Source organism: Mesorhizobium sp. M7A.F.Ca.MR.148.00.0.0 (assembly GCF_003997735.1).
GTDB lineage: Bacteria > Pseudomonadota > Alphaproteobacteria > Rhizobiales > Rhizobiaceae > Mesorhizobium.
Genome location: NZ_RZTB01000002.1, coordinates 25,880 through 82,584, shown reverse-complemented (window position 1 = coordinate 82,584; position 56,705 = coordinate 25,880). Strand labels below are relative to the sequence as shown.

At 63.5% G+C, this 56,705-nt stretch carries 54 protein-coding genes (1 of these 54 cut by a window edge); 34 read left to right on the top strand and 20 right to left on the bottom strand.

The genetic code is table 11. The features are described 5' to 3' along the window. The 8 genes from EOB49_RS01315 to EOB49_RS01275 all read left to right on the top strand — a co-directional run. On the top strand, window positions 1-275 hold the 3' portion of the coding sequence (locus tag EOB49_RS01315) for a DUF982 domain-containing protein (RefSeq protein ID WP_127269540.1). Its footprint begins 28 nt before the window's first position; only the last 275 of its 303 coding nucleotides appear in the window; its start codon lies beyond the left edge, outside the window; the stop codon is at window positions 273-275. A 447-nt stretch (window positions 276-722) separates the two neighbouring features. Beyond that, complete coding sequence (locus tag EOB49_RS01305; protein WP_032808122.1) at window positions 723-812, top strand: K(+)-transporting ATPase subunit F; 90 nt, start codon at window positions 723-725, stop codon at window positions 810-812. 20 nt (window positions 813-832) lie between these two features. Further along, window positions 833-2,536 carry a potassium-transporting ATPase subunit KdpA gene (kdpA, locus tag EOB49_RS01300; protein WP_127379919.1) on the top strand — a complete coding sequence of 568 codons (1,704 nt, stop codon included), beginning with the start codon at window positions 833-835 and terminating at the stop codon, window positions 2,534-2,536. Window positions 2,537-2,561: 25 nt separating this feature from the next. Then, entirely contained in the window at window positions 2,562-2,759 is a 198-nt protein-coding gene (locus EOB49_RS01295; RefSeq protein WP_245466407.1) for a hypothetical protein, read from the top strand. After that, window positions 2,756-4,849 (top strand): potassium-transporting ATPase subunit KdpB, encoded by a 2,094-nt coding sequence (gene kdpB / locus EOB49_RS01290; protein ID WP_127379918.1) that lies wholly within the window; start codon window positions 2,756-2,758, stop codon window positions 4,847-4,849. Before EOB49_RS01295 ends, kdpB begins: the two co-directional genes overlap by 4 nt. Window positions 4,850-4,861: 12 nt before the next feature. Continuing rightward, window positions 4,862-5,428 (top strand): potassium-transporting ATPase subunit KdpC, encoded by a 567-nt coding sequence (kdpC, locus tag EOB49_RS01285; protein WP_127321033.1) that lies wholly within the window; start codon window positions 4,862-4,864, stop codon window positions 5,426-5,428. A 54-nt stretch (window positions 5,429-5,482) separates the two neighbouring features. Next, complete coding sequence (locus EOB49_RS01280; RefSeq protein ID WP_127379917.1) at window positions 5,483-8,218, top strand: sensor histidine kinase KdpD; 2,736 nt, start codon at window positions 5,483-5,485, stop codon at window positions 8,216-8,218. After that, window positions 8,215-8,907 carry a response regulator transcription factor gene (locus tag EOB49_RS01275; protein WP_127379916.1) on the top strand — a complete coding sequence of 231 codons (693 nt, stop codon included), beginning with the start codon at window positions 8,215-8,217 and terminating at the stop codon, window positions 8,905-8,907. The genes EOB49_RS01280 and EOB49_RS01275 overlap by 4 nt, the downstream gene beginning before the upstream one ends. A gap of 12 nt (window positions 8,908-8,919) precedes the next feature. Here EOB49_RS01275 and EOB49_RS01270 read toward each other — a convergent pair whose 3' ends face one another. The 7 genes from EOB49_RS01270 to EOB49_RS01240 form a co-directional block, all read right to left on the bottom strand. Next, window positions 8,920-10,356 (bottom strand): MFS transporter, encoded by a 1,437-nt coding sequence (locus EOB49_RS01270; RefSeq protein ID WP_127379915.1) that lies wholly within the window; start codon window positions 10,354-10,356, stop codon window positions 8,920-8,922. 211 nt (window positions 10,357-10,567) lie between these two features. Then, on the bottom strand, window positions 10,568-11,047 hold the full coding sequence (locus EOB49_RS01265) for a DUF992 domain-containing protein (RefSeq protein ID WP_023810132.1): 480 nt from the start codon (window positions 11,045-11,047) through the stop codon (window positions 10,568-10,570). Between the two features lie 92 nt (window positions 11,048-11,139). Then, window positions 11,140-11,616, bottom strand: coding sequence for a DUF992 domain-containing protein (locus EOB49_RS01260; RefSeq protein ID WP_127290636.1), 477 nt, complete (start codon window positions 11,614-11,616; stop codon window positions 11,140-11,142). Window positions 11,617-11,818: 202 nt separating this feature from the next. Beyond that, a complete protein-coding gene (locus EOB49_RS01255; RefSeq protein ID WP_127379914.1) occupies window positions 11,819-12,661 on the bottom strand; it encodes a tetratricopeptide repeat protein in 843 nt (280 codons plus the stop codon). Between the two features lie 138 nt (window positions 12,662-12,799). After that, window positions 12,800-13,078 carry a 30S ribosomal protein S21 gene (gene rpsU, locus EOB49_RS01250; RefSeq protein ID WP_023810129.1) on the bottom strand — a complete coding sequence of 93 codons (279 nt, stop codon included), beginning with the start codon at window positions 13,076-13,078 and terminating at the stop codon, window positions 12,800-12,802. A gap of 201 nt (window positions 13,079-13,279) precedes the next feature. Continuing rightward, on the bottom strand, window positions 13,280-13,666 hold the full coding sequence (locus EOB49_RS01245; protein ID WP_127321971.1) for an SET domain-containing protein-lysine N-methyltransferase: 387 nt from the start codon (window positions 13,664-13,666) through the stop codon (window positions 13,280-13,282). A gap of 108 nt (window positions 13,667-13,774) precedes the next feature. Further along, window positions 13,775-14,533: an SDR family oxidoreductase gene (locus EOB49_RS01240; protein WP_127379913.1), complete on the bottom strand. Its 759-nt coding sequence runs from the start codon at window positions 14,531-14,533 to the stop codon at window positions 13,775-13,777. A gap of 260 nt (window positions 14,534-14,793) precedes the next feature. Between EOB49_RS01240 and EOB49_RS01235 the strand changes: the two genes are divergently transcribed. From EOB49_RS01235 to EOB49_RS01200, 8 genes are all read left to right on the top strand, one after another. Continuing rightward, on the top strand, window positions 14,794-16,047 hold the full coding sequence (locus EOB49_RS01235; protein ID WP_127321970.1) for a sarcosine oxidase subunit beta: 1,254 nt from the start codon (window positions 14,794-14,796) through the stop codon (window positions 16,045-16,047). Next, window positions 16,047-16,487, top strand: coding sequence for a hypothetical protein (locus EOB49_RS01230; protein ID WP_127379912.1), 441 nt, complete (start codon window positions 16,047-16,049; stop codon window positions 16,485-16,487). Before EOB49_RS01235 ends, EOB49_RS01230 begins: the two co-directional genes overlap by 1 nt. Before the next feature lie 11 nt (window positions 16,488-16,498). Beyond that, window positions 16,499-16,795 carry a sarcosine oxidase subunit delta gene (locus tag EOB49_RS01225; protein WP_023770558.1) on the top strand — a complete coding sequence of 99 codons (297 nt, stop codon included), beginning with the start codon at window positions 16,499-16,501 and terminating at the stop codon, window positions 16,793-16,795. Further along, window positions 16,792-19,785: a sarcosine oxidase subunit alpha gene (locus EOB49_RS01220; RefSeq protein WP_127379911.1), complete on the top strand. Its 2,994-nt coding sequence runs from the start codon at window positions 16,792-16,794 to the stop codon at window positions 19,783-19,785. Before EOB49_RS01225 ends, EOB49_RS01220 begins: the two co-directional genes overlap by 4 nt. Then, the gene (locus EOB49_RS01215; protein ID WP_127379910.1) at window positions 19,778-20,362 is read left to right on the top strand and encodes a sarcosine oxidase subunit gamma; all 585 of its coding nucleotides are present in this window, start codon (window positions 19,778-19,780) and stop codon (window positions 20,360-20,362) included. Before EOB49_RS01220 ends, EOB49_RS01215 begins: the two co-directional genes overlap by 8 nt. 59 nt (window positions 20,363-20,421) lie before the next feature. After that, entirely contained in the window at window positions 20,422-20,652 is a 231-nt protein-coding gene (locus EOB49_RS01210) for a hypothetical protein (RefSeq protein ID WP_127329425.1), read from the top strand. 78 nt (window positions 20,653-20,730) lie between these two features. Beyond that, entirely contained in the window at window positions 20,731-21,516 is a 786-nt protein-coding gene (locus tag EOB49_RS01205) for a ThuA domain-containing protein (protein WP_127379909.1), read from the top strand. A 48-nt stretch (window positions 21,517-21,564) separates the two neighbouring features. Then, window positions 21,565-22,614: a Gfo/Idh/MocA family oxidoreductase gene (locus tag EOB49_RS01200; RefSeq protein ID WP_127379908.1), complete on the top strand. Its 1,050-nt coding sequence runs from the start codon at window positions 21,565-21,567 to the stop codon at window positions 22,612-22,614. 42 nt (window positions 22,615-22,656) lie between these two features. On the opposite strand, the gene EOB49_RS01195 is transcribed toward EOB49_RS01200, so the two are convergent. The 5 genes from EOB49_RS01195 to EOB49_RS01170 all read right to left on the bottom strand — a co-directional run bounded on the left by EOB49_RS01195 (window position 22,657) and on the right by EOB49_RS01170 (window position 26,268). Further along, entirely contained in the window at window positions 22,657-22,905 is a 249-nt protein-coding gene (locus EOB49_RS01195; protein WP_127379907.1) for a DUF680 domain-containing protein, read from the bottom strand. 191 nt (window positions 22,906-23,096) lie between these two features. Further along, the gene (locus EOB49_RS01190; RefSeq protein WP_127268963.1) at window positions 23,097-23,735 is read right to left on the bottom strand and encodes a TetR/AcrR family transcriptional regulator; all 639 of its coding nucleotides are present in this window, start codon (window positions 23,733-23,735) and stop codon (window positions 23,097-23,099) included. Between the two features lie 164 nt (window positions 23,736-23,899). Then, window positions 23,900-24,931, bottom strand: coding sequence for a phosphotransferase (locus EOB49_RS01180; protein ID WP_127379906.1), 1,032 nt, complete (start codon window positions 24,929-24,931; stop codon window positions 23,900-23,902). After that, window positions 24,928-25,413 carry a MaoC family dehydratase gene (locus tag EOB49_RS01175; protein ID WP_023810115.1) on the bottom strand — a complete coding sequence of 162 codons (486 nt, stop codon included), beginning with the start codon at window positions 25,411-25,413 and terminating at the stop codon, window positions 24,928-24,930. Before EOB49_RS01175 ends, EOB49_RS01180 begins: the two co-directional genes overlap by 4 nt. Before the next feature lie 39 nt (window positions 25,414-25,452). Beyond that, window positions 25,453-26,268 carry an SDR family oxidoreductase gene (locus EOB49_RS01170; RefSeq protein ID WP_127379905.1) on the bottom strand — a complete coding sequence of 272 codons (816 nt, stop codon included), beginning with the start codon at window positions 26,266-26,268 and terminating at the stop codon, window positions 25,453-25,455. 115 nt (window positions 26,269-26,383) lie between these two features. Here EOB49_RS01170 and EOB49_RS01165 point away from each other — a divergent pair, with 115 nt between their 5' ends. From EOB49_RS01165 to EOB49_RS01140, 6 genes are all read left to right on the top strand, one after another. Continuing rightward, window positions 26,384-27,625, top strand: coding sequence for an acyl-CoA dehydrogenase family protein (locus tag EOB49_RS01165; protein WP_127379904.1), 1,242 nt, complete (start codon window positions 26,384-26,386; stop codon window positions 27,623-27,625). A 52-nt stretch (window positions 27,626-27,677) separates the two neighbouring features. Further along, window positions 27,678-28,715, top strand: coding sequence for a zinc-binding dehydrogenase (locus EOB49_RS01160; protein ID WP_127379903.1), 1,038 nt, complete (start codon window positions 27,678-27,680; stop codon window positions 28,713-28,715). 206 nt (window positions 28,716-28,921) lie between these two features. Then, window positions 28,922-30,085, top strand: coding sequence for a glycosyltransferase 87 family protein (locus EOB49_RS01155; RefSeq protein ID WP_127379902.1), 1,164 nt, complete (start codon window positions 28,922-28,924; stop codon window positions 30,083-30,085). Beyond that, entirely contained in the window at window positions 30,078-31,067 is a 990-nt protein-coding gene (locus EOB49_RS01150) for a glycosyltransferase family 2 protein (protein ID WP_127379901.1), read from the top strand. Before EOB49_RS01155 ends, EOB49_RS01150 begins: the two co-directional genes overlap by 8 nt. Next, window positions 31,064-31,873, top strand: coding sequence for a ChbG/HpnK family deacetylase (locus EOB49_RS01145; RefSeq protein WP_127379900.1), 810 nt, complete (start codon window positions 31,064-31,066; stop codon window positions 31,871-31,873). The genes EOB49_RS01150 and EOB49_RS01145 overlap by 4 nt, the downstream gene beginning before the upstream one ends. Next, a complete protein-coding gene (locus tag EOB49_RS01140) occupies window positions 31,870-32,280 on the top strand; it encodes a GtrA family protein (RefSeq protein ID WP_127269060.1) in 411 nt (136 codons plus the stop codon). Before EOB49_RS01145 ends, EOB49_RS01140 begins: the two co-directional genes overlap by 4 nt. Before the next feature lie 62 nt (window positions 32,281-32,342). Here the strand turns inward: EOB49_RS01140 and EOB49_RS01135 are convergent, their stop codons facing one another. From EOB49_RS01135 to EOB49_RS01125, 3 genes are all read right to left on the bottom strand, one after another. After that, a complete protein-coding gene (locus tag EOB49_RS01135) occupies window positions 32,343-35,474 on the bottom strand; it encodes an efflux RND transporter permease subunit (RefSeq protein WP_127379899.1) in 3,132 nt (1,043 codons plus the stop codon). Continuing rightward, entirely contained in the window at window positions 35,471-36,631 is a 1,161-nt protein-coding gene (locus tag EOB49_RS01130; protein ID WP_127379898.1) for an efflux RND transporter periplasmic adaptor subunit, read from the bottom strand. The genes EOB49_RS01135 and EOB49_RS01130 overlap by 4 nt, the downstream gene beginning before the upstream one ends. Before the next feature lie 159 nt (window positions 36,632-36,790). Then, a complete protein-coding gene (locus EOB49_RS01125) occupies window positions 36,791-37,618 on the bottom strand; it encodes a MurR/RpiR family transcriptional regulator (protein WP_127379897.1) in 828 nt (275 codons plus the stop codon). Window positions 37,619-37,761: 143 nt separating this feature from the next. Here EOB49_RS01125 and EOB49_RS01120 point away from each other — a divergent pair, with 143 nt between their 5' ends. From EOB49_RS01120 to EOB49_RS01065, 12 genes are all read left to right on the top strand, one after another. Beyond that, window positions 37,762-38,580, top strand: a complete 819-nt coding sequence (locus tag EOB49_RS01120; protein ID WP_127379896.1) for an N-formylglutamate amidohydrolase — start codon at window positions 37,762-37,764, stop codon at window positions 38,578-38,580. Window positions 38,581-38,601: 21 nt separating this feature from the next. Then, a complete protein-coding gene (locus tag EOB49_RS01115) occupies window positions 38,602-40,164 on the top strand; it encodes an amino acid permease (protein WP_127379895.1) in 1,563 nt (520 codons plus the stop codon). Window positions 40,165-40,250: 86 nt separating this feature from the next. Next, window positions 40,251-41,621, top strand: a complete 1,371-nt coding sequence (locus tag EOB49_RS01110) for a glutamine synthetase family protein (protein WP_127329399.1) — start codon at window positions 40,251-40,253, stop codon at window positions 41,619-41,621. A 129-nt stretch (window positions 41,622-41,750) separates the two neighbouring features. Next, window positions 41,751-43,139, top strand: a complete 1,389-nt coding sequence (locus EOB49_RS01105; protein ID WP_127379894.1) for an aldehyde dehydrogenase family protein — start codon at window positions 41,751-41,753, stop codon at window positions 43,137-43,139. Between the two features lie 17 nt (window positions 43,140-43,156). Then, window positions 43,157-44,329, top strand: a complete 1,173-nt coding sequence (locus tag EOB49_RS01100) for an iron-containing alcohol dehydrogenase (RefSeq protein WP_127379893.1) — start codon at window positions 43,157-43,159, stop codon at window positions 44,327-44,329. 241 nt (window positions 44,330-44,570) lie between these two features. Then, on the top strand, window positions 44,571-45,677 hold the full coding sequence (locus EOB49_RS01095) for an ABC transporter substrate-binding protein (RefSeq protein ID WP_127329393.1): 1,107 nt from the start codon (window positions 44,571-44,573) through the stop codon (window positions 45,675-45,677). A 62-nt stretch (window positions 45,678-45,739) separates the two neighbouring features. Further along, entirely contained in the window at window positions 45,740-46,654 is a 915-nt protein-coding gene (locus EOB49_RS01090) for an ABC transporter permease subunit (RefSeq protein WP_023810098.1), read from the top strand. After that, window positions 46,651-47,442: an ABC transporter permease gene (locus tag EOB49_RS01085; RefSeq protein WP_127379892.1), complete on the top strand. Its 792-nt coding sequence runs from the start codon at window positions 46,651-46,653 to the stop codon at window positions 47,440-47,442. Before EOB49_RS01090 ends, EOB49_RS01085 begins: the two co-directional genes overlap by 4 nt. Window positions 47,443-47,453: 11 nt before the next feature. Beyond that, complete coding sequence (locus EOB49_RS01080) at window positions 47,454-48,518, top strand: ABC transporter ATP-binding protein (protein ID WP_013529688.1); 1,065 nt, start codon at window positions 47,454-47,456, stop codon at window positions 48,516-48,518. Between the two features lie 281 nt (window positions 48,519-48,799). Continuing rightward, the gene (locus EOB49_RS01075) at window positions 48,800-50,350 is read left to right on the top strand and encodes a sodium:proton antiporter (RefSeq protein ID WP_127318720.1); all 1,551 of its coding nucleotides are present in this window, start codon (window positions 48,800-48,802) and stop codon (window positions 50,348-50,350) included. A gap of 166 nt (window positions 50,351-50,516) precedes the next feature. Continuing rightward, window positions 50,517-51,419, top strand: coding sequence for an endonuclease/exonuclease/phosphatase family protein (locus tag EOB49_RS01070; RefSeq protein ID WP_127379891.1), 903 nt, complete (start codon window positions 50,517-50,519; stop codon window positions 51,417-51,419). Next, a complete protein-coding gene (locus tag EOB49_RS01065; RefSeq protein WP_127379890.1) occupies window positions 51,416-52,261 on the top strand; it encodes an EamA family transporter in 846 nt (281 codons plus the stop codon). The genes EOB49_RS01070 and EOB49_RS01065 overlap by 4 nt, the downstream gene beginning before the upstream one ends. A gap of 7 nt (window positions 52,262-52,268) precedes the next feature. On the opposite strand, the gene EOB49_RS01060 is transcribed toward EOB49_RS01065, so the two are convergent. From EOB49_RS01060 to EOB49_RS36850, 5 genes are all read right to left on the bottom strand, one after another. Continuing rightward, window positions 52,269-53,486 carry an MFS transporter gene (locus EOB49_RS01060; RefSeq protein ID WP_027037618.1) on the bottom strand — a complete coding sequence of 406 codons (1,218 nt, stop codon included), beginning with the start codon at window positions 53,484-53,486 and terminating at the stop codon, window positions 52,269-52,271. Between the two features lie 170 nt (window positions 53,487-53,656). Beyond that, complete coding sequence (locus EOB49_RS01055) at window positions 53,657-53,965, bottom strand: Dabb family protein (RefSeq protein ID WP_127379889.1); 309 nt, start codon at window positions 53,963-53,965, stop codon at window positions 53,657-53,659. A gap of 17 nt (window positions 53,966-53,982) precedes the next feature. After that, window positions 53,983-55,611: a GMC family oxidoreductase N-terminal domain-containing protein gene (locus EOB49_RS01050; RefSeq protein ID WP_127379888.1), complete on the bottom strand. Its 1,629-nt coding sequence runs from the start codon at window positions 55,609-55,611 to the stop codon at window positions 53,983-53,985. Window positions 55,612-55,623: 12 nt separating this feature from the next. Continuing rightward, complete coding sequence (locus EOB49_RS01045; protein ID WP_127379887.1) at window positions 55,624-56,385, bottom strand: 3-ketoacyl-ACP reductase; 762 nt, start codon at window positions 56,383-56,385, stop codon at window positions 55,624-55,626. Continuing rightward, window positions 56,382-56,645, bottom strand: a complete 264-nt coding sequence (locus EOB49_RS36850) for a hypothetical protein (protein WP_206526077.1) — start codon at window positions 56,643-56,645, stop codon at window positions 56,382-56,384. The genes EOB49_RS01045 and EOB49_RS36850 overlap by 4 nt, the downstream gene beginning before the upstream one ends. Window positions 56,646-56,705 lie beyond the last annotated feature (60 nt).

The window sequence follows — 56,705 nt, the reverse complement described above, 5'->3', positions numbered from 1 at the left end:
TCGCACTGTCGGTCGGCCTCGGCTTCAAGCGCGAGATTGCCTCGCTGGCCGAAATGCACGATTTCCTCACCAATTGGACGACCTCCCGCCGCGGCCCGCTTTACCGAAACGCGGTGGAGACATGTGATCTGGCCGTTCCAGGTTATGTGAGCGTCGAGCAGGCGCGCCGGGCGTTGCTCGAATTCGCGCAAGCCGCCGGCATCCTGTGGCCGGACCTCGAGCCGGTGGCGGGCGTGCACGCCGTTGCGCGTGGCTATGGCGGCTACGCCGCCTGAAGATTGATGTTCTCCGTGGCGGCTAAAGCCACACCACCATAGAAAGCCCGGCTGGCCCTCAGCCGGGCTTTCGCGTTTCCGGCAGCTCGCAAGGAAATCGCAATCCTGTAGCCGTGTGTCTTGGGCGACAATCCTGCGTGGAGTGTCGGGAAGAGCCCGCGCAAAAATCTTTATGAAATTCCTATTTCTTTCCACTGCGCCCCGTCTCGAACCTTTATGGCGATCGGGTCCATATTCCTTTCAGAAAATACAACCGGTTCCGTCGCCAAAGATGCGACGGGACACTTTCGAGATATTGCGAACTCTCCTGTCAAATCCGCAAAGTACAAAAGAACAAAAGGAATAAACACAATGGATATGGCCGTTATCGGAATCGGAATTTTGTTCTTTGCCCTTTGTTTCGCCTACATAAAATCTTGCGACGCGCTCTAGAGCGAGGCTGAAAAAATGATCGTCGACTATATTCTCGGTGGCGGCGTTACGCTGTTCCTGCTCGCCTACCTGACATACGCCCTCGTTCGTCCAGAACGCTTCTGAAGGCACGGAAAGCCACACCCATGACACTGAACGGTTGGATACAGATCCTGGTCTATTGCGGGATCGTCGTTTTGCTGGTGAAGCCGCTCGGCGGCTACATGCACCGCGTCTTCAACGGCGACCGCACGCTGCTTTCGCCGGTCCTTCGCCCGCTTGAGCGTGGGCTTTATCGTATTTGCGGAACCAGCGAACGCGAGGAACAGCACTGGACCACCTACGCGGTCGCCCTGCTGCTCTTCAATCTCGCCGGCTTCCTGGTGCTTTATGCCCTGCAGCGTCTGCAGGGCAGCCTGCCTTACAACCCTGCCGGCATGACAGCGGTTGAACCAGGGTTGGCCTTCAACACCGCCGCCAGCTTCATGACCAACACCAACTGGCAGAACTATGGTGGCGAGAGCACGATGTCCTATCTCGTGCAGATGGCCGGGCTGACGGTGCAGAACTTCGTTTCGGCGGCCACCGGCATTGCCATCGCCATTGCGCTGATCCGCGGCTTTGCCCGGGCGTCCGGCAAGTCGATCGGCAATTTCTGGGTCGATATGACCCGCTCCACACTCTATCTGCTGCTGCCGTTCTGCATCGTGCTGACGCTGGTCTATGTCTGGCTCGGCATGCCGCAGACGCTCGGCGCCTACGTCAACGCCACGACGCTGGAAGGCGCGCAGCAGACCATCGCCGTCGGCCCGGTCGCTTCGCAGGTGGCCATCAAGATGCTCGGCACCAATGGCGGCGGTTTCTTCAACGCCAATGCCGCGCACCCGTTCGAGAACCCCGACGCGATCTCCAACCTGATCCAGATGGTGTCGATCTTCGCCATCGGCGCCGCCTTGACCAATGTCTTCGGCCGCATGATCGGCAACCAGCGCCAGGGCTGGGCGATCCTCTCGGCCATGGGCGTCATGTTCATCGCCGGTGTCGCCATCTGCTACTGGGCGGAAGCCGCCGGCAACCCGCTGGTGCATTCGCTGGGCATCGACGGCGGCAACATGGAGGGCAAGGAGAGCCGCTTCGGCATCGCCCTGTCGGCGCTGTTTGCCGTCATCACCACGGCCGCTTCCTGCGGCGCCGTCAACGCCATGCACGGCTCGTTCACCGCGCTCGGCGGCATGATCCCGATCATCAACATGCAGCTTGGCGAAGTCATCGTCGGCGGTGTCGGCGCCGGTCTCTACGGCATCCTGATGTACATCGTCATCGCCGTCTTCGTCGCCGGCCTGATGGTCGGCCGCACGCCCGAATATCTGGGCAAGAAGATCGAGGCCAAGGAGGTCAAGATGGCTATGCTGGCCATACTGTGCCTGCCGCTGGCGATGCTGATCTTCACGGCCATCGCCGTCGTGCTGCCGACCGGCGTGGCGTCGATGGGCAATGCCGGCCCGCACGGCTTCTCCGAGGTTCTGTATGCCTACACTTCGGCGGCGGCCAACAACGGTTCGGCCTTTGGCGGCCTCAGCGGCAACACGCCCTGGTACAACATCACGATCGGCATCGGCATGCTGATGGGCCGCTTCCTGGTCATCATCCCGGCGCTGGCCATTGCCGGCTCGCTGGTGGCGAAGAAAACGGTTCCGGCTTCCGCCGGCACCTTCCCGACCGATGGCCCTCTGTTCGTCGGGCTGCTGGTCGGCGTCATCCTGATCGTCGGTGGCCTCACCTTCTTCCCGGCGCTCGCCGTCGGGCCGATCATCGAGCACCTGGCGATGGTTCACGGGCAGACCTTCTGAGACCGTCATGTCCTGGTTCAATGCCATGCGCCGCAAGGTCGGCCACAGGGACGATCACCGAAAGGAGGAGAGACCTCCTCCTTTCCCGACCCTGTCGACGTTTCTCGGCCTTGCGGCAGTCATGCTCGTCCTCTGGCTGCTGGCCTACGGGCCGCCGCATTTCCTTTCGGCATCCAATCATCGGGTGCCGTCCAACAACACCGAAGCCGGAGCTTCAAAATGAGCAACTCGAAATCAGCAAGCATCATGGATGCACGCATCCTGGTTCCCGCCATTGGCGGCGCCTTCCGCAAGCTCGATCCGCGCACGCTGGCCAGGAACCCGGTGATGTTCGTCGTTGCCGTCGTCTCGGCGCTCACCACGGTGCTGTTCGTGAAGGACCTGGTCACCGGAGGCGGCAATCTCGGCTTTACGCTGCAGATCATCATCTGGCTTTGGTTCACCGTGCTGTTCGCCAACTTCGCCGAAGCGGTCGCAGAAGGCCGCGGAAAGGCGCAGGCGGATTCGCTGCGCAAGGCACGCACCGAGACCCAGGCCAAGCTCTTGACCGGTGAGGACCGCACCAAATACAAACTCGTGCCCGGCACCAGCCTCAAGGTCGGCGATGCCGTCCTGGTCGAGGCCGGCGACATCATCCCGTCGGACGGCGAAGTGGTCGAGGGCGTCGCGTCGGTCAATGAGGCGGCGATAACAGGCGAATCGGCGCCGGTCATCCGCGAATCCGGTGGCGACCGTTCGGCGGTCACCGGTGGCACCCAGGTGCTGTCAGACTGGGTCCGCGTCCGCATCACCGCCGCCTCCGGCCATACCTTCCTCGACCGCATGATCTCGCTGGTCGAAGGTGCCGAGCGCCAGAAGACGCCGAACGAGATCGCGCTCAACATCCTGCTCGTCGGCATGACGCTGATCTTCGTGCTGGCCACCGCGACGATCCCGAGTTTTGCCTCCTACTCGGGCGGCTATATCTCGGTGACCGTTCTGGTGGCGCTGTTCGTCACCTTGATCCCGACCACGATCGGCGCGCTGCTTTCGGCCATCGGCATCGCCGGTATGGACCGTCTGGTGCGATTCAACGTGCTGGCCATGTCGGGCCGCGCCGTGGAAGCCGCAGGCGACGTCGACACGCTGCTGCTCGACAAGACCGGCACGATCACACTCGGCAACCGCCAGGCGACGCAGTTTCGCCCGGTCAAGGGCGTCACCGAACAGGAACTGGCCGACGCGGCTCAGCTAGCCTCGCTCGCCGACGAGACGCCGGAAGGCCGCTCCATCGTCGTGCTGGCCAAGGAGAAATACGCCATCCGCGCCCGCGACATGGCAACGCTGCACGCCACTTTCGTGCCCTTCACAGCGCAGACCCGTATGAGCGGCGTCGACATCGATGGTTCGTCGGTGCGCAAGGGCGCCGTCGATTCCGTGCTTGCCCATGTCAACCAGTCGGCAGCTGCCGCCCATGGCACGCGCCCAAGCAGCGAATCCATCCGCGATCTCCAGTCCATCGCCGACGAGATCGCCAAGTCCGGCGGCACGCCGCTGGCGGTCGAACGCGACGGGCGCCTGCTCGGCGTCGTCCACCTCAAGGACATCGTCAAGGGCGGCATCAGCGAGCGTTTCACCGAACTGCGCCGCATGGGCATCCGCACGGTGATGATCACCGGTGACAACCCGATGACGGCGGCGGCGATCGCCGCGGAAGCCGGCGTCGACGACTTCCTCGCGCAGGCCACACCGGAGGACAAGCTGAAGCTGATCCGCGACGAACAGGCCAAGGGCAAGCTGGTGGCCATGTGCGGCGACGGCACCAACGATGCACCCGCCCTTGCACAAGCCGATGTCGGCGTCGCCATGAACACCGGCACGGTTGCCGCCCGCGAGGCCGGCAACATGATCGATCTCGACAGCGATCCGACCAAGCTCATCGAGATCGTCGAGATCGGCAAGGCGCTCTTGATGACGCGGGGTTCGCTGACCACCTTCTCGATCGCCAACGACGTGGCCAAGTATTTCGCTATCATTCCGGCGATGTTCGCCGTCTTCTACGTCGCACCGGGACAGACGACCGGCCCGCTGCAGGCACTCAACGTCATGCATCTGGCGACGCCGCAAAGCGCCATCCTGTCGGCCATCATCTTCAACGCACTGATCATCATCGCGCTGATCCCGCTGTCGCTGAAGGGCGTCAAATACCGCGCCATTGGCGCCGGCGCGCTGCTCAGCCGCAATCTTCTCGTCTACGGCCTCGGCGGCCTCATCGTGCCTTTCGTAGGCATCAAGGCGATCGACATGATCGTCACCGCGCTTGGCCTTGCTTAAGGAATTACGCTCATGTTCAAACAGATAAGACCCGCGATCATCATGATCGTCTTCTTCACGGTCCTGACCGGCCTGATCTATCCCTTGGGCATGACCGGCATCGCCCAGGCGATCTTCCCGCGCCAGGCCAATGGCAGCCTGATCGAGAAGGATGGCAAGGTCATCGGCTCCGAGCTGATCGGCCAGGGCTTTGCCAGCGACAAGTATTTCCATGGCCGCCCCTCGGCCGCTGGCGACGGCTACAACGCCGCCGCCTCGAGCGGCAGCAATCTCGGCCCGACCAATCCCAAGCTGATCGACCGCATCAAGGGCGACGCGGAAAGACTGAAGGCGGAGAATCCGAACCAGCCCGTCCCGATGGACCTGGTGACGACGTCCGGCAGTGGCCTCGATCCCGATATCAGTCCCGAAGCAGCCTACTTCCAGGCCGCCAGGGTGGCCAAGGCCAGGGGGATCGATGAAGCCAAGGTCAAGGCGCTTGTCGATGCCCAAGTCGAGGGCAGGGAACTCGGCTTCATGGGCGAACCGGTGGTCAATGTGCTCGGTCTCAACCTTGCGCTGGACGCCGCGAAACAGTGAATGGTGTGGGCCGGGGATCGACAGTATCCCCCGCGCCATCCATGATCGGTCCCGATGCTGGACGACAGAAGCAACGACGCCAGACCTTCTCCCGACGCACTGCTTGACCATGCCGAGCGGGAAGGTCGCGGCCGGCTGCGGATATTCCTGGGTGCCGCTCCCGGCGTAGGCAAGACCTACGAGATGCTGATGTCGGGCCGCGCCAGGCTGACCGACGGCGTGGATGTGGTGATCGGTGTCGTCGAGACGCATGGGCGCAAGGAGACACTGGCCCTGGTCGAGGGTTATGAGGTCATTCCCCGCCGCAAGGTCGACTACAAGGGGCGCATCCTCGACGAGATGGATATCGACACCATCCTCGCCCGGCGCCCGGCGCTGGTTCTCATCGACGAACTCGCCCACACAAATGCGCCTGGCAGCCGGCACCCCAAGCGCTATCTCGATGTCCAGGAAATCCTGACGCACGGTATCGACGTCTACACGACGCTCAACATCCAGCATGTCGAAAGCCTGAACGACGTCGTCGCCCAGATCACCAAGGTCAGGGTTCGCGAGACGGTCCCCGATTCCATCATAGACCAAGCCGACGATGTCGAGATCATCGATCTCACCCCCGACGACCTGATCAAGCGGCTCGAGGAAGGCAAGGTCTATTTCCCCAACACCGCGCAGCGCGCGATCGAGAACTATTTCTCGCCGGGCAATCTGACGGCGCTCAGGGAGCTGGCGCTGCGCCGCACCGCGCAGCGCGTCGACGACCAGTTGCTGATCCATATGCAGGCCCACGCCATTCCCGGACCGTGGGCCGCGGGGGAAAGGGTTCTCGTCTGCGTCGACGCGCGTCCGGGCGGGGCGGCGCGTATTCGCTACGCGCGCAGGCTGGCCGACCGGCTCCGTGCCCCGTGGACGGCGCTGCATGTCGACAGCCCTCGCTCGGCCAGCATGCCCGAAGCGGACAAGGATCGGCTCGCTACGAACCTGCGGCTTGCCGAACAGCTCGGCGCCGAGGTGACCACCATTCCCGGTCAGAACATCGCGCAGGACATTGTTCGCCACGCGACGGCGAACAATTTCACCCATATCGTGGTCGGCAGGCCGACCCGGTCGCGCTGGCGGGAATTGCTCGAAGGCTCGCTCACCTACGATCTCATCCGCAATGCCGGCGACATCAGCGTCCATGTCATTTCAGGAACCGAACGCAACGCCGAGGTGACGTCGAGGAGTGTCAAGGCGGCGGACGAGCAGTGGCAGTTCGAGATCTGGCCCTATCTCAAGGCCACGGCCTTTGTCATCGGTTCGCTCGCCTTCGCCGTCGTTCTCGACCAGTTTCTCGACGTTCGCAACCTGGCGATCATTCTTCTCATCGGCGTACTGGCATCGGCGGTAACCGGCGGTCTGTGGCCGGCTCTGTACGCTTGTTTCGCCAGCGCCCTTGCTTTCAATTATTTCTTCCTGGAGCCTCGTTATACGCTGACGATCCGGGATCCGGAGAGCATCGTCGCGCTTGGCGTCTTTCTCGTCGTTGCGGTCATCGCCAGCAATCTGACGGCGCGCGTGCAGCGCCAGGCCGTCGCCGCCCGCTCGCGGGCGCGGGCCACGGAAGACATCTACCTCTTTTCAAAGAAGCTCGCCGGCGCCGGCACGCTCGACGACGTCCTTTGGGCCACGGCCTTCCAGATCGCCTCGATGCTGAAGCTGCGGGTGGTGCTGCTTTTGCCGGAAGACGGGACCATCACCGTCAAGGCCGGCTATCCGCCCGACGACACGCTGGCCGAGGCCGACATCGCCGCCGCCCGCTGGGCCTGGGAGCACAATCGTGCGGCGGGTCGTGGCGCCGACACGCTTCCGGGCGCCAAGCGCCTCTATTTGCCCTTGCGGACGGGGCGCACGGCCATCGGGGTCGTCGGCCTCGACAACGACAAGCAGGGTCCGCTGCTGACGCCCGAGCAGCAGCGGCTGCTTGACGCACTGGCCGACCAGGCGGCGGTCGCCATCGAGCGTATTCAGTTGGTTGCCGACGTCGACCGCGCCAAGCTCGCCGCTGAGGCGGACAGGCTGCGCTCGGCGCTGCTCACCTCCATTTCCCATGATCTGAAAACGCCGCTCGCCGCCATCATGGGCGCGGCCGGCACGCTGCGGGATTTTTCAGCAGCGCTTCCCGAACCGGACCGGGCCGAACTGCTGTCGACGGTGCTCGACGAATCCGAGCGGTTGAACCGCTTCATCGCCAATCTGCTCGACATGACCAAGATCGAGTCCGGCGCGATGGAGCCGAACTACGCCTTTCACTATGTCGGCGACATCGTCGGCTCCGCCTTGCAAAGGGCCAGGAAAATCATTGGCGAGCACAAGATCGAGACCGACATCCCCAAGGATTTGCCGATGTTGAAGGTCGACCCGGTGCTGTTCGAGCAAGCGTTGTTCAATCTTCTCGACAATGCGGCGAAATATGCCCCGGCAAGCTCGACGATTCGCATGCAGGGTTGGACCGACAATGGCTCCGTACTGCTGCAAGTCATGGATGAAGGGCCAGGCATTCCTCCCGGCGATCTGGAACGAATTTTCGACACGTTCTATCGAGTGCGCAAGGGGGACCAGATCCGCGCCGGTACGGGGCTCGGCCTGTCGATCTGCCGCGGCTTCGTCGAAGCGATGGGTGGCACGATCATGGCGGCAAACCGGACCGACGGTTCGGGCGCGGTGTTCACCATCAAAATGCCCAGGCCGGCAAATCCGCCCAATTTCGACGCTTCGAATACCGACGACCACGACGTGGGTGACCTGGCATGACAAACTCGAACGTCAGGATATTGGTCGTCGATGACGAGCCGCCGATCCGCAAGCTGCTGCGCGTCGGGCTCGGCAGCCAGGGCTACGCGATCAGCGAGGCGCCGAACGCCAGGGTGGCGATAGAGCTGATGGAGGCCGAGAAGCCGGACCTCGTCCTGCTCGACCTTGGCCTGCCCGGCATGAGCGGCCATGAGCTGCTGCGCAAATGGCGCGACGATGGTCTCGACATTCCAGTGGTCATCCTGTCCAGCCGGACCGACGAGGCCGGTATCGTCCAGGCCCTGGAACTCGGCGCCGACGACTATGTCACCAAACCTTTCGGCATGAACGAGCTGGTGGCGCGCATTCGCGTGGCGCTCCGCCACAAGTTCCAGCAACAGGGCGAGAAGCCGATTTTCCAGACCGGCGATCTCAGCGTCGACCTGGTCAAGCGCATCGTCAAGGTCGAGGGCAAGGAGGTAAAGCTGTCGCCGAAGGAATACGACATCCTGCGCATGCTGGTGCAGCACGCCGGCAAGGTGCTGACACACCATTTCCTGCTGAAGCAGGTCTGGGGCGATTCGACCGATGTGCAGTATCTCAGGGTTTATGTCCGGCAGCTCAGGCAAAAGATCGAGAAGAGCCCCGACCAGCCGCGCTACATCACCACCGAGACGGGCGTCGGCTACCGCCTGCGCGAGGTTGAGTGAGCAGGCCAGGTTTTAGCCGATAGCTTCCCGTGGCTGGCCAAGCGGTCTGGAAACCCGCAAAGCCGCGAGGCAGCCGACAATGCCGAGCGGCACGAAGGCAAGAAACAACCACGACGCGACATTCGCCGCCGCGTCGTGGTTCAGGCCTTGCGAAAAGCCGCTGGCGTTGGCGACGATGCCGGCGAGTGCGGCGCCCACGGCATAGCCGATGCGCTGCATGGTCGGCACCGCCGCCGAGGCGATGGTCTGCTCGCCCTCCGGGGCGGAGGCGACGATGACGCGCGTCAGGAACGGCCAGGCGATGCCGAAGCCGCCGCCTTGCAACAGGGCACATATCAGGATCAGCGGGATGGAGCCCAGGGGTATCGCATACGCAAAGCCGGCGATGCCGGCCGCGATCATCACTGCGCCGCCGACGATGATCAGCCGCTCGCGCTGCGGCGGCGCGTTGGCGACCAGGATCGACAGGATCGACCAGGCTATCGATTCGGCGGCGATGATGTAGCCGGTGGTCAGCAGCGGAATGTCGTGAAGGCTGGTCAGCAGCAGCGGTCCGTAGACGCCGAAGGAACAGGTCGCCACCGAAAAGGCGGCAACCATGGTCATGCCGGCGCCGACCGGCGTGCGCCATGAGAACAGCCGCGCCGGGAACAGCCGCGAACGCGGCTTCAGCGCGTCGATGGTGAAGAACAGCACCAGGCCGATGAGGCCCAAGGCAATCAGCAGCGAGGAACGCAGCAAGGCGATGTCGACGCCGGCCGAGGCGATCAGCACCACGGCGACGGCAAGGCAGCCAAGGGCCGCGAACGGGAAGGGCGGCGCCTTGCCCGTGCTCGTCTTGGGTTTCGTCGCCTGCGGCGTGTCGAGCACGAGGAAGCTTGCCAGCGCCATGGCGGCGCCGCCGAGTGTGAAGATGCCGAAGGCCCAGCGCCATGACAACAGCTCGGTCATGATCGCGCCGAGCAATGGTCCGCTGAAGGCGGCGACGCCCCAGATCGCCGACATGATGCCGAAAAGCTGCGGCCAGATGGCGCGCGAGAACAGTCGTTCGACCGAGACGAAGGCCAGCGACACCAGCGCACCGCCGCCAAGTCCTTCGATCAGGCGGCCGGCGAGGAACAGTTGCATGGAAGGCGAGGTGGCGCATATCAGCGCGCCTGTTGCGTAGAGCAGCGCGGCGACCACCATGTTGGTGCGCAAGGGGACATAACTCACCAGTCGTCCGGCGGCCGCGCCGGCAACGATGGCGCCGAGTTCGTAGATCGCCAGCGACCAGCCGACGAGCTGTACGCCCGCCAGTTCGCCGACCATGGCCGGCATCACCGTTGCCACCATCGTTTCGTTGGTGGCGTGCAGCAGAATGCCGAGGCTGATGAAGCAGAAGCGCGCCAGGTCGCCGCTTGCCCACAATACGCGCCAGTCGACCCTGTTCGTGCTGATCCCGGTCATTTCCACCCCCGTCTTGCATATCTCGACGCCAGCGCAGGACGCCAGAAGCCAGTACGGGTTTCCGGCAGGACCATGCGAATCGACAGCGCTGGATCGAGGCGTTGTTGCGCTCGGGGCAGGCTTGTAAAACCTCAACCGGGGTTGAGCTCAAGCGGTTTTTTGAGGGCCGTTCGCGCGGATGCCCCTTCCGTTGGCGGGCTTCGTTGCGCGATCAATTCTCGGTGCTGCGCAGCTGGAATTGGCTGACGCCGATCGCGAGGTTCATGCCGGTCTGCGTCTGCAAGCTGAGCGGCTGCAAGGTGAAGGCCTGAGAGGAGCCGCCGACCAGCAGATTGGCGCCGGCGCCGACGGCGGCCGTCACCTCCGCGCTGGCGCCGATATAGTCGCCGGCCAGCGCACCCGGCGCATAGATGTTCTTCAGCGGCGTCAGCACGATCCACTGCATGACCGTCTGCTTCGTCGTGCCGATGTCGAGGCCGTATTTGTTGACGGCGCCGAAATAGGCTTCCGGCGCGAAGCTTTTGTCGGCGGGGTTGAAGGTGCAGCTCAGATCCTTGCTCGAACCGAAGATGAAGCCGGTGCCGCCGCCTATGGCGCAGTCAAGCGTACCGACTTCCATGCCTCGGTCCTGCGCCTGCACCGCTCCGGATAGCGTGGTGAACATGGCGGCAGCTATGGCTGTCTTCAGCATGATGGTTCCCCCCCAAATCAAACGGCGCGAAACCATCCTATCTGGTTCCGCGCCGCGGGGTGAGGGGTCATGGAGCGCACGGCTCCATGCAATCACTTGAATGAGTGGATCAGCTGGAGCGAGGTCACGGCCACGGCAAGGTTGACGCCGGTCTGCGCCTGGACGCTGAGCGGCTCCAGCATGACGGCGCTGTCCAGGCCGCCAACCAGCAGATTGGCGCCGCCGCCGGTCACCACGCTCGCCTCGGCGTTGACACCGTAGTAGCTGCCGGCGAGATCGCCTCCGTCACGATCCCGGGTCGCGGCCAGCACGGCCCAGACGAGCTGGCCCTGATGCGTCTGGCCGACATCGAGGCCGATCTTGGAGATGACGCCTGTGTAAATCTCGGACGGCCCGTGATGATGAGGCCGGAAGACACAGGACACGCCCTTGTTGGAAGCGACGATATAAGCGGTGCCGCCGTCGATGGTGCAATCGAGCGTGCCGAGTTGCAGCTTGCCGGCGCTGGCCGGAGCCACCGCGAACATCGTCGTGGCGAGGGCAGCGGCGCAGGCGAGTTTCTTGATCATGGGAGGGTCCTTTCGCAAAATACTTTCAACAACGGCTTGGGTGGGTAGACCGTTCCGCTGAAAACTTGGCGCGATCAAGGCAGGGGCCGAAAGCCTCCTGCCTGGGTTAATGCCCGGTTGCGAAGTGCGTCCTTTAGGACACGCAAAGGATCCCGCGGCACTTGGATGTCACGCGGATTTGTATGGGAAGCCGAAACCGAGATCAGCTGACGCGGGCGAGGCCATCCTTGGCCGGCTGGTAGGTAGGGTCGAGGCGAACGGCTTCCTTATAGGATTTCGCGGCCTTCGCCTTGTCGCCGCGCCGCTCATAGATCAGCGCCTGGTTGGACCACGCCTCGGCATTCCTGCCGTCGAGCTTGATCGCCATGTTGAAATCGGAAAAGGCGTTGTCCTCGTCGTTGGTCGCCAGATAGGAGAGGCCGCGGCCGTTGTAGGGCTCGGCGGCGTCCGGCGCCAGCGAGATGGCGGTCGAGAAGTCCTCGATGGCGAATTTGTGCTGGCCCTGGCTCTGATAGATCAGGCCTCGATTGTGGTAGGCGCGCGCGTCGGTCGTATCGAGCTGGATTGCCTTCTGGAAGTCGTTGAAGGCGTCCTGGGTGCGACCCGCCTTGCGGTAGAGATTGCCGCGGCCGATATAGGCGGCGTCGTAGTTGCCGTTGATCTGGATCGAACGGTCGTAGTCCGCGAGCGCGGCTTCCTGATTGCCGAGGAAGCGCTGGATCAGCGCGCGATTCGAATAGGCCTGGAAGAAATTCGGGTTGAGCTGGATGGCTTGATTGAAATCTTTGAGCGCCGCCTGGTACTGGCCGCCACGACCATAGGCCGAGCCGCGCACATTGTAGCCTTCGGGATCCTGGGGATTGCGCTGGATGACCGCCGACAGCGAAGAAATGTTCTCGCTCGACCCTTGCGCCTTGTCGATGTTGTTGAATTCACCGGTCGGGCCCGCCGTTTGGCAGCCGGCAAGCGCCAGTCCGGAGAGCAGGGCCGCTGTCAGGGCGAAACCACGCAATGCAGTCCCGCGCTCCACGCTCGTTGCGTTCATGTCTGCCCTGTCCTCACTTCAAGCCGCGTCGTTCAGGTCCGGCTCCCCCTCCGGACCGGTCACATCAAAACAAAAAGGTGGCGGCGATTCCACATCGCGCCACCTCTGATATCCTTCGAAAAGGACGAAAAATTGGCGTTAGAACCGCGGCGGACGCGGAGCGCCACCTGCACCGCCGGCGGCGCCAGCAGCAACAGGGCGCGGCGTCATCGGCAGCAGGCCTTCGCGCTGGGCGCGCTTGCGGGCCAGCTTGCGGGCGCGGCGGACAGCTTCAGCCTTTTCACGGGCGCGCTTCTCGGACGGCTTCTCGTAGTGACCGCGCATCTTCATTTCGCGGAAAATGCCTTCGCGCTGCATCTTCTTCTTGAGAGCGCGAAGCGCCTGATCAACGTTATTGTCGCGGACGAGTACCTGCACGGGCAATCCTGTCTTTCGGGTTTGATATCAACAGGCAAGCGGCCATAGCCACTAGCCTCCGCGGCGGTTTACACCACGAATTGGGGCGGCTGATAGCAGAATCATGCCGCGCTGTCCACAGCGGAAATGATTTTGCGGGGCCAGCCGCCGTCTGTTTGCCCTGGGACAAGTGTGCCACTTGCCCATGAGATAAGGAGCCGACTAGGCCGTCGCGAGGTGCAGCAGCTCGAAATCCTCGAAGAACTCGCCGTAATCGCAGGTGATCTCCTCGCCCACGGCGATGTCGCGGGTCGCCGTGGCTCCGCCATATTGCGAAAAATCCGTATTCGGATTGCTGGAATGATTCATGAAGCGGCCATTGTCCACTTCATAGACCATGAAACCCGGCCGGTCCGGGCTCGGATAGGCATAGCGGTCGAGCAGTTCCCTGAGATGCGGGGGTGCCGTCTCGTATTTGTCCATGGGGATCAGCCGGTCGAAATCCGGATCGAGCTGCCAGATCGAAGCGCCTTTCCCGATCGGCTCCGCGGCGAACACGCCGACGCCTTCGATCGCGCTCGCAGTCACATAGGTTCTGATCAGCATCATGGTTCCAGACCCGCTTTTAGACAGGAACGGAATCGCCAAATCGCGGCGAAAAATCAAGAGCGGCCGTTTGCCTGGCGGCTATGAACATGCATCCCGCCGCTGGAATCTTCACGTCCGATTGATCGACACGCCGCCATCGGCAAACAGAGCCGCTCCGGTGGTGAAGCTCGAGGCGTCGGAGGCGAGATAGAGCGCGGAACGGGCGATCTCCTCCGGCATTGCGATACGCTTCAAAGCATGCAGGCCTTCGACGAAGGCTCTTGATTCCGGGGTCTTGAAGGTTGCCGCCGGCGTGTCTGTGCCGCCGGGCAGCAGCGCGTTGACCCGCACGCCTTTCGGGCCGTATTCGGCGGCAAGCACCTGTGTCAGTCCGATCAGGCCGGCCTTGCTCGCGGCATAGCTTGTCATGCCCGGCATGCCGACTGTGTGGCCGACGAAGGTGGAGGTGAAGATCAGCGAACCACCGCCACGCTCGATCATTGCCGGCACCTGGTATTTGGCGCCGAGAAACGCGCTGGTGAGATTGGTGTCGAGCGTCTCGCGCCAGCCTTCCAGCGGCAGGTCCGAAATCGGTCCCATCCGGCCGACGGCGCCGGCATTGTTGAAGGCGATGTCGAGCCCACCGAACTTTTCGACCGCCAGATCGACAAGGGCCTTTGCATAGGCTTCGTCCCTGACATCGCCGGCAAGCGCGATGGCCGCGCCATCATTGTCTTCTATCTCGGCGACAAGCGCATCGAGCTCGGCCTGGCGGCGGGCGGCGACGATGACCTTGGCGCCTTCCTCGGCAAAGAGTTTTGCCGAGGCCCGGCCGATGCCGGAACTGGCGCCGGTGACGATGGCGATCTTGTTGGCGAGTGCGAACATTTTTGCATCCTTTTCTTCGCGTCGGCTTTAGCGGCGATCCGAGATGCTTGGTCGCAGATGGGGCAAGCACGAGCCACCCGATACCTGCCAATGTGTGGAAGCGCCGGATGCGTCTTTTCCGCCACGGCGCAAAACGGCAAGCGCCGTCGCAAACAGCGCAAGGGTGGAAGCGCTGTTTCGCTAGTGATACACCTCGCGCGCCGGGACCGAATGAACGCCGGCCGCCATTCGCGAAGCCTTTTTGGGGCGAGGTTGGGACGTTGAAGAAATATTCGGTATTCGCCATCGCCCGTGAAGCCATGCGCGGTCACAAGGGCTGGGAGGAACAGTGGTCCTCGCCTGAGCCCAGGAAAGAATACGACGTCATCATCGTCGGCGCCGGCGGCCATGGCCTGGCCACCGCCTATTACCTCGCCACCGTGCACGGCATCACCAATGTCGCGGTGCTGGAAAAGGGCTGGCTCGGCGGCGGCAACACCGGCCGCAACACCACCATCATCCGTTCCAACTATCTCTATGACGAGAGCGCCGGCATCTACGACCATGCGCTGAAGCTGTGGGATGGCTTGAGCCAGGAACTCAACTACAACGTCATGTATTCGGCGCGCGGCGTCATGATGCTCGCCCACAATGTGCATGACGTCCAGGTGCTGAAGCGCCACGTGCACGCCAACCGGCTGAACGGCATCGACAATGAATGGCTGACGCCGGAGCAGGCGAAGGAATTCTGCCCACCGCTCAACACCTCCAAGGATGCGCGCTATCCGGTGGTCGGTGCGTCGCTGCAGCGGCGCGGCGGCACGGCCCGTCATGATGCGGTTGCCTGGGGCTATGCGCGCGGCGCCTCGGCGCGCGGCGTCCACATCATCCAGAATTGCGAGGTCACCGGGGTCAAGCGGGCGGCCAATGGCGCGGTGATGGGGGTCGACACGACGCGCGGCTTCATCGGCGCCAAGAAGGTCGGCGTCGTTGCCGCCGGCCATTCCTCCGTCATCATGAACATGGCAGGCGTGCGCATGCCGCTGGAAAGTTATCCGCTGCAGGCGCTGGTGTCGGAACCGGTCAAGCCGGTGGTGCCCTGCGTGGTGATGTCGAACACGGTGCACGCCTATATCTCGCAGTCCGACAAGGGCGAGCTGGTGATCGGCGCCGGCACCGACCAGTATGTCTCCTATTCGCAGACCGGCGGCTTGCACATATTGCAGCATACGCTCGACGCCATCTGCGAGATGTTCCCGATCTTCACGCGCATGAAGATGCTGCGCTCGTGGGGCGGCATTGTCGACGTCACGCCCGACCGCTCGCCGATCCTGGCCAAGACGCCGGTGCCGGGCCTCTATGTCAATTGCGGTTGGGGCACGGGCGGCTTCAAGGCGACGCCGGGTTCGGGCCATGTCTTTGCCCACACCATCGCCAAAGACGATCCGCATCCGATCAACGCGCCCTTCACCATCGAACGCTTCCGCACCGGACGGCTCATCGACGAGGCGGCGGCGGCGGCGGTGGCGCACTGATGATGGCTGAGATGGCTGTCGCGATGCCGCTGATGCGGGCGGGGGAGCAAGTGCTGGCGGGAGAACGGGGCATGTTCCATTTTCCCTCGCCGGATGAAGTGCGCACGCAGCCGATCAGCCGTGCCGGCAACGAAGCCGGCTGGCCGTTTTCGGTCGATGACGGCACGTTGGCCTGCGTCTGGAGCGGCGGCCAGAGGGTGGTGATGTTCTTCGAGGGACGACCCGAAGGGCTCGAAGAAGACGAGACATTCCAGCCGCGTCAAGTCATCGTCACAACCGATCCGATGCAGCTCACCCTCGGCAACATGGCGTCCCGCGATCTGTTTCGTCCCGCTGCAAGCGTGGAAGAGCGCATCCGGCTCGTCGCACCGTTCGCGACCCTGGGACAGAAGCTTTGCGATCAACCGGCGGGCGCCCGCGTCGGCCACGGCGAATTGTAGGAACGAACCAAATGCTTCTCATCCGCTGCCCCTATTGCGAGGAAGAGCGTCCGGAACTCGAGTTCCGCAACGCCGGCGAGGCCCACATCGCGCGCTCGGCCAATATGGCCGGCGAGAGCGACGACGATTTTGAAAAGTTCTTCTTCATCCGCTCCAACCCCAAGGGCATCATTTATGAGCGCTGGCGGCACATGCATGGCTGTGCGCGCTTCTTCAATGCCGTACGCGACACCGTCACCGACAAATTCGTCATGACCTACAAGGCCGGCGAGCCGAAGCCGTCGAAGCTGCCGGGAGTTGCCAAATGAGCGGCGCGTTCCGCATTCCCGGCGCTGGCCGCTTCAGCCAAGCCAAGACCGCGCGGTTCAGCTTCGATGGCCGGTCCTATGCCGGCATCGAGGGCGACACGCTGGCCTCGGCGCTGCTCGCCAATGGCGTCCATCTCGTCGGCCGTTCGTTCAAGTACCACCGTCCGCGCGGCATCCTGTCGGCGGGCGCCGAGGAGCCGAACGCCCTGGTCGAAATCAGGCGCGACGCGGCACGCAAGACGCCGAACGTGCGGGCGACCGTGCAGGAGCTCTATGACGGGCTTGATGCGCAGTCGCAGAACCGCTGGCCGTCACTGTCCTTCGACCTCGGTGCGGTCAGCGATATCGCCTCGCCGCTGCTTTCGGCCGGCTTCTACTACAAGACCTTCATGTGGCCGAAAGCGGCGTGGAAGAGGCTCTACGAGCCAAAGATCCGCGCCGCAGCCGGTCTTGGCGTTTCCCCGGACCAGCCGGATCCCGACCATTATTCATCGCGCTATGCGCATTGCGACGTGCTGGTGCTGGGCGGCGGTGCGGCAGGCATCGCGGCAGCGCTTGCGGCGGCTGAGACCGGCGTGCGCGTCATCCTCGCCGACGAGCAGGCCGAGTTCGGCGGCAGCCTGCGTTTCGAGAGCGGCGCGAAAATCGACGGCCAGGATGGTTTTGCCTGGGCGCAAGCTGCCGTGGCGAAGCTCGCCGCAATGGACAATGTCCGCGTGCTGTCGCGAACGACGGCGTTCGGCTACTATGCGCAGAATTTTGTGGGGCTGGTCGAGCGTGTCAGCGAGCATCTGAGGACCCCCGGCCACGATCTGGCGCGCGAGCGGCTGTGGCAGGTCCGGGCCAAGCGCGTGGTGCTGGCCTCGGGCGCGATCGAGCGTCACATGGTGTTTGCCGACAATGACCGGCCGGGCATCATGCTGGCGGGTGCCGCGCGCACCTATCTCAACCACTATGGCGTCGCGGTCGGCAGGAATGTCGGCGTCTACACCGCCAATGATTCTGCTTACGCGGCGGCGATCGACCTGAAGAAGGCCGGCGTCAACGTGGCGGCGATCGTCGATCTGCGCGAAAATCCGACCGGACCGGTGATCGACGAGGCGAGGGCGCTCGGCATCGAGATCAATTTCGGCCGCGCGGTGCTCCGCGCTGGCGGTAAGCTCAGGGTGTCGTCGATGACCGTGCAGCCGAAGAATGGCGGCGGCGAACGCACCATCGCGGTCGATGCGATCCTGATGTCGGCCGGCTGGACGCCGTCGGTGCATCTGTTCTCGCAGTCGCGCGGCAAGGTCGCCTTCAACGACGAGACCAAGCGCTTCGTGCCGGGCACCTATGCGCAGGACTGCGTCTCGGTGGGCGCCTGCAACGGCACCGACGGGCTGTCGGCGACGGTGGACGAGGCCTATGCGGCGGGTGCCAAGGCGGCCAAGGATGCTGGTGCCAAAACTGCCAAGGGCAACAAGCCGAAAGTCGATGCGTCGGAGAGCTGGTCGCGCGGTATGTTGGGCGCGGCGCCCGGCGCCGGGCCGGACACGACGGTGAAGGCGTTTGTCGATTTCCAGAACGACGTCACCGCCAAGGATATCCGCCAGGCGGTGCACGAAGGCATGCGCTCGATCGAGCACGTCAAGCGCTTCACCACCAACGGCATGGCGACCGACCAGGGCAAGACCTCCAACATGCACGGCCTGGCGATTGCCGCCGAGACGCTGGGAAAGCCGATCCCGGAGGTCGGCCTGACCACGTTCCGTGCGCCCTATACGCCGGTCACCTTCGGCGCGATCGTCAGCCATGCGCGCGGTCCGCTGTTCGACCCGACGCGCAGAACCGCGATCCATCCCTGGGCCGAGGCGCAAGGTGCCGTGTTCGAGGATGTCGGCCAGTGGAAGCGCGCCTGGTATTTCCCCAAGGCGGGCGAGGACATGCATGCCGCGGTCGACCGCGAATGCGTCGCGGTGCGCAAGACGGCGGGCCTATTCGATGCCTCTACGCTGGGCAAGATCGAGGTGGTTGGGCCGGATGCGGCCAAGTTCATGGAACTGCTCTACACCAACCCATGGGAGAAGCTGGAACCCGGCCGCTGCCGCTACGGCATCATGCTGCGCGAGGACGGCTTCATCTATGACGACGGCGTCGTCGGCAGGCTGGCCCCCGACCGTTTCCACGTGACGACGACGACCGGCGGCGCGCCGCGCGTCATGAACCACATGGAGGATTATCTCCAGACCGAGTTCCCGCATCTCAATGTCTGGCTGACCTCGATCACCGAGCAGTGGGCTGTTATCGCCGTGCAGGGGCCCAAGTCGCGCGACATCATCGCGCCACTGGTCGAAGGCATCGACATGTCCGACGAGGCGCTGCCGCATATGTCGGTGCGTGAAGGCAAGATCTGCGGCGTGCCGACGCGGTTGTTTCGCATGTCGTTCACCGGCGAGCGCGGCTTCGAGGTCAATGTGCCGGCCGACTATGGCCAGGCGGTCTGGGAAGCCCTGTGGGCCGAGGGCCAGAAGCATGGTGCGGCCGCCTACGGCACCGAGGCGATGCACGTGCTGCGCGCCGAAAAAGGCTACATCATCGTCGGCCAGGACACGGATGGCACGGTAACGCCGAACGACGCCGGGCTCGACTGGGCGGTCGGCAAGAAGAAGACCGACTTCGTCGGTATCCGCGGCCTGACGCGGCCGGATCTGGTCGCCAAGGGCCGCAAGCAGCTGGTCGGCCTCAAGACCAGGGATCCCAAAGTGGTGCTGGAAGAAGGCGCGCAGATCGTCGAGGATCCGAAGCAGGCGATCCCGATGAAGATGATCGGCCATGTCAGCTCGAGCTACTGGTCGGAAAATTGCGGCCGCTCGATCGCATTGGCGCTGGTCGCCGGCGGCCGCGACCGGATGGGCGAGACTCTCTATGTGCCGATGCCGAATGGGGTGATCGAAGTGGAGGTTACCGGCATGGTATTCTTCGACGAGACGGGAGGGCGCCTCAATGGCTAAGGCCGCTGCAAGGAAGACGGCTCCGGCCGCATCGCCTTCGGTCGAACGCCGTCCGGCGCTGGCTGGGCGCAGCACCACTGCCGCCGCCGTCAAGGTCGAGGTGCTGCCGTCGGCCGAGCGCGTTTCACTGCGTGCGCCGGAGGCTTCGGCCGCAGCGCTTTCGAAGGCGCTCGGCGTGACCTTGCCGAACAAGCCGAAAACCTCTGCCGCGAAGGGCGGGCGCAACGTCTTGTGGCTCGGTCCCGACGAATGGCTTGTGATCGATGAGGCCGGCAACGATCCGCTCGCCGATTGCGCCAAAGTATCCGCGCTGCATTCGGCGGTCGGCGTCTCGCATCGCAACATCGCGATATCGGTGACGGGCACTGGGGCAGCGGCGACGATCAATGCTGGCTGCCCGCAGGACCTGTCGCTCGACGCCTTCCCGGTGGGCGCAGCGTCGCGCACCATCTTGGGCAAGACCGAGATCGTGCTGCTGCGCACAGCCGCCGATGCCTTCCGGGTCGAATGCTGGCGTTCCTTCTCGGACTATGTCTTTACTTTCCTGTCCGAGGGATCGCGCGACGCGGCGGTCTGAACTCGGAACGTTTTGCAGGGCACGCTCGTTCTGCATCCGCACGCCGAGGGAGAATGCCGATGCCGTCGAATTCCCCACCGAAGTCGCCGGTCATAAAGACATCGGCCGTCCGCTCGCTCGAACATGAGCGGCATGAAGCCCCGAGCGCCGAAGAGGAACTCGAGGAAGGCCTCGAAGACACGTTCCCGGCCAGTGATCCGATATCCATTACCGGAACCGCTATCCCCGGCGCACCGGCGAAACCGGGCAAGGCCAAGACCGTGCCGGGGCGCAAGAAGCGCAAGACGTAGTATTCCATCGGGCCAGGCGGCATCGGCACCTTCTCAATCCCTTTTGACATGCTATTTAAAGCGCTTTGGGAGATAAAAATGCCGACAAAAGCGATCGTTTGGGGCGAGAATGTCCACGAGCAGACCAATGAAGCCCTGCGCGACCTCTATCCCTTGGGCATGCATGGCACCATCGCCGCCGCCCTCAACCAGGACAAGGGCATCAAGGCGACCACCGCAACCTTGCAGGAGCCCGAGCACGGCCTGAGCGAAAAGCGCCTGGCGGCCGCCGACGTGCTTTTGTGGTGGGGCCACGCGGCGCATGGCGAGGTCAAGGACGAGATCGTCGAGCGGGTGCAGAAGCGGGTGTGGGAAGGGATGGGCTTGATCGTGCTTCATTCCGGCCACTACTCGAAGATATTCAAGCGGCTGATGGGCACGCCCTGTTCGCTGAAATGGCGCGAGGCGGGCGAGCGCGAGCGCGTCTGGGCGATCAACCGCGGCCACCCGATCGCGCAAGGCATCGGCGAGTGCCTGGAGATCGGCGAGACCGAAATGTATGGCGAGCCGTTCGCGGTGCCGGAGCCGCTGGAGACGGTGTTCGTCTCCTGGTACGAGGGCGGCGAGGTGTTCCGGTCCGGGCTGACCTACCAGCGCGGCGCGGGACGGATCTTCTACTTCTCGCCCGGCCACGAGACCTATCCGATCTATCACAATGAGGGCGTGCAGCAGGTGCTGCGCAACGCCGTGCACTGGGCGCACAACCCGGCGCCGGCATGGTCCGGCATCACCAATGCGCCGAACGTGCCGACGGATGCGGCCAAGGAGAAGATCGTGCAGAAGGGGCTGCGCCTGCATGCCGACGGCGACAAGGGCCTGAGTTGATTCGGGCCTGAGCTGATTGGGGTGTGAGGTGGCTGGGGGCCTGAACTGATGCATCGAATTCTTCTGCTCGGCACCGGCGGTATCGCCGGGCATCATGTCGAGGAGTTTGCCGGGATCCCGGGCTGCAGCATCGTCGCTTGCGTCGACCAGGTGCCTGGCCGCGCGGCGGCGTTTGCCGCCGTCAGCAAGATCGGCGAATCTTTCGAGAGCCTGGAGGCGGCGATCGCCTGGGGTCAGTTCGATGCCGCCATCAACGCGACGCCGGATGGTGCGCATATGGCAACGACGCTGGCGCTGCTTGCTGAGGGGAAACACGTGTTTTGCGAAAAGCCGCTGGCGCCGAACCACGCCGACGCGCTTGATATGACCGAAGCGGCCGAGGCTGCAGGGGTGGTCAACATGGTCAACCTGACCTATCGCAACTCACCGGCGATCCATGAAGCGCGGCGCATGGTGCTGGCCGGCGAGATCGGCGTGTTGCGCCATGTCGAGGCAAGCTACCGGCAAAGCTGGCTGGTCAGCCAGTCGTGGGGCGACTGGCGGGTCGAGGACAAATGGCTCTGGCGCTTGTCGAGCCGGCACGGTTCGACCGGCGTGCTGGGCGATGTCGGCATCCATATCCTGGACTTCGCCACCTATGGCGCCGGCCAGGATATCGTCAGCCTGCATGCCGATCTGGTGACGTTTCCGAAGGCCGAGGGCGAGCGCATCGGCGACTATGTGCTGGACGCCAATGACAGCGTGGCAATGACGGCGCGGCTCAGTTCCGGTGCGCTCGCTACGATCGTGGCGAGCCGCTACATGACCGGCCACGCCAACGATCTGTCGCTGGCCCTGCACGGCACCAAGGGCGCCATCAGGGTCGAAACCGACGGCAAGGCATCGAACCTGTCGGCCTGTCTCGGCGGCGATGTCGATCTTCAGCGCTGGCAGATCTTGGCGCTGCCCAGTGTCAAGCGCAATGCGCCACGCTTTGCCGATGCGCTGGATACAGGCCGGAATGGCGATCCGTCGTTCCGGCGTGCCGCGGACATGCAAAAGCTGATCGACGCGGCCTTCGAGAGTTCAGCGGCGAAGCTGCCGGTTTCGGTCGGCTGAAGCTGGCCGGCTTGTGCCGGCCAGACGCGATCTTTGCTGATGTCAAAATGCGCTTGGTACAATCCACGGATTGATGCTGATGCCGAGCCGCGGGCCCTTGCCTTCAGCGGTATTTTGCGTGGCACCCTTCTTCTCGACCGAACCGGTCGAAGCGCAATCGAGCTTCACGTTGGTCCTGGTGTCAACGCAGGCCGCCACCGGCGCATGCTTGACGGGATGGGTGGTGTTGGCGGCGAAGGCCGAGCCCGAAAGTGCCAGCACGGCGGCGAGGGTGACGAGTGTCTTTTTCATTGTCAGTCTCCGGTTTCCGGGTCGAATTCAATTCGTACCGACGGGTGAATTTCTCTCGTACATGTACGATACGCTGTACATATACGCCCGTCGATCGCGAAGTTCAAGGAAAACCGTACGCGTACAATAGATTTTTGTTAACCAAGAACCCCCAGGTCTGGAGGGGAATACACAAAACCAGGAAACGGCGTTCAGCAGTTGACCGGTGTCTCGGTCAGAGGCGGGACGTTTTGCGTGCTGAGCGTGGCGAGCGTGAAATCGCACATCCGCTTCACGAAGGCCTGCGGATCGCCGAAGGGGTAAAACGGAAAGGTGATGAGCAGCGAGATCGTGCCGTGTCCGACCGCCCACAGCATGGTGGCGATGGCGCGCGGATCGCCCTGCAATTTGCCGGCGGCGACGCAGGCCTCGACCCTGCTGATCAGCACCTTCATAGCAGGGTTGCTCTCCTCCATTTCATTGTAGCCTTCCGGCAGCTTGGTCTTTTCGGTCATGAACACGGTGCGGTATTCGTTGGGATTGCCGAGTCCGAAAGCGGCATATTCGGTCATCACCGCCTGCAAGGCCTCGATTGGATCATCGGATGGATGCTCCTCGATGCGGCGGGCGAGTGTCTCGAATGCATCCTCGGCCAGAGCAAACAAGATGTCCTGCTTGTCGGCGAAGTAGGAATAGACAGACATCGGGGCGTAGCCGACCCGTTTGGCCAGCTTGCGGATGGTCAGGCCTTCATAGCCTTCTTCCTGGACGAGCTTGTGCGCGGCCTCGACCAGTTCGGAGCGCAGTTCGGCCTTTTGTTTCTCGCGGCGTGTCTGGACGCTCTGCGGCAAGATCCGGTGCCTTTGGTTGGTTGGTGGCTGGCTAAATTATATACGCTGTACGGAAACGGACAAGGGCACGGGAAGTTCCCAGGCGGTATGCTTCGGATCGTGCCGACGCTTGTCGAGGTTGGCGGCACCCGTGATCAGCACCTTTGCTCCGTCAAAGCGGCCCATCACGCTTCCTTGTCGATCAGCTTCGCGGCAAGACGCGAAAGCAGCTTTACCGCCTCGCCATAGGTCCGGGCCTTTTCCGGATTGGAGGCGTTGCCGTCCAGCGCCCGCTTGTAGACGCCCTGGCAAATCGCGGCCAGCCGGAAGAAGGAAAAGGCGAGATAGAACGTCCAGTTGCCGATACCGGTGAGCCCGCGCCGCCGGCAGTAGGCGGCGACGTAGTCCTCCTCGGAGGGCAGGCCGAGTGCGGAACGGTCGACACCGCCCAGGCCGCGAAAGCCGGAAGCGTGCGGCAGCCGCCATTGCATGCATTGATAGGCGATATCGGCGAAGGGGTGGCCTGATGTCGACAATTCCCAGTCGAGCACCGCCAGCACCTTCGGCCGGTCCGGCGCGAAGATCAGATTGTCCAGCCGGTAGTCGCCATGCACCAACGAGATCCGGCCATCATCGGCGGGCATATGCGTTTCCAACCAGGCAATCAGCCCGTCCATGTCGGCGACTGCGTCAGTCTCCGAGGCGCGGTACTGGCTGGTCCAGCGCGCCAGCTGCCGCTCGAAATAATTTCCCGGCCGCCCGAAATCGCCGAGCCCCACTGTCCCGACATCGATCTCGTGCAGCGCCGCGAGGGTTTCGTTCATGGCATCGTATATAGCGGCGCGTTCTTCGTTGTCGCGAGCCTCCGGCAGGGCCGGATCCCAGAAAATGCGGCCGTCCAGGAAATCCATCACGTAAAACATGCGGCCGATGGGCGAGTCTTCCGCCGACAGATGCAGCATGGCAGGCACGGGCACGGCGGTGCCGGCAAGCGCGCTCATCACCCTGAATTCGCGGTCGACCTGATGCGCCGATTTCAGCAATTGCCCCGGCGGCTTGGCGCGCAGCACGTAACGGCCGCTTGCCGCCGTCAAAACGTAAGTCGGGTTCGATTGGCCGGATTTGAACTTCTCGACTGCTGCAAGCTCGGAAAAGCCCGGTATGTTCGCCTCGAGGTAAGGCGCAAGCGCTGCCTGGTCGAGTACGGGATCACTCATGCCGTCTCGGGCTGGCGTTCGATCAAGGTCAGCGTCAACCAGCGCGCGGTCAGTGCCGGCTTCTTCGAACCTTCGATTTCGATCGTCACGTCATGCGCGGTCTGCACCCAGCCCGACGGCCGAACCTTGACGTCGGCCAGCACGAAACGCGTGCGGATGCGCGCGCCCGTTTTCACCGGCGCCAGGAAGCGCAGCGAATCGAAGCCGTGGTTGACGCCCATCTTGCCGTTTTCCAGCGGCGGCATGGTCTCGAAGGTCATCGCCGACAACAGCGACAGCGATAGGAAGCCGTGCGCGATGGTGCCGCCGAACGGCGTTTCGCGCATGGCCCGCTCCGGATCGCAGTGGATGAACTGGTGGTCGTCGGTGGCGTCGGCGAACTGGTCAATCATGCGTTGCGTGACCGCCCGCCATGGCGACACGCCAACCTCCTTGCCGACACTGGCCAGAAGCACATCGAGACTGATCGGTTCCACGCTCATGTCCTCCAGTTCACCCCCGGCTTCTGTGGCCGGAAAATGTCATTCCTTGAACAGGGTCAGCCCATGCTGCACCGACTGTCCGCCGTCGATCGGCAGGATGGCGCCGGTGACATAGCTGCCTGCACGGCTGCACAAATAGAGCGTTGCGCCGGCAATGTCATCCAGTGCGCCGATACGGCCGATCGGAACATGGCTGCCGACGTGCCTGGCCTGCTCATCCGTACTGGTGGCGAATGCCGTCATCCGGCTCTGGAAGGGGCCGGGAGCGAAGGCATTGACGGTGATGCGGCGGCCGGCGAACTCGAGCGCAAGGGTGCGGGTCAGATGATGCACGGCTGCCTTGGACGCCGTGTAGGAATAGGCGTCGTCGGCCAGCGGCTGCGTGCCCATCACCGAACCGAGATTGATCACCCTGGCCGGATCGGCGTCGCTGGCGGCGGCATCAAGCAGCGGCAGCAATTCGCGGGTCAGATGGAAGACCGCGGTGACGTTGACGCCAAACACCTTGGCCCATGCCGAATAGGGGAAGCTTTCCAGCGGCGCGCCCCAGGAGACGCCGGCGTTGTTGACCAGAATATGCAGTTTCCCGGTCCGCGCTTTGACCTCGGCGACGAGTGCGGCAATGCCGGTTTCGCTGGAGACATCGCCGGCGAAGCCTTCGGCCCGGCCGGATGCGCCAAGCTCGTTCAACTCTTCGGCGACCTTGACGCAGTCATCGCCCTTGCGCGACGCGATCATCACGTTGGCGCCGGCCTGCACCAGCGCAGTCGCCGCCATGCGCCCGATGCCGGTCGCGGCACCCGTCACCAGCGCGGTCTTGCCGGCCACCGAAAACAGCTCGTCCAGATAGCTCATCACAATCCTCCGCGCTCGGCATGCGGGCAAACAGTTCGCGTTGACAAGGCTATCCGAAGTACGGTCATCCTTGCCACTGACAAAATGCCTGGCATGCATGAAGGGTTAGCGACTGATGACGGAGATGCATCTCGGCATGACCGAGCGGTTGAAGCCGATCCACGCGCGCGTCGCGGCCATGGTGCGCGACGAGATCATGCCGCTCGACCATGAATTCCTCAGCGAAGTGGGCAAGGCAGGCAACCGCTGGGTCTACAGTGCGCGCCAGAGCGAGATCCTCGAAGGGCTGAAGAAAACCGCAAGGGAGCGTGGCTTGTGGAATTTCTGGCTGACCGGCTCGGAACGCGGCTACGGCCTTTCCACCGTCGAATACGCCTATCTGGCCGAAGAGATGGGCAAGGCGCATCTCGGCGCCGAGACCTTCAACTGTTCGGCGCCCGACACCGGCAACATGGAGGTGCTGGAACGGTACGGCTCGGCCGACCACAAGAAAGAATGGCTGGAACCGCTGCTCGCGGGCAAGATCCGCTCGGCCTATCTGATGACCGAGCCGGATGTCGCCTCGTCCGATGCCACCAACATTGCCATGCGCTGCGAGCGTCAGGGCGACGACTATGTGCTCAATGGCGAGAAATGGTGGGCTTCGGGCGCAGGCGATCCGCGCTGCGCCATCTACATCGTCATGGTCAGGACCGGCGGCGATGAGGAGCCGCAGCACCGCCGTCATTCGATGATCCTGGTGCCGTCGGACACAAAAGGCGTGACCAAGGTGCGGGCCATGCAGGTTTATGGCGATGACGACGCGCCGCACGGCCACATGCATCTCCGCTTCGACAATGTGCGGGTACCGGCATCGAACCTGATCCTCGGCGAGGGCAGGGGGTTCGAGATCGCGCAAGGGCGGCTCGGCCCCGGCCGCATCCATCACTGCATGCGCGCCATCGGACAGGCCGAGATGGCGCTCGAGATGCTGTGCCAGCGTTCCTTGCGCCGCGAAGCCTTCGGCCAGAAGCTGGCAAAGCTCGGCGCCAATTTCGACATCATCGCCGAAAGCCGCATGGAGATCGAAATGGCCCGGCTGCTCTGCCTCAAGGCGGCGTGGATGATCGATCAGGGCGACGCCCGCGCCGCGGCCCCCTGGATCAGCCAGATCAAGGTGGTGGCACCCCGCGTCGCGCTCAAGGTCACCGACGAGGCGGTGCAGATGTTCGGCGCGCAAGGCATCAGCCAGGACACGCCGCTGGCGCGGTCGTGGACGCATCTGCGGACCTTGCGCCTTGCCGACGGGCCGGACGCCGTGCATCGCCGTCAGGTGGCGCGCACCGAGCTGAAGAAATACACGCAGGAAAAGGTCTGAGCGCCGGCATCGTCATCCGGCGATGCCGACAGCCCAAGCACGGAGTGTTCCAATGGCCGTCCCCTCCGAAATGAAGGCGCTGCTGCTGGTCGGCGACGGCTACACCAGGACGCCGAGCGGCAGTGTGCTGGAGGCGACGGAGCCGTATCTCGAGCCGGGCAACATCGCGGTGCCGACACCCGGACCGACGCAGGTGCTGATCAAGGTCAACCTCGCCTCGATCAACCCCTCCGACATCGCCTTCATCAAGGGCCAGTACGGCCAGCCGCGCGCCAAGGGCCAGCCGGCCGGCTTCGAGGGCGTCGGGATTGTCGTCGCCAGCGGGGACGAGCCCTATCCCAAAAGCCTGATCGGCAAGCGCGTCGCCTTTGCCACCGGTGTCAGCAACTGGGGCTCATGGGCCGATTATGCCGCTGCCGAGGCAGTGGCGTGTATCCCACTTCTCGACACGGTCCGCGACGAGGATGGCGCGGCGATGATCGTCAACCCGCTCACCGCGCTCGCCATGTTCGACGTCGTCAAGGAGGAAGGCGAAAAGGCCTTCGTCATGACCGCCGGCGCCAGCCAGCTCTGCAAGCTGATCATCGGCCTGGCCAGGGAGGCAGGTTTCCGACCGATCGTCACCGTGCGGCGTGACGATCAGATCGCTTTGCTGAAAGCGCTTGGCGCGGCGCACGTGCTCAATGAAAAGGCGCCGGATTTCAAGGCGGCTCTGCGCGAGGTGATGAAGGCCGAACAGCCGCGCATTTTCCTGGACGCGGTGACCGGGCCGCTTGCCTCCGCCATCTTCGACGTCATGCCGAAGCGGTCGCGCTGGATCATCTATGGGCGGCTCGATCCCGAAGCCACCGTTATCCGCGAGCCCGGTCAACTGATCTTCCAGCATAAGCATATCGAAGGTTTTTGGCTGAGCGAGTGGATGCGCCAGTTCCGCGACCGCCGCGGCCCGGCGATCCTGGAAGCGCAGAAGCGTTTTTCCGATGGGCGCTGGTCGACCGACGTGACGGCGGTGGTGCCGCTCGCCGAGGCAATGGCGCGGGTGCCAGCGGAACTGGCCAAGCCTAACGGCAAGGTGTTCATCCGGCCTTAGAGCAATTCGAAAGACGCGAGAAACTTGGATACGAGAGCTTTCGACGGACGGAGAATGCCGGTATCCGGCAGCTGTCCGGATCGTCAGGCGAGTGTCCGAGTCTTTCAGACCCCTATGCCACGCCGCTTCGTCCGTGATATGCCGCCGCCATCGAATGCCGGGACAGGCTGGACTGATCCAGTTCCGGGATTGTGTGGAGCGCCTTGATGACGATTTCCAAGCCGGTTTTCGACCGTTTGGGGTTTGGCCTGTGGATCGGAGCGTTCCTGGTCGTTCTTGCCATGGTCCTGCGGTCGCCGTACACGCGGACGGTATGGAAGGCCTATATAGACGGCAGCGAGGCGCTTCTGGCCGGTCTGCCGCTCTACGACACCCAATCCGAGATGGGGTATCTCTACGCGCCGGCCTTCGCCGCGCTCTACACTCCGATAGTCAAGCTCGGTCCGCATCTGGGCGGCGTGGTGTGGCACTCCCTCGGGTTTGCGGTGCTGACCTATGCCGCGATGCGGCAGGTGCGCAAGCTCGGTGGTGGCGAGTTGATGTGGCTGCTTTCTTTCGGCCTCTTCCTCGCTTTGCCGATGGCGCTCGGCGCGATCCGCAACGGCCAGGCGACGATCCTTTTGACCGGCGCTTGCTGGCTTCTCACATTGTCGGCGCTGGAAGGGCGACGGGCGGAGACGTTCTTCTGGGCTTCGCTTGCCATCATCGCCAAGCCGACCGCGATCATAATGCTGTTGTTGGTAGGAGCCCTTCGGCTTCGGTTGATACCGGTGCTGGTGCTGGCGGTGCTGTTCGTGCTCGCACTGCCTTACGCTTTTGCTCCCGCCGGCTATCTCAACGATCAGTATCGTGTCTTCGCCCAGATGTTGACCTCCATGGCCGTCGACAATACCAGCCATTTCGTGTCCACCGATTTCACGGCACCGTTCACCACGATAGGGCTGCCGATACCGGAATTCGGCGCAACGATCGTGCGCATGGTCATGGCCCTGCTTACGCTTTCTGCCGTCATCTGGTTCGACCGCAGGCTCGAACAGGGAAAGGCGGCGCTGGTGATCTTCCTGACGGCCACTTTCTACATGTGCGTCTTCAACCCGCGCGTCGAGCCCAACACCTTTGCCATGATCGCGGTACCAGCCGGTCTTGCCATCGCCCTGTTGTGGCGCGAAGAACGAGGCGGCGTCCTCGCCTCGGTGCTGTCGATGACGCTGTTCGCGGCCGGGCTGAGCGGCGTCGAGCGCCATGTGCACGATTTCCTCTTCCCCTGGTTCCGGCCGGTGGCCGTCACTTTCATCGCCGGTTCGCTGATCTGGTGGTTCTGGGCCAAGGCACGGGAAAAGGTGGTGAATGCGGGAGTCGCGAATGGCTGAGTTGCGACAGAGCCTCGATATCGTTGCGCCATTCTTCAACGAGGCGGCTTCGGCATCGGCCTTCGCGCGCCTGCTCGGCGAGCTCGAAGCGGCCGTGGCACAGCGCTTCGGCATGACCGTGCACAAGATCCTGGTCGATGACGGCAGCCGTGACGATGGCGCCGGACGATTTTCGCAAGCGCTGACGGGATCGTGGGAGATCGTCCGCCTCAGCCGCAATTTCGGCAAGGAAGTCGCTGTGCTCGCCGGCCTCGACCAGTCGCGCGGCGACATGGTGCTGATCATGGACGCCGACCTCCAGCATTCCCTGGACATCAGCCTGAAGCTGATCGCCGAGTTGGTGAACCATCCCGACGTCGACGTCGTCTACGCCCAGAACGACCGCCGCGAGGCGAGCTGGCGGCGCAGCCAGCTTGCACGGCTTTTCTACAGCCTGATCAACAGCAGCCAGCGTTTCGACATTCCCGAAAATGCCGGCGACTTTCGCGTCATGCGCGGCGCCGTGGCGCGCGCACTGACCAGTCTGCGTGACAAGCGTCGCTTCAACAAGGGCCTGTTTGCCTGGGCGGGCTTTCGCCAGAAAGCATTGCCCTATTCGCCGGAAGGCCGCGCCAGTGGCACATCGAAATGGAGCCGGCTCAACCTGATCGCCTTCTCGCTCGAAGGGTTCACCTCGTTCTCCGTCATTCCGCTGCGCCTGATCAGTCTTAGCGGGCTGCTCGCGGCGTTGGCCGGCGCGCTCTATGGTGCAAAGGTGTTCTTCGAGGTGATCCTCTACGGCATTGCCGTTCCGGGCTACCCCAGCCTGCTGGTTGCCGTCGTTCTGCTCGGCGGCCTCAATCTGACCCTGCTTGGCCTGATCGGCGAATATGTCTGGGTGACGCTCAGCGAGAGCAAGGATCGGCCGGTCTATCTCGTGCGCGATGTCGTGCGCAGCGATGCCCCCGCCGACCGGCCGGAGCCGGGCTCTTCGAACAGATGACGCGGCGCATTCGCCTGATCGCCGACGATTACGGCCTGGCGCCTGGCGTTTCCGCCGGGATTCTCGATCTTCTCGATCGGGGGCGCCTGACCGGCACCAGCTGCATGACCGGCTTTCCCGAGTGGGCAAAGGAGGCAGAGCGCATAAAACCGCTGTGCGGCCGGGCCGCGGTTGGGCTGCACCTCACCTTGACCGACCAGTTGGCCGTCACCGGCCGGTCGGCCTTGGCGCCGGAAGGCCGGCTGCCACCGCTCCGCGCACTGGCCGTGCCTGTTCTGCGCGACCGCATCGGCGCCCGCCATGTCCATGCCGAGCTTGACGCCCAGTACAGCCGCTTCGTCGAGGCGCTTGGCCGCCGCCCCGATTTCGTCGACGGGCATCAGCATGTGCATTTCCTTCCTGTCGTGCGCACATGGCTGTGCGCACGGTTTCCAGAAGGCGCCGACAGGCCGGCCCTGCGCGGCGCCCCGGCGCTGGCCGCGGGAGCGAAAGTCGCTGCGATTGCCGCGCTCGCCGCCGGGTTCAACCGCTCGATGCAGCGCGCGGGCTTCACCGTTTTCCAGCCGCTCGCCGGCATCTATGACTGGCGGCAACCGGAAAAGTTCGCTGCGGTTCTGCAGGCCGCCGTCGAAGGGTTGCCGGAGCGAGGGCTGTTCATGTGTCATCCCGGCCATGTCGACGAGACGCTGCGCGCGCGCGACATGATGCAAGGTGTGCGCGAGGTCGAATTCGCGGCCCTCGCATCGGACCCGTTCGGAGCCAGCCTGGCCCGCGCCGGCGTCGAGATCTTGGACGGCAAGAGATGAGCGACGCCGATCGGCCCCAGCGTTCGGCCGGCAGCAAGATCGTCCGCTTCGCCATTGTCGGACTGGCGAACACGGCCATCGACCTTGCCAGCTTTTTCCTGCTGCTCAAGCTCGGGGTTCCGCCGGTGCCGGCCAACATCGCTGCCTGGTTCGTCGCCGTCACCTTTTCCTTCGCGGCGAACGGCTTGTGGTCGTTTGAGCGCAATCGAGCCATCCGGCTGCATGACGCGTTCCTTCGTTTCGCCACGCTTGGAGCGCTGATTTCGCTCGGTGTCTCCAGCCTCTCGATCGCGCTGTTCGCCGGCATCATCGGGGTGTGGCCGGCGAAAATCGGCGGCGTCGTGGTGGCGGCGGTGCTGAATTTCCTCGCCGCGCGCTGGTCGATCGAAGGCCGGTTCTTGAGATAGGCGGAATTATTTTTCTTACGAAATTCCGGACGAAAACCCGCTACACACTTTTCCTGGAATTTCTATTCAGCCGGCTCCACATTGGTGTAGGCGGCTTCCTCCAACTCGCGCTTCAGTCGGGCTTCCTCGTGGGTCTTCGGCGTGACGAAGCGGCCAAGCAGGAGATAGGCGACCGGCGTCAGGAACAGCGTCGAGACCGTGGCCAGCCCCAGGCCGCCGACGATGACCCAGCCGAGCGCGACGCGCGCCTCGGCACCGGCGCCGCTCGCCAGCACCAGCGGCAGGCCGCCGAGCACGGTGCAGATCATCGTCATCATCACCGGCCGCACGCGGATGATCGAGGCCTGTTCGATCGCCTCGCGCACGCCAAGCCCGCGGTCGCGCAACTGGTTGGCGAATTCGACGATCAGGATGCCGTTCTTGGTCATGACGCCGACCAAAAGCACCAGGCCGATCTGGCTGTAGGCGTTGAGACTGGTGCCCGAGAGGAGAAGCGCGAAAATCGCACAGGCCAGCCCGAGCGGCACCGTCGCCATGATGATGACGGCGCTGACAAAACTTTCGAACTGGGCGGCCAGCACCAAAAGGATGATGACCAGCGCGAAGCCGAAAATGGTGACCATGGCGCTGTTGGTCTCGCCCAGCGTCGCCGCCTCGGCCAGCGGCAGGATGCGGCTGCCTGGCGGCAGCAGCGGCGTGGCGATTTGCTCGGCGCGGGTGAGCGCATCGCCAAGCGCGAAGTCGCCGCTGAGGTTGGACGTGATCGCCACAGAGGGCTGCTGCTGTTCGCGCGACAGCGACGGCGGCACGGCGCGTTCGGTCAGCGTGGCGATGGTCGACATCGGCACGAAACGTCCGTCGGCTGTTTTCAGGAAGATGTTTTCCAGATCCGTCGGATCGTTGATCGGATTGGTGGTCGAGACCAGCTTCACGCCGTAGCTGCGGTCGGCGATGTAGACGTCGACGACGTCGTTGCCGTCGAGCATGGCCTGCAAGGTGTTGGCCAGTCCTGATATGTCGATGCCGAGGTCGGAGGCCCGCTCGCGGTCGATGGCCACGGCGAGCTGCGGCTGCGTCGGGTCGATGGACAGGCGCGGTGTCTGGAAGCGCGGGTCCTTCTGCATCTCGGCGATGATCTTCACGGCGGCATCGCCGAGCGCCTTGCGGTCGTTGCCGACCAATGCGAACTGCAGGCCGTTGCCGGCGCCACGGATACCGAGGCTGTTGGGCTGCACCGGGAAGATACGCACGCTCGGCACCTGCCTGGTCAGCTGGCTGATCTCGGCCATGATCTCCTGCTGGCTGCGGCTGCGCTCGTTCCACGGCGCCAGCGTCATCACCATGAAGCCGGAGTTGTAGGAGCCGTTCTGGCCGGCATTTTCGAAAGTGCTGCGGATCTCGCCGGAATCGCGCATCGGCTGGATCAGTCTCTCGATCTTCTGCATCTGCTGCGTTGTGTAGTCGAGGCTGACGCCTTGCGGGGCGCTGATGCGCAGAAGCACGGCGGCGCGGTCCTCGGTCGGCGTCAGCTCCTGGCGGATGGTGCCGAACAGCGTGAAGGCGGTGCCGGCGAACAGCACCGCGACCAGAAGCACGATCCATGGCGCGTCGAGGCAGGCGTGCAGGCCGCGCTTGTAGGCCGTATTGAGCGCGCCGCCGATGCGGGCGCCGATGCCATGGCCACCTTCGTGGTGGAGCGATGCGCCGGTCAGCATGCGCGAGGCGAGCATCGGGCACAGCGTCAACGCGACCACGCAGGACAAGAGCACCGACATGGCAAGCACGAAGCCGAATTCGCGGAACAAGCCGCCGGTCTGGCCGGGCAGGAACGAAATCGGCACGAAGACGGCGACCAGCGTCAAGGTGGTGGCAATAACGGCAAAGAACACTTCCTGCGCGCCAAGCACAGCGGCCGCACGCGGTCCCATGCCTTCGTTGCGTCGTCGCACGATGTTTTCGAGCACGACGATGGCGTCGTCGACGACCAGGCCGGTCGCCAGCACCAGCGCGAGCAGGGTCAGGATGTTGACCGAGAAGCCGGCCAGATAGATGGCGGCGATGGTGCCGATCATGGCGACCGGCATCGCCAGGCCGGGGATAAGCGTCGCGCGCCAGTCGAGGAGAAACACATAGATGACGATCAGCACCATGGTGACGGACAGGCCGAGCGCGATCTCGACCTCGTGCACCGCGCCCTTGACGAAGACCGCGTCGTCGCTGGTGATCTTGATCGACATGCCCTTGGGCAGGTTTTCCTGCAACTTGGCGACGGCGGACTGGACGCCGGTCGAGATGTCCAACGTGTTCGATTCCGCCTGGCGGATGACGCCGATGCCGATGCCGGTCTTGCCATCCGAGCGCAATGTGGTCTGGCCGACGTCGGGGCCGAGCGTGACGGTGGCGACATCGCGGATGCGCGTCGTGCCGCCGATGATGATGTTTTCGAACTCTCCCGGCGTGGTGACGTCGGCAGTCGTGCGGACGATCAGGTCCTGGTTGGTCGTGGTGATCGAACCGGCAGGGGAATCGAAGGCGACCGAGGCAAGGGCGGCCCTGAGGTCGGCAACCGTGAAGCCGAGGCTGGCCAGCTTGTTCTGATCGACGTCGATGCGGAAGATCTTGTCGCGGTCGCCATAGACCTGGACGTCGGCAACGCCCGGCACGGCGGCCAACTCGTCCTCGATCTGGTCCTGGACCACCACGGTCATGTCCTGGATCGACATGTCGTCCGAGGTCACCGCCAGCCGCATCACCGGGTCGGAATTGGCGTCGGCCTTGACGATGCGCGGCGGATCGGCGGTGTCCGGCATCTGGTTGGCGACGCGGCCGACGGCATCACGCACGTCCGAGGCGGCGACATTCAGATCGACGCCATCGTTGAACTCGATGGTGACGCGGCTCGAGCCGAATGAGGAAGACGACGAGATCGACTTGACGCCGGAGACACGGGCGACGGCGCCCTCGATGGTGTCGGTCAGCTCGCGATCGACGGTCTCGGCCGCCGCGCCCTCGAAGGTGGTGGAAACGGTGACGACCGCGCGATCGACATCAGGCAGTTCGCGGATCTCGACGCCGTAGAAGGCGGCCAGGCCGGCGACCGCAATCAGTGTGTTCAGCACGAAGGCCATCACCGGCCTGCGGATGAACAGGGCGGTGAAGCCGGTCTCGCTGGCAGTGTTGGCGGGGCTGGTCATGTGCCTGCGGCGGCGTCCGCGGCGCGCTGCTCTTCACCGGCAAGGCGGACCGCGCCGCCCTCGCTGACGCTCTGGGTGCCCTCTGTGACCACCATGTCGCCATTGTCGATCTCGGCGTCGATCAGCACGGTCTCGGTGTTGCGCTGTATGATGCGCACCGGGACCCGCCTGGCCTTGCCATCCTCGATCTGCCAGACATAGGCGCCGTCCGACCCCCACAGGATCGCCAGCGGGCTGACGGCCGGATAGATTTGCCCCGGAAATTTCATGGTGATGCCGAACGACATGCCGGCGCGCAACGAATCCGCAGGGTTGGCGATCTTGGCCTTGACCAGCAGGGTGCGGCTCTTTTCATCGATGTGGTTGTCGATGGCCGAAACGGTGCCGCTATAAGCGTCGCTGGGATTGGCGATCGGCGTCGCCGTCAATTGTGCGCCGACCTTGACGGCGGCAGCGAAGCGCTCGGGCACCAGGAAATCGACCAGGATCGAGGACCGGTCGTCGAGCGTGGCGATGGCCGACTGGTTGGTGACATAATTGCCGGCCGAGATCGGCAGGATGCCGACGGTGCCAGCGATCGGTGCCAGTATCGACCGGCGCTGCAGCGCCAGTTCCGCATCCTGAAGCGCCAGCTTGGCGCCGGCCAAGACCACTTCGGCATCGGCCACTGCGACTGGTGTCGCGGCATTGGAGGCACGAAGCGACCTGACGCGGTCGAGTTTGGCCTGCGCATCCTGCAAGGCGAGCTTGGCGCGGTCCTGAGAGATCACTTCGGTCTCGGAATCGAGGGTGGCGAGGATCTGTCCCTTATCGACATGGCTGCCGGATTCGACCAGCAGTTCGGCGAGGCGGCCGGAGCTGTAGGGATTGACGGTCACCGAGGCGTTGGCACGGCCGGTGCCGATTGCCTGCAGGCGGTCGTTGATAACAGCCGAAGTGGCCGCAAGGGCGACCACGTTCACCCGCTGGTTGCCGTTGCGGCCGTTTGCCTGCTTCGCGCTGGCGGCACCGCTTTCAGCCGGGGGCGCTGCCGCATAAGCCCAGTCGATGCCCCAGCCTGCCAGCACGTCGTGAGCGCCCGGATAAAAGCGCAGCCATGCGCCTGCCGCCACCACCAGCACCATGAGTGCAAAAAGTATCTGTTTCCAGGCGGCCATCGGCACTCCGGTCGGTAAAACAAATCCTTCCGTCTACCGGTTTCCCGAAATGAAGCAGACGCAGCGAGGCTATTATAAGGCAAGAAGCCACCCCGGTATCGCGTCCTTATGACAACTCTCCAGTGACTGCGCACATTAAATATATGTAACGTTTGAAGCCTAACGCAGACTTTCCATCTCGCGGATGCGTTTGGCGCCCTCTGCTTCCAGTTGCCTAGTGACGGCGCCGATCAGCGTTTCGGCGACGACGAACAAGGCAGCGGAGGAATCCCACGCCGACGGCACCGCGGTTCGTCCGGCGATGACGTGGCGAGCAAAGCGGGCGATCGGCGAAAGCCACTGGTCGGTGAACAGCACGATCTGCACGCCGCGCTGATGCGCCTTTTCGGCGAAGCGGGCGAGGCTGTCCTGGTAGCGCCTGATGTCGAAGATCACCAGCACATCGCGTTTGCCCATGTCGATCAGCCGGTCGCGCCACATGCTTTCCTGGCCGGCGAGGTGAAAGACATCAGGCTGGATGACGGCGAGGTGGGCGGCCATGTAACGCGCCAGCGGATCGGTGAAGCGGCCGCCGATCAGGAAGGTCTTGCCGCGCCGGTCGGCGAGCCGGGCGGCGATGTCGGCAAGCTGCTTGTCGGACAGATGCCGGAACGTCTCGCGCATATTGTCGAGCGTCGCTTCCAGCATTGGTGACACGGTACCGCCGCCGGGCGAGGGAGGGTTGAGCGTCCTTGTCGCCGGCGATTGCAATTGGGCGGCTAGTTCGTCCTGCAGGCTCGACTGGAATTCAGGATAGTTCTGGAAGCCCAGCCGGGCAACGAAACGCAGGATCGTCGGCGAGGAAACGCCGGCCGCGGCCGAAAATTCGGCCACCGTCTTCAGGCCGATCATTGGATAGGAAGCGATCAGCGTCTGGGCCGCGCGCCGTTCGCCGGCCGGCATCGTGCCGATGCGGTCGGCGATCAGTTCGGCAATGTTGGAAATCATCTTTTCCCCACCCTGGCTCGGTCGATGGTCTTTTCCGAAATCGCATTTGACAAAGCCGGACAAACTGTATGAAATCATCCACAGGGACGCAATGAGGCAAAATACGTAACATACGATACAGCGCTCCCCGGGGACGGCAGACTATGGAGAAAGCACGGCCCGCCAGCCTTGCATCGTCTGATACCGTGAGGGTGACGAACCCCGGCGGGTCGAGCCCTTTCGTGCTGACCTGCGATCACGCCTCGAACTACCTGCCGGCCGAATTCGGCACGCTCGGCCTTGCCGCCGAGGACCTGTCCCGCCACATCGCCTGGGATCCAGGCGCGCTGCCGGTTGCCCGCCGCATGGCGCAAGCGCTCGACGCGACGCTGGTCGAAACCCGCATTTCGCGTCTCGTCGTCGACTGCAACCGGCCGCTCGACGCGCCCGACCTGGTCCCGCCGGTCAGCGAGACAACGGCCATACCGGGCAATACCGGCCTGTCGGAAAAGCAGCGCGCGGCCCGTGTTGCCCTGTCATGGCAGCCGTTTCATGCCGCCATCGAGCAGATTGTCGATGACCGGCTGGCGCGTGGACAGGCGACCCGCCTGGTTTCGGTGCATTCATTCACGCCGGTCTACAAGGGCCGCAACCGGCCTTGGCATATCGGCATCATCCATGACGAGGATCGCCGGCTGGCGGCGCCGCTGATATCAGCGCTGAAGCGGCTTGCCAACGTCACCGTCGGCGTCAACGAGCCGTATTCGCCGGCCGACCGCGTCTATTTCACGCTGGAACGGCATGCGCGATCGCGCGGCTTGCCCTGCGCGATGATCGAAATCCGCAACGACGAAATCGCCGGCGAGACCGGGCAGCGGAAATGGGCGGATCTGCTCACGGGCATTTTTTCGGATCTGGAGCCAGAGGAGGTAAGGGGCTCCCGACAAGACCCATTGGGAAAGTCAATACAATCGGCCAGTTAAGAACGTAAAAGGGGATCAAAAATGTCAACGCAAGACTATACGGAAGTCGACAAGAAGGAGGACCTGAAGGTACTCCACGGTATGGGCTACGCCCAGGAACTGTCGCGAAGCATGAGCCGCTTCTCGAACTTCGCCATCTCGTTCTCGATCATCTGTATCCTGTCGGGCGGCATCAATTCCTTCGCCCAGGCAACTTCGTCGGTCGGCGGCGCCGGTGCCGGCATCGGCTGGATCGTGGGCTGTGCCGTTTCCGGGTTTTTCGCCCTCGCCATGGCGCAGATCGCTTCGGCGTTTCCGACCGCCGGCGGCCTCTATCACTGGGCTTCGATCCTCGGCAACCGCTTCACCGGTTGGCTCACCGCTTGGCTCAACCTGCTCGGTCTCATCACGGTGCTCGGCGCGATCAACATCGGCACTGCGTTCTTCTTCACAGGAACGTTCGGAAGCTGGTTCGGGATGACCGGTACGCCAGGCGAAATCGTCGGCTTCGTCGCTTTCATTACGGTCCTGCAGGCCTTGCTCAATCATTTCGGCATCAAGTTGACAGCCATGTTGACCGATGCTTCCGGCTTCATCATTCTCGGAACGACCGCAGTGCTGATCGTGGCCTGCCTGGTGTTCGCGCCGGCGATCGACGTCACGCGGCTGTGGACCTTCACCAATTATTCGGGTGATGCGGGCGGCGGTGTTTTCCCGCAGACGGATTCCATGGGTTATCTCTTCCTGCTCTGCCTGCTTTTGCCGGTCTACACTATCACCGGCTATGACGCGTCGGCGCACACGTCGGAAGAAACGCTGAAGGCTGCGCACTCGGTTCCGCGGGCAATCGTGTCGTCGGTGGTCTGGTCCTCGCTGATCGGTTGGGTGATGCTGTGCGCCATCGTCCTGGCGATCCCGGATCTGGCGGCAGGCGCCAAGCAGGGCTGGAACGTGTTCTTCGCCACCATGGACACGATTCTGCCGGTGTGGCTGAAGGAACTGCTCTATCTGGGAATCCTGATCGCGCAGTTTCTCTGCGGTCTCGCCACGGTGACCTCGGCTTCGCGCATGCTCTTTGCTTTCTCCCGCGACGGCGGCATGCCGGTTGGCTCGGGGTCGCTGGCCAAGGTGAGTCCAGCCTGGCGTACCCCGGTCAACGCCATCTGGACCGCAGCGATCCTTGAGATCATCTATGTCTTTCTGGCGCAGTTCATCTCGATCGGCGGCACCAACATCTACACCATCGTTGTCAATTCGACGCTGGTGTTCCTTTTCCTGTCCTTCATCATCCCTATCATGCTCGGCATGATGGCTTTCGGAACCGCGAAATGGCCGAATCCAGGCCCGTGGAACCTCGGTGGCGGCCTGTTCAAGCTCTTCTGCGTACTGTCGCTCGTCGGCATGGTGATTATTTTCTACATCGCGATCCAGCCGCCGAACGACAAGGTGCTTTACATCACCATAGGCTTCATCGTGCTGACCGCCGTGCTCTGGTTCGGCTTCGAGAACCGGCGCTTCAAGGGGCCGCCGATCGGCGACCAGATCGCCAAGCGCCAGGCCGCCATCGCTGCCGCCGAGTTAGCCGTCGGCGAAACGGGCCACTGACATCAGCTATCATGGCCATGGCCGGCATCGTGCCGGCCATGGTTTCGTTCGATCAATCAAAGCCCAAGCGCTGGAGTGCCAAAGGAATGGCCGGAAATTTCTCGTTCGATCAGTTGAAGAAAGCGGTCTCCAGCGGCGAGATCGACACGGTACTCGCCTGCATCGTCGACATGCAGGGCCGGCTGGCGGGAAAGCGCTTCCTGGCGCAGTACTTTGTCGATTCCGCGCATGACGAAACGCATGGCTGTAATTATCTGCTGGCCGCAGACATCGATATGGAGCCGGTGCCCGGCTACAAGGCGGCGAGCTGGTCGAAGGGCTATGGCGACTTCGTCATGAAGCCGGATCTGGCCACGCTGCGGCGCATTCCCTGGCTGGAAAAGACCGCTCTCGTGATCTGCGACGTGCTCGACCACCACACGCATGACGATCTGCCGCATTCACCGCGCGCCATCCTCAAGAAGCAGGTCAAGCGGCTGAGCGAGCGCGGCTATATCGGCTATTTCGCTTCCGAGCTCGAATTCTATCTGTTCAACGAGACATACGATTCCGCCCGCAAGAAGCACTGGCAAGGTCTCGATACCGCATCGCCCTATATCGGCGACTACCAGATCGGCATCACCACCAAGGAAGAAGGCGTCATGCGCCGGCTTCGCAACGAGATGGAAGCGGCCGGCATTCCGATCGAGAATTCCAAGGGCGAGTGGGGTCCGGGTCAGGAAGAGATCAATGTGCGCTACGCCGAGGCGCTCGACATGGCCGACCGTCACGTCATCCTCAAGAACGGCGCCAAGGAAATCGCGGAGTCCGAGGGCAAGGCGATTTCGTTCATGTCCAAATACAATTACGGGCTCGCCGGCAATTCCAGCCACATCCACAATTCGCTGTGGAGCGCCGACGGCAAGACGCCGCTGTTCTTCGACAAAACCGCCGACTGGACGCTGTCAACGCTTGGCCAACAATGGGCCGCCGGCCAGCTCAAATACGCCAAGGAATTCACCTGGTTCCTGGCGCCCTACATCAACTCCTACAAGCGCTTCCAGGCCGGCACCTTCGCGCCGACCAAGATCATGTGGAGCGAGGACAACCGTACCGCCGGCTTCCGCCTGTGCGGCGAGGGCACCAAGGGCATCCGCATGGAATGCCGCATCGGCGGCGCCGATCTCAACCCGTATCTTGCCTTCGCAGCGCTGATCGCGGCCGGTCTTGCCGGCATCGACGAGAAGCTGGAATTGCAGAAGCCGTTTGTCGGCGATGCCTATCAGGCATCGCGCCTGCCGGAGATTCCCAAGACGCTGCGCGACGCCACCGAGACGCTGGCGAAGTCGAAGATGCTGAAGCAGGCGCTCGGCGAGGATGTGCTCGAACACTATGTCCACACCGCTAAGTGGGAGCAATTCGAATACGACCGCCGCATCACGGATTGGGAACTGCACAGGGGGTTCGAGCGGTACTAGGTATCCACCCGTTCGTCGGCGCCGCTCCCTCACCCTTGCCCGTGAAGAATGGGGAGAAGGTGTCGGCAGGCGGATGAGGGGCAGCGCCAGGCCATACGATTTTTGTTGTAGAATACGAGGACTTACAAAATGACCGAGACGGTCAAATTCATTACCCCCGTCGATGGCTCGATCTACGCTGAGCGGCCCGTGGCAACGGACCATGCGATCAATGCCGCGGTCGAGCGCGCCAATGCGGCGCAGGAGAAGTGGGCTGAGACGCCGATCGTCGAGCGCGGCAAGTATATGCTCGCCATGCTGGAAGCGCTGGTCGCGATAACAGACGAGATCGTGCCGGAGATTGCCTGGCAGATGGGGCGGCCCGTGCGCTATGGCGGCGAGTTCGGCGGCGTCAAGGAACGCACCACCTATATGGTCGAGATCGCCGAGCAGGCGCTCAAGTCGATGCCGGCCTCCAACCCGAAGGAAGGGTTCCGCCGCTACGTGAAGAAGGATCCGCTCGGTGTGGTCATGGTGATCGCGCCTTGGAATTATCCTTACCTCACCGCCGTCAACACCATCGTGCCGGCGCTGATGGCCGGCAACGCCGTCATCCTCAAGCATGCGGCGCAGACGCTGCTGGTCGGCGAGCGTTTCCAGCAGGCCTTCGACAAGGCCGGCCTGCCCAAGGGCGTGTTCCAGAATGTCGTCCTCAACCACGCCCAGACCGAAAAGCTGCTCGGCTCGGGCAAGATCGACCATGTCAACTTCACCGGTTCGGTCGCCGGCGGCCGCGCCATCGAAAAGGCTGCGGCCGGCACCTTCATGACGCTCGGCCTCGAGCTTGGCGGCAAGGATCCGGCCTATGTCCTGCCGGATGCCAAGATGGATCATGCGATCGCCAATCTGGTCGACGGCGCCTTCTACAATTCCGGCCAGTGTTGCTGCGGCATCGAGCGCGTCTATGTGCACGAAAAGGTCTATGACGAATTCGTTGAAGGCTTCATCGCCGAGACCAAGAACTATGTCGTCGGCAACCCGCTCGACCAGGCGACGACGATGGGACCGATGGCGCAGGCGCGCTTCGCCGACCTGATCCGTGAACAGAAGGCCGAGGCGCTGCGCAAGGGCGCGGTGGCGCACGTCAACATGAAGGTGGCTAACGACAAGGCCGGTTCGCCCTATCTGGCGCCGGAAGTGCTTACCAATGTTGACCATCAGATGAGCGTCATGCGCGAAGAGAGCTTTGGACCGATCGTCGGCATCATGAAGGTGCGTAACGACGAAGAGGCGATCGCACTGATGAACGACAGTCCTTACGGGCTGACGGCTTCGATCTGGACCCGCGATACCGAGCATGCGGTTGCGATCGGCAACCGCGTCGAGACCGGCACGGTGTTCATGAACCGCTGCGACTACCTCGATCCGGCACTGGTCTGGACCGGCGTCAAGGACACCGGCAAGGGCGCGGGCTTGTCGGCCATCGGCTATGACAATCTCACCAGGCCGAAATCATTCCATCTGCGCGAAGCCATCTGATTTATTGAAAGACAAAAATGTCCAAGCTGATCTCCAAATGGAACTACCCCACCACCGTCCGCTTCGGCGCCGGCCGCATCAAGGAATTGCCTGAGGTGCTGGCGGCCACCGGCATCAAGCGGCCGTTGTTCGTCACCGACCCTGGACTGGCGAAACTGCCGGTCGTCGCCTCGACCCTAGAGATCCTCGACGATGCGAAGGTCCCTTACGGCGTTTTCTCCGAGGTCAGGCCGAACCCGGTCGAATCCAACCTGACCGCCGGCATCGCCGTGTTCAAGAAGGGCAAGCATGACGGCGTCATCGCCTTCGGCGGCGGCTCGGCGCTCGATCTCGGCAAGCTGATCGCCTTCCAGGCCGGGCAGGTCAGGCCGGTGTGGGATTTCGAGGATGTCGACGACTGGTGGACGCGCGCCAATTCGGATGCCATCGCGCCGATCATCGCCGTGCCCACCACCGCCGGGACCGGATCGGAAGTCGGCCGCGCCGGCGTCATCACCAATGAGGCCACGCACACCAAGAAGGTCATCTTCCATCCCAAATTGTTGCCGGCTATCGTCATTGCCGATCCGGAGCTTTCGGTCGGCATGCCGGGCTTCATCACCGCCGGTACCGGCATGGATGCGCTGGCCCATTGCCTCGAAGCCTATTGCGCGCCCGGCTACCATCCGATGGCCGACGGCATCGCCGTCGAAGGTGTGAGGTTGGTCTTCGAGAACCTGCCGAAGGCCTATGCCAACGGTGAGGATCTCGTTGCGCGTGCCCATATGATGAGCGCCGCCGCCATGGGCGCCACCGCCTTCCAGAAAGGGCTCGGCGCCATCCACTCGCTGTCGCATCCGGTCGGCGCGCTCTACGACACCCATCACGGTATGACCAACGCGGTGTTCATGCCCTATGTTCTGGCTTTCAACCGGGACTCCATCGAGGAGCGTATCGGCCGGCTCGCCGCCTATTGCGGCATTAAGGGCGGCTTTGACGGCTTCGCCAAAGCCATCATCAAGCTTCGCAAGGAACTGAAGGTGCCGCATGCACTGCCCGGCCTTATCAAGGGGCTCGACATGGACAAGAAGCGTAAGACGCTGATCGCCGATATGGCGGTGGTCGATCCGACTGCCGGCGGCAACCCGGTCAAGCTGACCAAGAAGGCGGCGCTGACCTTGCTCGAAAACGCCATCGCCGGCACGATCTGAGGCGTTTTCCGCGCCGCAAAGTGATCTGAAAGGGGCTATGAAAACAAGGGGGAGGATGACGGGCAAGGCAAAAACTAGTTAGCCGGAAAAAGAATCGCGGAGCGATTGCTACATCAGGTTAAAAAGAGTTTACTTTTTCGCACTGCGAGCAGCCGCTTTCACAAAGCTTTCATCTGGCTGTCACATGAAAACGATACCGCATCGCAGGCGTCCAACGGCGTCAGTTCAACGGAGAGAACACATGTTCAAATTCACGGGGAAAGTGCTTTCCCTTTCGGCCGCGGCGCTTTTCGCGTCGACGGTGATTTCGTCCGCGGATTCGCTGGACGATCTCGTCAAGGCCGCCAAGGCGGAAGGCCAGCTCACCACCATCGCGTTGCCGCATGACTGGTGCGGCTACGGCGACGTCATTGCCGGTTTCAAGGCGAAGTATCCGGAAATCACCGTCAACGAACTTAATCCCGATGCCGGTTCCGGCGACGAGATCGAGGCGATCAAGGCCAACAAGGACAACAAGGGTCCGCAGGCACCCGACGTTATTGACGTCGGCTTGTCCTTCGGCCCGACCGCCAAGGCCGACGGCCTGATCCAGCCCTACAAGGTGTCGACCTGGGACTCGATCCCCGACAGCGCCAAGGATGCCGACGGTTTCTGGACCGGCGACTATTACGGCGTCCTTTCCTTCCAGGTGAACAAGGACCTCGTCAAGGAAGCTCCGGCCGACTGGGCCGACCTGCTGAAGCCGGAATTCGCCAACTCGGTGGCCCTTGCCGGTGATCCGCGTGCCTCGAACCAGGCGATCCAGGCGGTTTATGCCGCCGGCCTGTCGTCGGGTGCCGCCGCTGGTGAAGCTGCCGGTACCGCTGGCCTCGACTTCTTCAAGAAGCTCAATGCCGCCGGCAATTTCGTGCCGGTCATCGGAAAGGCCGCGACGCTCGCCCAGGGCCAGACCCCGATCCTCGTCACCTGGGACTACAACGCGCTCGCCGGCCGCGACACGCTGAAGGGCAATCCGCCCGTCGACGTCGTCGTGCCGAAGACCGGTGTCGTCGCCGGTGTCTATGTGCAGGCGATCAGCGCCTACGCGCCGCATCCGAATGCAGCCAAGCTCTGGCTCGAATACCTCTACTCGGACGAAGGCCAGATCGGCTGGCTGAAAGGCTATTGCCACCCGATCCGCTTCAACGATCTCGCCAAAAACGGCAAGATCCCGGCTGACATCCTGGCCAAGCTGCCGCCGGCCGAAGCCTATGCGTCCGCCGTGTTCCCGACACTCGAGGAGCAGGGCAAGTCCAAGGAAGCCATCACCAAGAACTGGGATGCCGTCGTCGGCGCCAACGTGAAGTAACTCACACCATGCCGGGCGGCTTCGCGGCCGCCCGGTCCTTCTCTCGAGACGGTAGCCGGCGCATGACTGATATCTCATTGTCCGACCACGCTGTTACCGGGAAGACTGCGCCTCCCGCCGAAGCACGCAGCATGCGGCTGCCGACACAATGGCTTGGTGTCGCGCCTTTCTTCATCTTCGCCATCATGTTCCTCATCCTGCCCACGCTCTATCTGATGCTGGGTGCATTCCAGAACGATGCCGGCGAATTCACGCTCGAGAACATCGCAGCGCTGGCGCAACCGTCCATCGTTGCCGCCTACTGGATTTCGATCAAGATCAGTCTTGCGTCATCGCTGATTGGCGCATTTGCGGGCCTGGCGATTGCCATCGCCATCGTGCGCGGTGGCCTGCCGGACTGGATACGTTCGGCGACACTGACGTTTTCCGGCGTGGCCTCCAATTTTGCCGGCGTGCCGCTGGCCTTTGCCTTCCTCGCCACGCTCGGCCGCCTCGGCCTTGCGACGGTGATCCTGAACACCGTGTTCGGCCTTAACATCTACGCGCACGGCTTCAACATCCTGTCATTCTGGGGCCTGACACTGACCTATGTCTATTTCCAGATACCATTGATGGTGGTGATCATCGTGCCGGCCATCGACGGACTGAAGAAGGAATGGGGCGAGGCCGCCGCGACGCTGGGCGCGACCATGTCCCAGTATTGGCGCATGGTGGTCATTCCGGTGATCTGGCCGAGTTTCCTCGGCACCGTGATCCTGTTGTTCGCCAACGCCTTCGGCGCCATCGCCACCGCCTATGCGCTGACCGGCTCGTCGCTCAACATCGTGCCGATTTTGCTCTATGCACAGATCCGCGGCGATGTGCTGCACAATGCCCATCTCGGTTATGCCATCGCCTTCGGCATGATCGTCATCACAGGTCTTGCCAATGTGTTCTACATCTGGTTCCGGACCCGTTCCGAGAGGTGGCTGAAATGAAGTCGGGAAAGTTCTGGGCCTGGCTCGTCTTTGCTCTTGGCGCGGCCTACTTCTTCATTCCGCTGATCGCGACCGTGGAGTTTTCCATGCGCATGCGGCGCGGGGTCTATTCCTTCGACGCCTACAAGGTCGTGTTGGGCGATGCCCGCTTCCAGGCCACCTTCGGCTATTCGGTACTGGCCGCCGTTTTCACCATCATTCTCGGCGTGCTGATCGTGGTGCCCGCCGCTTATTGGATTCGGCTTCGGCTGCCGCAATTGCGGCCGATCGTCGAATTCATTACCCTGCTGCCGCTGGTCATTCCGGCCATCGTCATCGTCTTCGGCTACATCAGAATGTACGGGTCGAATTCGCCGCTGCCGTTCCTGGCGACCGATACAGGCACCAATGCCTTGCTGGTCATCGGCTATGCAACACTGGCGCTGCCGTACATGTATCGCGCCGTCGACACCGGGCTTCGCACCATCGACGTGCGTACCCTGACGGAGGCGGCACAGATCCTTGGTGCTGGTTGGGGGACGATCATCACCCGTGTCATCCTGCCCAACGTGCTGATCGCGGTGCTCTCGGGCGCCTTCCTCACCTTCGCCATCGTCATCGGCGAATTCACCATGGCCAGCCTGCTCAACCGGCCGGCCTTCGGCCCCTATCTGCAGAATATCGGCGCCAACCGCGCCTATGAGCCGGCGGCACTTGCCATCATCGCCTTCGCCATCACCTGGGGCTGCATGTCGCTGATACAGATCCTGTCCCGCTTCGCGCCGAGATCGGCGAACCGTCCGAACTGAAAGTCAAAGCCATGGCCGACCCATTCCTCTCCATCCAGCACGTTCGAAAATCCTTCGGCGCCACCACGGTGGTCGAGGACTTCAATCTTGACGTCGAGCGCGGCGAATTCGTCTCCTTCCTCGGCCCGTCCGGCTGCGGCAAGACCACCGTGCTGCGTATGGTCGCCGGTTTCGAGGAGCCGAGCGCCGGCACGATCGTCGTCAGCGGCAAGGACATTACGAGGCTGAAGCCCAACCAGCGCAATGTCGGCATGGTGTTCCAGGCCTATGCGCTGTTTCCGAACCTGACCGTGGCGCAGAACATCGGCTTCGGCCTGAAGGTCGCCGGCATGCCCAGGGCGGACATCGATGCCCGTGTCGCCGAGATGCTCGGCATCATCAAGCTGCCGCAGATGGCGGATCGCTATCCCTACCAGCTCTCGGGCGGCCAGCAGCAGCGCATCGCGCTGGCTCGCGCCATCGCGCCGAAGCCGAAGCTCTTGCTGCTCGACGAGCCGCTGTCGGCGCTCGACGCCAAGGTGCGCGTGTCGCTGCGCGAGGAGATCCGCTCGATCCAGAAGAAGCTCGGCATCACCACCATCTTCGTCACGCATGACCAGGAAGAGGCGCTGTCGATCTCCGACCGCATCGCCGTCATGTATGGCGGCAAGGCTGAGCAGGTCGGCACGCCGTTCGAGATCTACAACCGTCCGGCGACCAAGTTCGTCGCCAATTTCGTCGGCACGCTGAACGTGCTCGAAGGCACCGTCACCGATGCCGCTGCAGGCACGGTGCGGGTCAATTCCGAACAGGTTTCGCTCAAGGGCAAGCTCAACGGCTCCAAGTCCGGCGACACGCTGTCGCTGGCGCTGCGTCCGGAAGCGATTTCGCTGGGCCGTCAGCCCGGCCGTGACTCCAGCCTTTCGGGAGAAATCTCCGAAGTGCATTTTCTCGGCTCGGTCATCCGGGTTCGCGTCGGCATCGGTGGCAACACGGTCTCGCTCGACACCTTCAACAGCCCGGCAACCCCGCCACCCGCAGTCGGTGAAAAGGCCGAGATCTCGTTCTCGTCGAGCGACATGCTGGTGCTGCACTAGGCTGATGCGCTTGCTCAAAATGAATGGCTGCATCCCGGTCTGCTAAGACGGGAGATGCTTCCGTCCGCGTGGCATGGGCTGCAATGCAGGGAAGTCCGTGTTTAAGCGACCCCTCTATCGGTGATTTCGATGTCAGTGCGGCCGGCGCATTTGTCGATTTGGCAGGGCATCGGTGGAAGGCAATTCGAGGCATATTCCCATCGGCTCGAGCTTGCTGGCCAATCAACAGTTTCCAGCCGCTTTGCCACTGCCAGCGTCTCGCTTCCCGGCTATAACAGGCCATGGCGCTTTTCGAACTGACACTCGTTCTGCTGTTGATCGCCGTTGCGCTGACGGCGCTGTCGCGGCGCGTACAGGTTCCCTATCCCTCTTTGCTGGCGCTGGCCGGGGTGGCCATCGCCTTCGTGCCTGGCGTGCCGACCATAGAGATCGATCCGGAACTGGCGCTAGCCCTGTTCATCGCGCCGGTGCTGCTCGATGCCGCCTATGATACCTCGCTGCGCGATCTCAACCGCTACAGGGTGCCGCTTGTGCTGCTGGCGCTTGGCGCCGTCCTTTTCACGACAGCGACGGTCGCACTTGCCGGCTGGGCGATGGCAGGCCTGCCGATCGCCGCGGCCATAGCGCTTGGCGCCATCGTGGCGCCGCCCGATGCGGTTGCGGCATCGGCCGTGCTTGGCCAGTTCAAGGTGCCGCACCGCATCACTGCCATTCTGCAAGGCGAGAGCCTGCTCAACGACGCCACCGCCTTGCTGATCTACCGGATGGCGATTTCGGCGGCAGCAGGTTCCATTCTGCTGAGCAGCGCCGTTCCGATGATCCTGCTGTCCACGCTCGGCAGCCTTGCCGCCGGCTACCTGCTTGGCCGGGTGTCTCTGATGACGCTGGGCCGGATCGAGGACCCGGCGAGCGGCACTGTGGTGCAATTTGCCGGCACATTCGGGGTCTGGATCCTGGCTGACAGGATCGGACTATCGGCCATCATCACCATAGTCGTCTATGCCATGACGATCGCCCGCACCGCACCGCGCCGCATGCCGGCCAGAAACCGCATCAGCTCCTATTCGGTCTGGGAGACGGCGGTCTTCGTGCTCAATGTTCTGGCTTTCGTGCTGATGGGCCTGCAGGCGCGTACGATCGTCGGCAGGCTTGCCGGGCAGGGGCAGACCGACGCGTTCGTCCTGGCCGGGACAGTGCTTGCCATCGTCATCGTCTCACGCCTCATCTGGGTGCTGGGGTGCGGCGCGATCATCAGGTGGTTTGGCCGTTTCGGCGTGGCTGATCGTCAGCGTGACGCTCCGTCGTTTCGTGGCGGCGTGCTGATCGGCTGGTGCGGAATGCGCGGTTTGGTGACGCTTGCGGCGGCATTCGCCCTGCCGGCTGACTTCCCGGCCCGCGACCCGATCGTGCTCGCTGCTTTCACGGTCGTGCTCGGCACGCTGGTGCTGCAAGGCATGAGCCTGAAGCCGCTGCTGCGGCTGCTGAACCTCGACCCGGACGAAACGGTCGACCGCGAGGTCGCGCAGGCGCGCGTCGTGGTCATGCAGGCCGCGCTGGACATATTAAGCGGCAAGACATCGGACGCGGCGGCTGCGGTGCGCGAGCAATATGCCGCTCAACGCAAGATCGCCAAAAATCCCGACGATGCCCAGGCGGCGACCGAATATGACCGCTTGCGCCTTTATGCGATCAAGAGCCAGCGCGACGCGCTGGAGGAATTGCGCCGCAACGGGACGATTGGCGACGAAGCCTATCATCGCCTGGAGGAAGAGATCGACTGGACCGAACTGGCGGCGTCGCCACCCGGCCGGTTCCAGCCGCTGAATACATAAGGCATCGCACGCCGTTTTCCGGCGCACGGAAGATATCGAAGTGCTTCGGGATCGGTGCATGATCCCGGTGAAGGGCAAGGCTGGTCCAAGCCACGTCCATTCCCCTGCACATTGCAACCGTGGCATCGAACCGTTACTGCCAACACGAAATTGAGCCGGATAAGCAATGAAGCTGGTCAGCTACAACATCCAGTACGGGTTCGGCCGCGACGGCCGCTACGATCTTTCGCGCGCCGCGCGCATCGTTGCCGGCGCCGACATCATTGCGCTGCAAGAGGTCGAGCGGCACTGGCAGCGCAGCAATTTCGACGACCAGCCGGAGCTGCTTTCCCGGCTGCTGCCCGAACATCACTGGGTCTACGGCCCGGCCTTCGACATGGATGCCAGCGAAAGGCGCGACGGCCGTCTGGTCAATCGGCGCCGCCAGTTCGGCGCCATGGTACTGTCGAAACTTCCGATCGTCTGGTCGCGGCTGCATGCGCTGCCGATGCGCCGCACGCAGCGGCCGCTCAACACCCGCAACGCCGCACTTGAATGCATGATCCGCACGCCGGCAGGGCCGGTGCGGGTGTTGTCGCTGCATCTCGCCCATATCGCGGCCGAGGAGCGGCTGGAGCAGATCGACTACCTCATGGCCGAGCATCGCCGGGCACCGTCCGATGGCGGACCGTGGAGCGGCGTCGACGACGAGCCCACGCGCAACTGGACCAGCGGCGAAGCGGAGCCGGAAAACCCGCTGGCGGCGATCTGGATGGGCGATTTCAACATGGAGCCGGACAGCGCCGAGTATCGCCGCATCGTCGGCAGCACGCCCTACCATAGGGGTGCCGCCTATCTCAGCGGTTTCGTCGATGCCGCCGCCGTTGCCGGGGAGCCGGTTCCGGACTTCCACACCCATGTGAAGACCATCGACGGCAGACTGGCAAAGCGCCGGCTCGACCATTGCTTCGTCGGCGGCATGTTCGCCGGGCGGGTGCGTTCGATCAGTGCCGACATCGGCGAGGTTGCCTCGGATCATTTTCCGCTGCGGGTCGACATAGACCTGGAAACGCCCGGCATCGCCACATGACGCTTTTCGTCTTCTTCGCAGTGCTTGCCGCCGCCGCCATGCACGCGATCTGGAACGCGCTGGTCAAGGTCCATCTCGACCGCTTCCTGTCGATCACGCTGATGACATTAGGCATGGGCGCGGCGGCACTCGTGGTGCTGCCCTTCGTCGAAGTGCCGAAGGCGGAGGTGTGGCCCTACATCATCGCCTCGGTCATTTTCCACATGGGCTACCGGACCTTCCTGATCGGCGCCTACAAGGCCGGCGATTTCGCCCAGACCTATCCGCTGGCGCGCGGCACCGCACCTCTGCTCTCAGCCTTCGGCGGCATGTTCGTCGTTGCCGAGATTCCCGGCCCGTTCGCCATGCTCGGCATCTTCCTGTTGTCGGCCGGCACGCTGGTGATGTCGTTTCGTGGCGGCGCGCATCTGGAAAAACTCAATCTGCGCGCGGTCGGTTTTGCGCTCGGCACTTCCATCTTCATTGCCAGCTACACGCTGTCGGACGGCAGCGGCGCGCGGCTGGCGGCAACCGCGCAGAGCTATGCCGCCTGGCTGTTCATCTGCGATGCTTTAGGCGCGTTGGTGCTGTGCCTCATCTTCCGCGGGCCGAAGGCACTGCCGGTGCTGGCGCGCGACTGGAAGGCAGGGCTGTTCACCGGCGTGCTCAGCGGCGCCGCCTACTGGATCGTCATGTGGGCGATGACCAAAGCACCGATCGCTTCGGTGGCCTCGCTGCGCGAAACCTCGATCCTGTTTGCCATGATGATCTCGGTCTTCGCTCTCGGCGAAAAAATGACCGGCTGGCGCGGTGCCGCCGCGCTCAGCATCGTTGCCGGCGTCGTCGCGCTGAGGCTTGGTTAGGCGCCGCTCAGGTCAGGACGGTCATCACCTGGCCACGTCGTTCCGGGCTGAAGCGGATGACGACGATGATGCAGACGGCGACCACGCCTGCGAACAGTGCCAGGGCATAGCCATAGCTGCCTCCGGCGCTTTCAGCGATTCCTGCTTGATAGGGGCCGCCATAGGACGCGGCGAGATTGCCCGCCTGATAGATAAAGCCGGGCAAGGTCGCCCGCACCGCGCCGGGCGAAAGCTCGTTGAGGTGCACGGGGATGACGCCCCAGGCACCCTGGACCGCGACCTGCATGACGAAGGCGCCGATGGCGAGCATGAACGGCGTGGTCGAGTAGGCCCATAGCGGGATGGATGGCAAGGCGATCAGGCATGCCAGCGTGATGGCGTTGACGCGGCCGATCTTCTCCGACAGCGCGCCGAAGGCCAGGCCGCCGACGATGGCGCCGATATTGGCGACGATGGTGATCCAGCTCACCGTATGCGGATCGAAGCCGTGCTGCTTCTTCAGGAAGGTAGGGTAGAGGTCCTGCGTGCCATGACTGAAGAAATTGAAGAACATCATCAGGACGACGGCATAGAGCGCGACGCCCCAGTGCTTCTGCAGCGTTTCCCACATGCCCGGTCTCGCGGTCTTCTGCGCTTCGACGAAGGCCGGCGATTCCGGCACATGCGATCGGATGAAGAGCACGATCAGCGCCGGCACGAAGCTGAGCAGGAACATGGCGCGCCAGCCGATCGTGTAGCCGCCGATCGTCTGCTGATAGAGCAGGCCATAGACCACCGCCGCCAGCAGATAGCCGGCCGGATAGCCGCATTGCAGGATGCCGGAGACCATGCCGCGTGCGCTCGGCGGAATGGATTCCATGGCCAGCGAACTGCCCAGTCCCCATTCGCCGCCCATGGCGATGCCGAACAGCGCGCGCAGCGCCAGGAAAATGCCAAGATTGGGCGAGAAGGCGGCCAGCGCGCCGATCACCGAATAGCTGACGATGTTGAGCATGAGGATGGGCTTGCGCCCATATTTGTCGGCAAGCATGCCGAAGAAGAACGCGCCGATGAAGCGTGTCGCCAAGGTCAGGAACAGCGCCTTGGAGACCGCGGGCACGTCGGCGTGGAATTCGGTCGCGATATCGGTGAGCAGGAATGTCAGAAGGAAGAAATCGAAAGCATCGAGCGTCCAGCCCAGGAATGAGGCGAGGACGGTCTTCTTCTGCTGCGAATTAAGGGGCAAATCTTCCTCCATCATCATCGATGGGGAATTATCGGTCAGTTCAGGGAAGACCGGTGGTCACGTTTTCGCGTGGCTCATTTGATCGAACGCCCGCTGGAAATGGCGGAAGGTGCGATGAGAGCGAGCGGTGCCATCTGTCGATGAACTCGATCGTGGCTTGAGGGTAAGGTCTAGATTTCGAGATCAAACACCAGCAGTCCGTCCGTGCCGCCTTCCAGGGCAGCGACCAGGCGCGCGCCGGCGCGCTGGTGCGCTTCATGCACAAGATAGGCATCGCGCGCGGCGGCATCGCGGAAATCGATGGTGAAGCCGTGGGTGAAGCCGCGTGCGAACGGCTCCGGGCTGACATTGGCGCTGAATTTTACGGCGTCCATGCCGTCGATCACCTGTCGAAGCGCCTCGAGATCGGCATGGATCGCCATGCGCTCGGCGGCGGCAACATCGTTGCGAAACTTGGCGAAAACACAGTGCCTGATCATGTCTTACTCCTCAGTGGCTAAGCAGCCCGGTTTCCGGAAAACACCGCCGGCGGCAGCGGCTCGCGGCCAAGGACCAGGTCGGCGCCCTTTTCACCGACCATGATGGTCGGTGCATTGGTGTTGGATGAAGGCACGCGCGGCATCACCGAGGCGTCGCAGACGCGCAGGCCCTCGATGCCGCGCAGCCGCAGATCCGGCGTCACGACAGCCATCTCGTCATGGCCCATGCGGCAGGTGCCGACCGGATGGTGGTCGGTCTTGGAACTGCGGCAGGCATAGTCGAACAGCTCGTCGTCGCTGGCGAGTGACGGGCCGGGCAGCACCTCGCGCAGCACGTAAGGGGCAAGCGCCTTCTGCCGCATGATCTCGCGGGCCAGCCGCAGCCCCTTGATCGACATGGCGCGGTCATAGGGATCGGACCAGTAGTTCGGATCAATCAGCGGGTGGTCGGCCGGGTCGGCGCTCTTCAGCCGCACCGTGCCGCGCGAGCGCGGCCGCAGGAAAGCCGAGTTCAAAGTGACGCCGGGATTGTTCAGCTTCTCGACGCCGGCCTCGATACCCGAGCCCAGACCGAGATGGAACTGGATGTCGGGCGAGGCGGCTGTCGGATCGGCGTACCAGAAGCCGCCGGTCTCGAACAGGCTGGAGGCCACCGGCCCCTTCTTCAGCAGCAGATATTGCAGGCCGGCCCAGGCCGTGCGGTGCAGCTTGGCGTAGTTGTCATAGGTGTGATCGCCGGTGCATTCGGCGATGACGAACAGATCGAGATGGTCCTGCATGTTGGAGCCGACGCCGGGCAGGTCGTGCACCGGCGTGACGCCGACCGACTTCAGATGGTCCGCGGGGCCGATGCCCGACTGCATCAGGAGTTTCGGCGAGCCGATGGCGCCGGACGAGACGATCACCTCGCGTTCGGCGCGCAGGATTTTCTTCTCGCCGCCCGGCCTGTCGACCACCTCGACGCCGATGGCGCGGCCCTTCTCGACGACGATGCGCGTCACCAGCACGTCGGCTCGGACGGTCAGGTTCTTGCGGGCGCGGATCGGCTTCAAATAGGCGACTGAAGCGGACGAGCGCCGGGCATCCTTCTGGGTAAGCTGGTAGTAGCCGACGCCTTCTTGGGCAGCGCCGTTGAAGTCCGGGTTGAAGGGGATGCCCATCTCCTGGCCGGCACGGAAATAGGCCTCGCAGATAGGCAGCGGCGCGATCGGGTTGGACACGCCGAGCGGGCCCTGGTCGCCGTGAAAATCGTTGGCGTAGCGCTGGTTGTTTTCGGCTCGCTTGAAGTAGGGCAGCACGTCGCGATAACCCCAGCCGGTGAGGCCTTCTTCCTTCTCCCAGGCATCATAGTCGCGGGCATTGCCGCGCGTGTAGATCTGGGCGTTGATGGACGAGCCGCCGCCGACAACCTTGGCCTGCGTGTACCAGAAGACGCGGTCCTTCATGTGCTTCTGCGGCACGGTCGACCAGCCCCAGGAGGCGATCCCCTTCGTCATCTTGGCGAAGCCTGCCGGCATGTGGATATAGGGATGCCAGTCCTTACCGCCAGCCTCCAGCAGCAGGACCGAATTTGCCGGATTCTCGCTCAGCCGGTTGGCCAGAACGCAGCCGGCCGGACCGGCGCCCACGATGATGTAGTCGGTCATGACACTGTCCACTTACAGCCGCGGCACGGAGAGCGCACCGTCGACATTGATGATCGAGCCGGTCGAAAAGCCGAGCTTGCCGTCGGCGAGCGTCGCCACCACCGCGCCGATGTCGGAAGCCTCGCCCCAGCGTTTGGCTGGCACCAGACCGCCGTCGATGAGGGCGTCATATTTGGCGGTCACGCCTGATGTCATATCGGTGCGGATGATGCCTGGCCGGACCTCGAACACGCCGATATTTTCGGGCGCAAGCCGCAGTGCCAGGTTCTTCACCCACATTGAAAGGCCGGCTTTCGAGATGCAGTAGTCCGGCCGCTCCGGCGATGCCATTTCGGCGCTGACCGAGGTGATGGTGATGATCGACCTCTGGTGATCGCCTGGCGCAGCCAGCATCGCCTTGGCGACGGCCTGGCTGAGGAACACGGTGCCGCGCAGATTGATGCCGAGCGTGCGGTCGAAATTCTCCGGCTCGAGGTCCAAGAGGTCACCGCGCACCACGGCGCCGACGCCGGCATTGTTGACCAGGCAGTCGATGCGGCCGAAGGCGCGCATCGCGGCATCGACAAGTACGGTGTGGCTGGCGAGATCGGCGATGTCGGACTGGACGTAGGCGAATTTTGCGCGGCGCTTGGTGATGTCGGTGGCAAGTCTGTCAGCGGCCGTTTCGGCAAGGTCGACGACCAGAATATCGAAGCCGGCATCCGCCAGTGCTTGGGCGCAGGCAAGCCCAATGCCGCGCGCGCCGCCGGTGACGATGGCGGAGGGGCGGGTCATTGGAAGCTAGCCTTGCGGATGTCAGCGCCGCCCCTCATCGCCCTGCCGGAGCGTTCGTCGTTCGAAAAGCCAAGCAGTTGGCTTTTCGTCCGCTGCGCGGACCACTCCTCAACCCCCCGTATAGTGACGGGGAGAAGGACGCTCGCGCCGCCGTTCTCGCCAATCGCCAAAGGATCGCCGAGGTTGCGACCAGCTTCCTTCTCCCCGTTTACGGGGAGAAGGTGCCGGCAGGCGGATGAGGGGCGGCGCAAACCGATCATGCCGTAAGCTCCACCTTGCGAATATGATCGGCGACACGCAGCGCCTGGGCTGCAATCGAT

Bases quoted from the DNA above. Each gene is read 5' to 3' on its own strand.
- EOB49_RS01305 (WP_032808122.1), top strand. From the start codon at position 723: ATGATCGTCGACTATATTCTCGGTGGCGGCGTTACGCTGTTCCTGCTC.
- kdpA (WP_127379919.1), top strand. From the start codon at position 833: ATGACACTGAACGGTTGGATACAGATCCTGGTCTATTGCGGGATCGTC.
- EOB49_RS01295 (WP_245466407.1), top strand. From the start codon at position 2,562: ATGCGCCGCAAGGTCGGCCACAGGGACGATCACCGAAAGGAGGAGAGA.
- kdpB (WP_127379918.1), top strand. From the start codon at position 2,756: ATGAGCAACTCGAAATCAGCAAGCATCATGGATGCACGCATCCTGGTT.
- kdpC (WP_127321033.1), top strand. From the start codon at position 4,862: ATGTTCAAACAGATAAGACCCGCGATCATCATGATCGTCTTCTTCACG.
- EOB49_RS01280 (WP_127379917.1), top strand. From the start codon at position 5,483: ATGCTGGACGACAGAAGCAACGACGCCAGACCTTCTCCCGACGCACTG.
- EOB49_RS01275 (WP_127379916.1), top strand. From the start codon at position 8,215: ATGACAAACTCGAACGTCAGGATATTGGTCGTCGATGACGAGCCGCCG.
- EOB49_RS01270 (WP_127379915.1), bottom strand. From the start codon at position 10,356: ATGACCGGGATCAGCACGAACAGGGTCGACTGGCGCGTATTGTGGGCA.
- EOB49_RS01265 (WP_023810132.1), bottom strand. From the start codon at position 11,047: ATGCTGAAGACAGCCATAGCTGCCGCCATGTTCACCACGCTATCCGGA.
- EOB49_RS01260 (WP_127290636.1), bottom strand. From the start codon at position 11,616: ATGATCAAGAAACTCGCCTGCGCCGCTGCCCTCGCCACGACGATGTTC.
- EOB49_RS01255 (WP_127379914.1), bottom strand. From the start codon at position 12,661: ATGAACGCAACGAGCGTGGAGCGCGGGACTGCATTGCGTGGTTTCGCC.
- EOB49_RS01245 (WP_127321971.1), bottom strand. From the start codon at position 13,666: ATGATGCTGATCAGAACCTATGTGACTGCGAGCGCGATCGAAGGCGTC.
- EOB49_RS01240 (WP_127379913.1), bottom strand. From the start codon at position 14,533: ATGTTCGCACTCGCCAACAAGATCGCCATCGTCACCGGCGCCAGTTCC.
- EOB49_RS01230 (WP_127379912.1), top strand. From the start codon at position 16,047: ATGATGGCTGAGATGGCTGTCGCGATGCCGCTGATGCGGGCGGGGGAG.
- EOB49_RS01225 (WP_023770558.1), top strand. From the start codon at position 16,499: ATGCTTCTCATCCGCTGCCCCTATTGCGAGGAAGAGCGTCCGGAACTC.
- EOB49_RS01220 (WP_127379911.1), top strand. From the start codon at position 16,792: ATGAGCGGCGCGTTCCGCATTCCCGGCGCTGGCCGCTTCAGCCAAGCC.
- EOB49_RS01215 (WP_127379910.1), top strand. From the start codon at position 19,778: ATGGCTAAGGCCGCTGCAAGGAAGACGGCTCCGGCCGCATCGCCTTCG.
- EOB49_RS01210 (WP_127329425.1), top strand. From the start codon at position 20,422: ATGCCGTCGAATTCCCCACCGAAGTCGCCGGTCATAAAGACATCGGCC.
- EOB49_RS01205 (WP_127379909.1), top strand. From the start codon at position 20,731: ATGCCGACAAAAGCGATCGTTTGGGGCGAGAATGTCCACGAGCAGACC.
- EOB49_RS01200 (WP_127379908.1), top strand. From the start codon at position 21,565: ATGCATCGAATTCTTCTGCTCGGCACCGGCGGTATCGCCGGGCATCAT.
- EOB49_RS01195 (WP_127379907.1), bottom strand. From the start codon at position 22,905: ATGAAAAAGACACTCGTCACCCTCGCCGCCGTGCTGGCACTTTCGGGC.
- EOB49_RS01180 (WP_127379906.1), bottom strand. From the start codon at position 24,931: ATGAGTGATCCCGTACTCGACCAGGCAGCGCTTGCGCCTTACCTCGAG.
- EOB49_RS01175 (WP_023810115.1), bottom strand. From the start codon at position 25,413: ATGAGCGTGGAACCGATCAGTCTCGATGTGCTTCTGGCCAGTGTCGGC.
- EOB49_RS01170 (WP_127379905.1), bottom strand. From the start codon at position 26,268: ATGAGCTATCTGGACGAGCTGTTTTCGGTGGCCGGCAAGACCGCGCTG.
- EOB49_RS01165 (WP_127379904.1), top strand. From the start codon at position 26,384: ATGACGGAGATGCATCTCGGCATGACCGAGCGGTTGAAGCCGATCCAC.
- EOB49_RS01160 (WP_127379903.1), top strand. From the start codon at position 27,678: ATGGCCGTCCCCTCCGAAATGAAGGCGCTGCTGCTGGTCGGCGACGGC.
- EOB49_RS01155 (WP_127379902.1), top strand. From the start codon at position 28,922: ATGACGATTTCCAAGCCGGTTTTCGACCGTTTGGGGTTTGGCCTGTGG.
- EOB49_RS01150 (WP_127379901.1), top strand. From the start codon at position 30,078: ATGGCTGAGTTGCGACAGAGCCTCGATATCGTTGCGCCATTCTTCAAC.
- EOB49_RS01145 (WP_127379900.1), top strand. From the start codon at position 31,064: ATGACGCGGCGCATTCGCCTGATCGCCGACGATTACGGCCTGGCGCCT.
- EOB49_RS01140 (WP_127269060.1), top strand. From the start codon at position 31,870: ATGAGCGACGCCGATCGGCCCCAGCGTTCGGCCGGCAGCAAGATCGTC.
- EOB49_RS01135 (WP_127379899.1), bottom strand. From the start codon at position 35,474: ATGACCAGCCCCGCCAACACTGCCAGCGAGACCGGCTTCACCGCCCTG.
- EOB49_RS01130 (WP_127379898.1), bottom strand. From the start codon at position 36,631: ATGGCCGCCTGGAAACAGATACTTTTTGCACTCATGGTGCTGGTGGTG.
- EOB49_RS01125 (WP_127379897.1), bottom strand. From the start codon at position 37,618: ATGATTTCCAACATTGCCGAACTGATCGCCGACCGCATCGGCACGATG.
- EOB49_RS01120 (WP_127379896.1), top strand. From the start codon at position 37,762: ATGGAGAAAGCACGGCCCGCCAGCCTTGCATCGTCTGATACCGTGAGG.
- EOB49_RS01115 (WP_127379895.1), top strand. From the start codon at position 38,602: ATGTCAACGCAAGACTATACGGAAGTCGACAAGAAGGAGGACCTGAAG.
- EOB49_RS01110 (WP_127329399.1), top strand. From the start codon at position 40,251: ATGGCCGGAAATTTCTCGTTCGATCAGTTGAAGAAAGCGGTCTCCAGC.
- EOB49_RS01105 (WP_127379894.1), top strand. From the start codon at position 41,751: ATGACCGAGACGGTCAAATTCATTACCCCCGTCGATGGCTCGATCTAC.
- EOB49_RS01100 (WP_127379893.1), top strand. From the start codon at position 43,157: ATGTCCAAGCTGATCTCCAAATGGAACTACCCCACCACCGTCCGCTTC.
- EOB49_RS01095 (WP_127329393.1), top strand. From the start codon at position 44,571: ATGTTCAAATTCACGGGGAAAGTGCTTTCCCTTTCGGCCGCGGCGCTT.
- EOB49_RS01090 (WP_023810098.1), top strand. From the start codon at position 45,740: ATGACTGATATCTCATTGTCCGACCACGCTGTTACCGGGAAGACTGCG.
- EOB49_RS01085 (WP_127379892.1), top strand. From the start codon at position 46,651: ATGAAGTCGGGAAAGTTCTGGGCCTGGCTCGTCTTTGCTCTTGGCGCG.
- EOB49_RS01080 (WP_013529688.1), top strand. From the start codon at position 47,454: ATGGCCGACCCATTCCTCTCCATCCAGCACGTTCGAAAATCCTTCGGC.
- EOB49_RS01075 (WP_127318720.1), top strand. From the start codon at position 48,800: ATGGCGCTTTTCGAACTGACACTCGTTCTGCTGTTGATCGCCGTTGCG.
- EOB49_RS01070 (WP_127379891.1), top strand. From the start codon at position 50,517: ATGAAGCTGGTCAGCTACAACATCCAGTACGGGTTCGGCCGCGACGGC.
- EOB49_RS01065 (WP_127379890.1), top strand. From the start codon at position 51,416: ATGACGCTTTTCGTCTTCTTCGCAGTGCTTGCCGCCGCCGCCATGCAC.
- EOB49_RS01055 (WP_127379889.1), bottom strand. From the start codon at position 53,965: ATGATCAGGCACTGTGTTTTCGCCAAGTTTCGCAACGATGTTGCCGCC.
- EOB49_RS01050 (WP_127379888.1), bottom strand. From the start codon at position 55,611: ATGACCGACTACATCATCGTGGGCGCCGGTCCGGCCGGCTGCGTTCTG.
- EOB49_RS01045 (WP_127379887.1), bottom strand. From the start codon at position 56,385: ATGACCCGCCCCTCCGCCATCGTCACCGGCGGCGCGCGCGGCATTGGG.
- EOB49_RS36850 (WP_206526077.1), bottom strand. From the start codon at position 56,645: ATGATCGGTTTGCGCCGCCCCTCATCCGCCTGCCGGCACCTTCTCCCC.